Here is a 57671-nt window from a genome sequence, read left to right as displayed (position 1 = left end):
CCACGAAAGCAATTACGGATGTTATTGCTAAGATGTACATTGATTGATAAAGTATTAAGTCCCTTTAGTACAATTGAGTTCTAATAAATACTATCAACGCTATTAAATCAGTCAAGAAAAATATAAGCAAAATCTTTCATAAGTCATTGTTAAAGCGTATGTTTTATAGGCAACTCGAAACTGACAATGCGAGCTGTAAGGGTTGAATACATTGGAACGTAAATAAAATAAAAAGCATATTGTCATTGCATAACGTTGATAAAACTCTAATCGATTATGGGCTCTAATTGATATTCATAGCCTTTGAAACAATCACCCTCATCAGTAATTAATGTTACAAAGCCACTATCTTCGTTGTAGTGCGTAACAATGCCTTCAACGTAATCAAGTGCGTTTATAGGGGCAAAAAAGCGTTGACCAATCATTGCAGGAACTTACGGTAACCAAATGTATACTGGATAACGTATTATTATTTGATGTGGATGAGCGATTGTTTAAGCCGAAACCTCTAATTATGAATGTAACTAATTAGGAGAGATTTACAGAGCCAACACAACAGCGGGCGTTAAAACTCACTAATTGTACAAAAAATCCACAATAAGTTACCCTGTCACCTGAGTAAATCTTGAAAAGGACATCAGATGAACAGACTCTTTTTATTTTTTGTGGTAACGCTCACATTTCCCCTTTTTTGCGCAGCAGGTGTAAATGAGGATACCCTCGCACTCTACTCAAAATGCAAAGGGGGAAGGGATAACCTGGATGGCTACTGTAAATGTATTGCGGTGAGAACTGCGGAAGTCGCCACCCCAGAACAACTGAAGCATTTTTCTGAACATCCGACTGAAATCAGGAAAATACTCAACGAAGATGAAATCTCAATCTCCATCCCGTTTGAACAGGCCGGAGTCATCAACGATCACACCAATTTATTTTGTGTTGGTATGCCCACATCAGCTGAACAATATTGGAGAAACTACAAGTTAAAACCCAAGTCTGCCTTAGAGGAGGGCATCGAGGAGCAAGGGCGACAGTTAAATGCACTACTAATACAGGCGATGTCTCAAAATGACAGGGCTTGCTATACCACAACAATATTAGGGGGAAGTTGCAAGGACATGTGTAAAAATGAAAACACGTGCCCTGGAGGCCCTAAGTATGCACTTTTGAGGGGGCTCGCCTTAGCTTGTAAACAGGATCCTAGTAAGAAAGCTTGCCCACAAGCGGCCACAGCACTTCAAATTGAAGATTGGCGCACGCTTTCTCAATTAATTAACAGTGTACCCAGACAACTTATTGAGGACATATCCAAAGGTAAACGCAGAAAATACACGCCTCAGGAAGTTTATCAGGTCATTCAGGCAAGTAACTACCTGATAAGCTCATGCAAGTCCATTAGCGGTGACGCATTAGATAACGCGCAAGCAGTACTTAAGGTACAACACGACAAACTATTCAAAAACTTTGAAATTTCACAAATTTTATTAAAAGTCGTTGAAGGGAATGGTACCAACTGGGCCAAAGCGCAAGCCTGTGACGCGAAAATCACATTGCCATTTTTGTTTGGGATGACCGAAGCTCTCGATGAAAAGCTTACCGAAAGCGTCTTTTTCTCTACGTGTCTAGCAAATAGTAAATCCATGGCGCACTGCCAATGCTGGTACGATGTTTATACACAAACTGACAAACAGGCAAAGAGCCGGGCGTACCCTTTAAACTTGATGGATCCGCAACGCCCCGCCTCTAGAGCAAGACGTAATACCCTAACCCAAGGTCAGAGGTTTGCAGCCATGAGTTGCCCTGAATAATGCTACCTAATCAGCTGCATTTTCCTTGTAAGCGCCTAATTAGATATGAAGCGATTAAGGGGCGCTGACAGGGTAACATAATTTGTAGCACCATAATTTGTAGTAGCTCATATCTGATCTCACAGTTTCGATGAGTCGGTTTTGACTCCATCTGACAGGCAGCTATGAGCGTGAAGCGGACGTTGGACATAACTTTTGCGGAAGTCCGCTTCAGACAAAGAGCAGACACCGAGTTTTGTTTGTTGGTTTGATTTAGAGCCAGTCAACGACCTCTTGCCCACCCAAAATTGCCATTATCTCAACTTCAATACCAGTGTATCGATAGTAAATACTGTCTGAGCCATATGCGCAGCGTCTATACCCCTCTCGAATATAGTCAACTGATTGGTATGCGGATGGATTACTCGCAATTTTTTCAAATGTCTGAAAAAAACCTTCGAAATACTTATCTGCTTGGAGTTCGCCAAATTCTACAAATCCATATGTATAAATACGCCTGAGATCCTATTTGGCAATCAGCGATAACTTGTAGCTTTCCATTTATCTTTTTAACTCAGCCTTGAATTCTCTCAGCATATCTTCAGGCGATTGTTCAATGAATCCACTCATCTCTGCAGTGACGAGCTTTTGATTTATTTCCTCAGCGCGTCTGGCCCGACGAATCAAATCATTCACGAGTTCACTTTTGTTTGCATATTCTCGCGTATCTTCAACATGACTCTTGAGCCACGCATCGTTTTTTTCGGTCAGAGTAATACTTTGACGAGGCATCACACTTACTCCAATAGAGATTAGGTGGTGCAATATTACACCAGATTTGGTTAAACCTCAGCATTTTTTAATTGAGAGCCGACAAAGGCCAAAGTTATCACAGGCAACTTAAGTGATGACACCTTCAAGACAGTCCGAGAGAGCAAAGCATGGAGTATTTGTAGTGCTTTGGTTTAAGAGTCAGGATAAAAAGTTTGAGTGCAGTAAGCCAGAAAAACACACTGAAGGAATCACTGCCCTGTTGCAGTAATTCCTCGATTTTTTCTTCGAAGTGCAACCGGTTAGGGAGCGTAGTCAGCGAGTCACGGTAGACCATGCTTTTCAATTCACGGTTTGCATCACTAAGCGACGCCGCCAGTTGGGCGTTTTTCGATGTCAGGTGAGTATCGTAAATAGACAGCACCAGAGCGCTTAACATAATGCTCACTGATGCCGAGGTCTGCCGGGAGACAAGCCATCCACCGGCATCATATGCATGCCTTCAGGATAAATGGTTGCCGCCATACCGGTGTAGTGCATACCGGCAATCCCCACTGACATCACCATACCGGCTGCTACCCGATACCAGAAGGAAGGACGTTGAGTAGCAACAGGATTCAGGCTGAACACTAACCAGAGTGCAGCAGCAGACGCGCCTACAGCAATCAGCACAGAGCGGGCAAAAATAAACGGGTCATAACTCAGTTCACCATGCATTTGCATGGCCTCCATTCCCACGTAATGCATGATGCACACGCCGGTTCCCATCAGCAGAGCACCAGCCGCCAGCGGTCCGGCAGTCGGTTTACCATTACGAACCACCGCTAGAGCGAGGCCGGAAGTGAGAATGGCTGCCAGAAAAGATACCAGGGTCAGAAGAATGTCGTACATCACCCGGGTGGACATATCCATTGCCAGCATGCCGATAAAATGCATGGACCAGATCCCGACGCCAATGGAAAACGCACCACCGGTCAGCCATAAATGTGAGGCGATGCATTTAGTCGCACGCAGGCGTCCCGCCATATCCAGCGCCGTCAGGGAAGCAATGAATGCGACGCCAAGTGAGAGCGCAACAGTCCGGGGTGATATTGTGCATCCATGTTCGTTCCTTTTTTATAAACCGGCAGGTCAGTTGTCCGGTGGACACAACACCGGAAATTAGACTTAAATCTAATTAGCTATGCGGGAAGGAAAAATGCCCGGTGATCAACATGGATATGTGGTTTCATACGTTTTCATCATACAAGCCAGCCTGGCCGGCCTGTGACGAGCGTCAGGCAAGGATCGCTGCAACCTTCTCTCTGAGTAAAGGCAGCACCCTCTTTTCAAACCAGGGATTCCTCGCCAGCCAGCGGTTATTGCGGCCTGACGGATGGGGTAGCACCATAGCATCCGAACCTGATGATGCTGTTTGTTCTACAGCATCAGTTAACGTTTTGTACTCTGGAAAATAATATTGCTGTGAGTAGCGCCCGATATGGATCATGAGTTCAGGGGACAACTGATCGAGAACCGGTTTGTGCCAGGTGGCAGAACAGATTTTAGGCGGTGGTGCATCTGCACCATTCTTGTAGCCCGGAAAGCAAAATGCCATGGGCAGGTGAGTAAATAAAGACGAATAAAATGCTGACCGGTTCACCCCGAGCCAGAGGCGAAGTTTATCGCCACTGGCGTCATTCCAGGGCTGGTGGCTTTCGTGAGCTTTGATGCCGGATGCCTGTCCGACAATCACAATTTTCGCTTCAGCATAAAGTTGCACTACCGGTCGTGGAGCATGGGGTAATAACCCTGAACACAGCGTGCAACGGTGAATGGACTGAATAATTTGCCCGGATCCGTTTCAGTCATAGACCCACCCTGATTGCATAAACTTCAAACTCTGGCACTATGAAACTGCCTGAAAAACCATCAAATAATAAGGACATATCCATGACTTCGCTACTCAAGAAATACTTGTCTGCCGCCATCATAACATTCTCGTTGTTTCCTCTGGCAGCCAATGCAAAAGCTTCACCTCAGTATGCCGACATTCCTGCTCCGGAGTTTGAGTTTCTTTTTGAAGCCGTTGTAACACTTGATCCGCCCCTTGAAGTCGGTGAGACACGATACGGTAAACGCCGGATTATCGGCATTAATGGCGGTGAATTTCGCGGCCCCGAGCTCAATGGAAAGGTGTTGGAAGGCGGCGCCGACTGGCAGACAGTGAGAAAGGACGGAACCGCTGATCTGGTGGCGGATTACAGCCTGCAAACCGACTCCGGCGAAATCATCTATGTGCATAATGAAGGGATCCGCACCGCTTCACCTGAAGTGCTGGCCAGACTGGCTAAAGGAGAAGACATGCCTGCAGCGTCTTACTATATGCGTACTGCCGCAAAACTGGAAGTCGCTTCAGACAGTCCCAACGCCTGGCTGAATAAGTCAGTTATCGTGTCCACCAGTATGCGAAAAGCCAACAGCGTCGTCTTGCATTTCTACCGCGTTAAGTAACCGCCTTACTCATGCTGCGCGCAGAGAAAGTCTCTGCGCCAGTCACTCCGCCGTGCGCTTCAGCGGATCCCACCAGAATATTTTTAGCCACGCAGTGCACAGAGCTATCACAGACAGGCTGACAACAAAGGGTTCCCAGGCTTTAATGACCATGAAGATTGGTGCTGCGGTTAATGATGTATGCCAGATAACACCCACCACCACATTAGCGGCATCTTTTTTAAACTGGTTGTTCGCCGTTATTGCGACGCCATCTTCCTGCAGTGCCCGCACGACTGGTAGCCACCAGCCCCAGGGACGGGTTTTCTGATAGAACACCTTCAGCACCTCCATATCATCCGGTTGGGTGAGCAGGCTGACGCCAACGCACACCAGTAAGCAAAAACCGAATAAAAACGGGAATGCATAGAACGGCTGAATGTCCGTAAGCATAAGAAAGACTGACAGAATAATTCCCGCCGTCATGCCGCAAAAGAATGCTATACCGTTGAAACGCCACCAGTACCACTTCAGCACATTCGCTGCCGTATAACCGCCGTATAGCGCAGACACCAGCCACATCACCATACTGTTGAGTGACGGTACAAACAGCCCGAGTAACGAACCGCAGACGACGAAAAGAACAGACACCAGATAACTGAGTTTCAGCGCCTTTCTTTCCGGTATATCAGGATTGATGTAGCGTTTATAAATATCGTTGACCACATAGGCCGGCGCGGCGTTTGATGTGGCAGCAAAGGTAGACATGAAAGTTGCCAGCAGCCCGGCAATAATGAGCCCCAGCAGACCTGACGGAATAAAATTGGCCAGGGTCAGCGGTAATATTTGCTCGAAATCTGCAGCGCTGTTCATTTGTTTTAAAGCCGGCGTGAGATAAACCAGCGCCAGTACGGTGAGCCCGGTGACCATCATGTAGCGGGGAAATAACAGTACAATACTGACAAAACCGCTCATTTTAGCCGCCTCTGATGGTGTGCGCGCAGCAAGAATACGCTGCATATCAAAGTTAGGCGCCGGCCCGGCCAGACTTTGCAAAATGCCTTTGAAAAGCCCCAGCATGATAAAAAGCGAAAACAGTGAATAGCCGTCACCGGCAATCCGTTCATTAGCCTCAGGCAACAACGTTTGCCAATCCAAATCCAGTTGCCAGCCAAACGACAGTGATGTCCATCCCTCAGGCACCACCGCAGCCAGCATATCCGGAGAAACCTGCATCATTGCAATCACACCGATGGCAATGCAGGCCGCGGTCATGACTAAAAACTGTAACACCTCTGTGTAGACCACACTCACCATGCCACCGCGGACAACATAAAGCGCAGTAAACCCGGTGATCAAAGCGCCGTAAAGCATTTCGTTAACCCTGACATCTTCACTTAACTGCCAGGGCAGGAAGGCCGCAGCGAATTTGCCGATGCCGGTGAATCCGTAAGCAAGAAGCCCCAGCACACTGATCAAAGCAAATACAACAACAATGATATGGCTCAGCGTGGCACCCCGCCCTTCGCCAAACCGGAACCGTATCCATTCTCCCCCCGTCATCACACCCGACCTGCGCAGCCAGATGGAAAGGAAAATCATAAGAAAAATTTGGTTAAAGCTGGGCCAGAGCCAGGGAATGAATACGCTTTTCAAACCATAGATAAAAAGCAGGTACACCATCCACATGGTACCACTGATATCGAACATACCTGAGGCATTGGACAGCCCGAGGAACGGCCAGGGGATTTTATTCTGGCCGAGAAAATAATCTGTTGTGTTTTTTTTGTTAAATCTGGCTATTCCCATTCCAAGCAGAATGACAACACAGAGATAGCCAGAAATGACGAGAACGTCAAAAGACGACAACTTCATAGCATGTTCCATTAGGGCCGGTGAGGCTCAGTCACCATTTTACCTTTTTGAAACCGGTTGTCGTCAATAAACAATGTATTAACGAATGTAACCCGTCAAACGGTGTGACGCTACTGCCCTGCGGTTACCGATGAAGCGGTCCAGTTGTCCGTTCTGAAGGGTACTGCGGGTAAGCCTTCCCCGTTCACCAGATTTACGACCGGATAAGCAGCCCAGGCATAACGCACGGCAACAGGTTTCTTCACATTCGCATTAGTTAATATAATCGTCTCACCGTCCAGTTCCGCGTCAGCAAGAAAGAACCGCTTATCTTCACCGGCGATAATAAAGCCTGCAGGTGCGTTACCTTCTGTTGTTGTCAGGCCCTCAGCATTGCTGAAACGTAACGTCACTTTATCGCCTTTAATATCCATACCTGAAAAGTCCGGCCCTGACGTTACGGTATCCTGATGGCCGTACGCCTGCCGGGCCGCCTGACGCCATAACCTCTCGCCCACAGGCCGCTTGTTTTTAGGATGAATGTCGTCCGGATTACCCACATCAATGGACACAGCCATGCCAGTATCCGGCAGAGATAACGTCTCTTTTTGTGCATCCCGCAGGTAAGCCCATGCACTGTCGGGCTGTAAGGCCTGTGGTTTCAAAAATGCTGAAAGCTGCACAAACAGGAATGGCAATGTGTCGCCATCCGCCTTTTTGCGCCATGTCCTGATCAGTGTTTTAAATAAGTCTGCGTAGTATTCCTGACGATCGACATTGCTTTCGCCCTGATACCAGATAACGCCTTTTACCCGGTAAGGTAGCAAGGGATTTATCATCGCGTTATACAAAAACCCGGGAGTGAAGGTGTAGTTTTCAACCTCAGGAACAGGGGGTTCAATGGTATTAGTGCCCCGCCATTGTCCGGATATATCAACTTTCTCAGAGCCGACTTCGCGCCAGATTTGTGCCGGCCGGCCCACATAGGCTTTGTTATCCCAGTCGTTCGTCACCCGGATAGCGAATACGTTTTTTCCCCGCCGCAGCCACTTTTCAGGCAGGTGATGCAGTGAATCACCATTGCGCCAGTCTTCTTTCGCAACTACGTGACCGTTAATAAACACAAAAGCGTTCTGAACAATGTCACCCACATTAATCGTGACAGATTTCGACAGATCATCATCTGTAAGCGTGAAGGTATGCCGCAACCAGGTAAATTCAGTAAACGGTGTACTGTTCGGCAGGGTGACTTCAGGCCATTGACTGTCATCATAATCAACCTCAGCCGCACCGGTAGCCAATGCTACGGCTTCACTGTCGATGCGGCGCCACTTTTCGGTATTTCGCGTGTCGTTGTCACGCAGCGTTTTTGCCCAGTCAGGGTTGCGTTTTACTGCTTCAGCCTGTTCCCGGTAGCCGGGCACAGTTTCAACCGTCGCCAAATCAATCCAGGCTTCAGCCGGTGTGCCGCCCCAGTTAGTTTCAATAATGCCCACCATCACATCTTCTTCTGATGAGACTTTTTCAGCAAAAAACCAGGCCACGGCAGAGGATGCACCCGCAGTGCTGGCATTGGCGACCTGCCACTTGCTCTCAGGCAATGTGGTCTGCACTTCCGGCGACAGGGTATTTGGCACATCATAAAGGCGAATGCGTGCATTACCGGCTTCAGCCAGTGCTTTTTCATTACCTGTAACGTGGTCTTTTAAATCCCATTCCATGTTGGATTGCCCGGCGGCAATCCACACATCGCCGTACCACACATCATCAAATGACAAGGTATTATCACCCTGCACAGAAAGAGTATAAGGGCCGCCTTTTGCTTGTGCCGGTAACGAAAGGGTCCAGTTCCCGGAAGCTGTTACCGTTGTGGTTTGTTCCACGTTATTTATCACAACACGGACAGTTTCGCCGGGCGCACCTGTGCCCCACACATTGACCGGTTTGTCACGCTGTAACACCATGTGATCAGTAAATAACGTCGCTATTTCTGCTGCGGATGCATGCACTGACATGACAATGGACAGTGTCATGCACAAGAGGCTTTTTTTCATTTCAATTTCCTGAGGTTAACCGGCGTGCACGCAGCAAGAAGAGTGCTATTTAACCGCCCGCGTGCTTTCCCGGATAATGATTTCAAACGGTAAAATGTATTCGGTAAGTTTCGGCTGTTCACCTTCAATTATGCGGAACAGCAATTCGGCAGCTTCTTCCCCCATTCTCACAGCAGGCTGCCTGATGGTGGTCAACGGAGGATCGCAGTAATTGGCCATATCCAGATCGTCAAAGCCGGTGACAGAAATGTTATCCGGTACTTTCAGACCTTTCTCTTTTAAGCCTTTTAGTGCACCGATTGCCATTTCATCGTTAGCACAGAAAAGCGCCGTAGGCTGCTCATCCATGTTGACGAAATGCTTCACTGCATTAAATCCGGACCAGAACGAAAAGTCGCCTTCAACCACCAGCTCTTCATCAAAGGCAATGCCGGCATTTTCCAGCGCCTGTTTATAGCCATCCTGCCTGGCCATGGAGTGAAGGTTGTCTTTCAGGCCGGAAATCATACCGATTCGGCGGTGGCCCTGACTGACCAGATACGTCACCATTTTGGCTGCGGCTTCTTCATTGTCGATGCGAACAGAATAGTAAGGGGTACCGGCAGAGCCAGCCGCATTCACGGCTTTTACATCTTTAATAGGCAAAACAGCTTTGTCATTGTGGGGAGTCAGCTGAATTAATCCGTCCGCCTGACGGGTTTCCACCAGTTGAATAAATTCCTGCTCCCGGCTGGCACTGTCACGGGTATCACCGAGCAACACATTAAAACCATGTTTTGCAGCCGTATCTTCAACGCCACTGATTAGCTGCGCGAAAAACAGGTTAGCAATGTTAGGTACCAGCACCACAATGGTGTTAGTGCGCTGTAAGCGAAATTTTTGAGAGGTGAGATTTGGCCGGTACTGCAATTTCTCTATCGCCTGATTCACACGGCGGAGACTTTGCTTTGAGACCATTTCAGGGTTACTGATAGCTCTTGAAACGGTGGCTATTGATAAGCCTGACTCTCTGGAAACATCACGGATAGTGGCCATAGTCGATACTTTCTACGCTGGAATGGTAAGGGAATTCAACAAACTCCCTTCACGCTTTTTTAATAATTCATGCAGTGTAAAACATCGGGGGTACTAATCGTACCCCCGCTTCACGACTTTCTGCTTAAGCTCAGAACTTCGCTCTTACGCCCACGATGTAGCGCGTTTCATAGTAGTTCTGGAAGGCGTACTGATCTTCCCATTGCAGGTAATAGTCTTCGTACTCGCCAGTGATGTTCGAGCCCTGCGCATACACAGAGAAATTCTCATCAATGTCGTAGCTGGCAGAAATGTCCACATAAGATGTCGGTGCCTGATACAGGTTCAGTGCTCCCCAACCACCCTGACCGGCTAAGCGTTCGCTGCGGTAGTTGTAAGCAATACGTGCTTCAAAACGGTCGCCCTGATACCAGCCGATAACGTTAAGCTGACGCTCAGAGTTGTCGTTAAACATATTCTCTTCGCCGTAAATGTCAGTACCGGAACCTTCACTGGGTGAATAAGTGAAGTTAGTATCCATACCGAAGCTGGCTAACAGAGACTCACCTTCGATGAAGTCACTGAACGCGATTTTCGCACCGATTTCAAAACCTTCCAGCGTACCACCGTCTCCCTGAACCAGCGTAGTGATTGGTACGCTGCGACGCACGATACCGTCCGCATCAGGCATTTCCATGTCTACCGTCTGGTTCACAGTGAAGCTGTCAATTTCAACACGGAATAGTGCAGCAGATACCATACTGGCCTGACCGGGATACCATTCTAACGACACGTCGTAGTTAGTCGAGCGCCATGGATCAAGCTGCGGATTACCAGCTAGGCTACCACCGGTCACAATGAACTGACCTTGTGTCGGGCTGCCTTCTACTGAATCTAACGCATTGCTTAACGTTAAACCTTCACCGTACTGATTCAGGTTAAGCGGTGTCATGTTTTCTGAATAAGCAAAACGTGCAATTACGTTGTCCGTGATGCTGTAAGACAGGTTCAGTGTTGGTAACACATCAGTATAGTCACGGCTTGAAACCACATCGCCTGTATCAATAGCGGTACCACTATAAGGCAGGTTGTCACCGGCAATGTTCTGCTTCACAGTAAGGTCAGTTTCAATAACACGAATACCCACGTTACCAGTCATTAAACCGTCCATACCTTCGAAGTTTGCCTGCAGGAAGTAGCTTAGCTCAGCCACATCAGCGCTGAAGCTGGAACCGGGAACGATTTGTTTTACCGACTCACCGAAAACACGGTTATGGAAGGCTTCAGGATCATCGTAATCTGCAGGATCAACCGCCCAAATTGCAGGAATACCGGAGACAGGACCGAAGTCTGTGACCTGTACCACGTTGTTGTACTGATCAAGAGGAATGCTTTCCAGAGCGGCATAAGGCATGAATTCGCCGTTTACCATCTCGCCGTCTGAACACGCTGGCGCATCAGCATTCAGCAATACGTCTGTCGCTTTCCACTGTGCCATACAGCCGGCGGTTTGTACCGGTGAAAACAGGTGATAACGCTCGTAGTCTGCGCTGCGTTTACCATAGCGGATACCGCCTTCGATGCTGGTCACGTAACCGCTGTCGAACAAATATTTGCCTTTCATGCTAAAGGCGTTGATGTCGCCTTCTGAGTTTTCATTGTTCTCAGAGCTGAAAGCGCCAATGTTGTAGCTGGACAAATTGCCCATGTAATCTGCGATGGTCGCGCCGTCACCCAGGCCGCCGGCCAGTGAACGGTCAAAGCCGCTCCACACAGGGTGCTCACCGGTAGTGTCATAAGTCAAATGCGGATTTTCGCTGTAGCCCATAGCATTAATAGCTTGCAGACAGCCGCCGTCATCGCCCACAACCACATCATCGGGTCCGCACTTGTCAGACGGAACCAGGTTAGTTGTACGACCCAGCGTGGTTGACCCGTTGGTCATATCGCCTTCGTTATAACCGTGACGGTGTTCCTGCGAGGCACGCCCGATAATTGCACGGAACTGACCACTGAATGCGCCGCCGTTATCGTAATCTAATTGCAGGTTAATGTTGGTAGAACTGTTGTTGTACACATCGTTCTGAGTGAATGACTTCAGACGTGACGGATACAGCTCAGCCGTTTGCCAGGAATACATTTCGCCGCCGTCAATCATTGCACCGGTGGCACGCTCCTGTGTTGGCGTAAACCAGCCGCGGGGGCCCCACTTGTTGGTCGCACTTAAACCGACTTTACGGTTGTATTCTTCCTGCTCGGTATAGAACACATCTGCGGTGAAAACAAAACCTTCACCCAAATCTACCTGCATGGATGTATTCAGACCCAGACGCTCACGTTCAGTGCCCTGATTCCAGGCAGAAAAACCTTGTGAACCTAAGGTAACGCGGCCATCACGGCCGTCCACGCCAACTTCCGCTGCACTGGTGCGGTCGGTCCAGCCGGCATCGCCCGGGCTGCCGGTATTGATACCATTATACGAGTTCGCCAGATTCACATTGGCGTAGGTACCGGAGATCATGAAACCCACATCGCCGTTCTGCCAGTTATACAACGCAGATAAATTAGGATCGTTCTTTTTAGTTTCATCGCCACGTTGCATTTCTGCTGCACCGCTGAAGGTAGAGCCTTCTTCAAAATCAAACGGACGATAAGTTTTTAAGTTAACAGTACCGGTGATACCGGCATTGCCCAGATTGGCTGTGGCATTTTTAAATACATCAGCACCACGGAACAGAGGTGACGGGATATCGCTGAAGTTAGGTTGAGTGGATACAACAGAGTTTGCACCAAGATACTGTTCACCGTTCAGCTGAGTGACTACTTGAGGTAATCCCCGGATATTGAGTGAACCACCCTCGCCCGCAGTACGGCGAATTTGCACACCGGAAATACGCTGCAAAGAGTCTGAAATTGTTACATCCGGCAGTTTACCGATATCGGTTGCAGCAATAGAGTCTACAACAGTGGCTGCAGTTCGTTTGTTGAAAATGGAAGCTTCCTGAGAGCCACGGATACCGCTGACGTTAATCACTTCGATATCACTGTCATCAGGTACTTCTGTCTCTTGTGCGAAGGCTGTTACAGGTTGGATGGCCGCTAGTACGCACAATGCCAACACCGAACGTTTCACGCCATGTTTTCCGTCAAATGTCTCTTTCATCTCTGGTCCCTAATTGCGAAAAATTTTCTTAAAAAGGGTGCAATTTCGTGTCCTCCCGATACCACACCCGTAATGTAACCGTTTTCATCAGAGGCAATCTATTACATTAAAATTTACTTTTCAATAACAGCAATTTTACAGCACAACCTAAATTGGAGGCAGTATACTCACGTAATTTACACAATTTAAAAAACGCTATAATTCAAAAACTTAACTAAAATCAGCCTTATTAAAAAGGTGGTTTTTCATGCCATCAAAAGGCGGATTAAGCCTAAAAGGCTCCGCGATGAATGGTATTATTTTTAAGACGAAACTACGGAACACTATTCAATTAAAGAAACCGTTATCAGCAACAAAAACCACAACAGCCATCAATAAAGATATATTATTCAATAAGTTAAAATGAAATATAACAACGAAACATAGAAATTATTGAAACCGGTTACATAAATACGCTAAGGTACTCCGCAAATTGTTAAATCAATTTACACAGCATCACAAAAATAAAACGTTCCGGACACCAGTTGGATTTTCAGGACCCATGATGAATAGAAGACAACTTCTTAAAACACTTACCGCTGTAGGGGGCATTGGCGCAACTTCCCTGTTAAGCGGCAATGCCATCGCTGCCGCTCAACACTTCAGAGGCGATGCCACTGCGGCATCACCGGCATTATTGAGCGTCAATGCATTAGAAACCCTGCGCCGGATTTGCGCGCTGACTATTCCTCAAACCAGCACCCCCGGTGCTGCTGAGGTCATGTGTCACCACTTTATCGATCATCAGTTAAGCGTGGTGTACGGCGAAGATGAACAACAGTCAGCTATCGCACTGCTTGCCAGCATTGATAAGAACGCCACATCCTTTGGCGCTAAGCAGTTTTTCCTCTTGAACGAAGCGTCCCAATTGCGCTTGTTAACTGCCCTGGAGAAAGCAGAAGCCCCCTTTTCTGCCGCTCAAAAGGGCACGTTCAAGTTCCTTAAAAGCCTGATCGTGTTTGGTTATTACACATCTCAGCCGGGCGCGACAAAAGAACTGACCTACCTGCCTTTACCCGGCGGTTTCAAGGGCTCGGTGCCACTTGCCTCTGTGGGCAGCGCTTACAGCTCTAAAGCTTATTACTAGCCGGAAGTACCGAAATGAACAAAGAAATGTATATAGATGAATCTTCAGAAGTTTACGATGCCATCGTAATTGGTTCAGGCGTTACCGGAGGCTGGGCGGCAAAAGAGCTGACCGAAAAAGGCATGAAAACGCTTATGATAGAGCGTGGCCGTGTCGTTGAGCACCGCAAAGACTATATCTCAGAAGCCGTACCGCCCTGGGAATATGCCAACCGTACCAAGGTGGCAAAAGAACTTACTGATGAGCAATACAAAATCCAAAAGCAGTGTTACGCCTTCCATGACGGGACAAAACACTTCTTTGGTAACGATAAAGATTATCCTTACAGTACAGAGGAAGGGACGGATTTCAGCTGGATCAGAGCTAATCAGCTGGGGGGTAAATCGTTACTCTGGCACCGTCAGTCATACCGTATGAGTGCCTTCGACTTTGAAGCAAATAAGAAAGATGGCCACGGCAATGACTGGCCCATCCGCTACAAGGATTTAGCGCCCTGGTATGAGTATGTAGAAAAGTTCGTGGGGATCAGCGGAGCTGCGGCGAACCTGCCACAATTGCCGGACAGCGTATTCTTACCGCCGTTTGAAATGACAAAACCCGAGCTGGATTTCACCGCTAAAATGGCGGAAGCAGAGCCGGACAAACCGGTCATCATAAGCCGTTGCGCCCATTTAACAAAGCCTCAGAAAATCCATCTGGAAATGGGCCGTGCACAGTGCATGGCAAGAAACGAATGTCAGAAAGGCTGCTCGCTGGGTGCTTACTTCTCAACACAAAGCGCTACCCTGCCCGCTGCAGCCAAAACAGGTAATCTATACATTGCCCCAAACAGCGTGGTGGAAAGCCTGATATATGATGAGAAAACCAATCGCGTGAAGGGTGTACGTGTTATCGACAACGATACCCTGAAACAGCGGGAATATTACGCCAAAGTGGTGTTCTTATGTGCTTCCACTCTGGGGACCACTCAGATCATGCTGAACAGCACATCTAAACAATTCCCCGACGGTATTGCTAACAGCTCCGGCGTACTTGGCCATTATCTGATGGACCACAATTACAATGCACTGGTAACAGCCAGCATTGACGGCTATGAAGAAGAATATTATTCCGGCCGCAGACCGGCATCGCTGTATATTCCTAACTTCCATTATGAACCCGGCCGCTACCATAAAGACTTCAAACGGGGTTATGCGTTAGCTGGCAGTGCATCCCGTGCTGACTGGCAGTCAATGGGCAGTATGGATGGTTTTGGAAAGTCCTTTAAGTCACTGTTACATAATCCTGGCGGCTGGGGAATTGGCCTGCAGGCGCAGGGTGAAATGCTTCCCCGTCACGATAATCAGGTGGCGCTGCACAGTACCAAAAAAGACAAATGGGGCATTCCTCAGTTAAATATTAACTGCAAGTGGTCAGATAACGAAAACGCCATGATGCAAAGTGCGCTGGAAGTGGCCTCTTCGATGATGGAAAAAGCCGGCTTCAATAATATTGAACAGCGTATTCTGGGTCAGGCGCCGGGCCTGGCTATTCACGAAGTGGGAACAGCCAGAATGGGCCGGGACCCGAAAGATTCCATTTTAAACGGCTATAACCAGGCTCATGACGTACCGAATTTATTTGTTACAGACGGTGCCAGTTTCTGTTCTACTGGCGTGGGAAATCCCTCGTTAACCTTTATGGCAATTACTGCCAGAGCAGTTGATTACGCAGTAAAAGAATTCAAATCAGGACGACTATGATGACTAAAACAATGAAGCGACTCTCTCCAGTAGCACTGGCTATTGGCCTGGGCGCAACGGCATTGCTGGGTGGTTGCAGTGAACAACCCGCTCAGAACAAGCAAACTGCATCTGAACCGGCTGCACAGGTTACAGCCCCGGAGACAGAACAAGCTTTTGTTGCTCCGCAAATCAGCGTGCAACTGTGGTCGGTGAAAGACGCATTGAAAGACGACTTTAAAGGGACGCTGGAAAAGCTTGCAGCTCTTGGCTTTGACGGTGTTGAATTCGCCGGCGACTTCGGTCCCTACGCAGACGATCCTGCCGGTTTGAAAGCGTATCTGTCTTCCGTTGGTTTAACGGCCAGTGGCGCACACGTGCAAACTCCGCAGTTAACGGATAATCTGGAAGACACCGTTGAGTTTTATCAGGCGCTGGGTATTGATGCTCTGATCATTCCCTGGGATGACCGCGCATTTAACGGTGATGATGTTAAAGCATTCGCTGCGGAACTTACTGATTTATCTGAAGCGCTGGCACCATATGGCATGCAGGTTGGTTTTCATAACCATGCTCAGGAATGGGCAAATTACGGCGATACCAGCTATTTTGACTATATTGCCAGTCATACGCCTGAGTCAGTCATTTTGCAGCAGGATGTGGGCTGGACCGTACACGCTGACAAAGACCCAATTGCTTTCGTTCGTCGCTATCCCGGCAGAACATTAACCACTCACTTTAAATCTGATGTGCCGGAAGACAGTGACTTGCTACCCATTATCGGCAAAGACGATATAAGCTGGTCTGCGATTTACCGTGCGACAGTTTTAGATGGTGGTGCTGAATGGATTGTCATTGAGCAGGAAGTCTATCCTGACGGACTTTCTCCTATGGATGCTGTAGCCGCCTCTAAAGCCGGCTTCGACGCTATCATTGCAGAATAATTAAGCGCTGATGCTGTGTTCTCTGCACCTGTGCATTGCTGCGCAGGTGCAGAGAGACATCATGATTTACTTCTTAATTTCCATAATCAGGCCGGAACCGACGCGATGGCTTCCCTGACGGGGGTTTCGCCTTCAGTCAGCTCAATAATTTTACGGCTGATCCCCTCATTTTCGATAATAGCCAGCAGCGTTTCAGCCACATCATCCCTTGAAATATCACCATATTTAATGGCGAGCCCGGCATTTACATTTCCGGTTCCCTCTTCCAGCGTAAGCGTGCCTGGCCGGAGGATGACCCAGTCCAGTTTACTTTGCGCCAGATACACATCTGCCAGACGCTTCACCCGCATGTAGTTTTCAAAGGTTTCTGATATATGTTTGCCCCGGCCAGCGTCCGGGAATGCCGAAACAAGAATGAAACGCTTCACACCGGCAGCCTGCGCGGCATCTACCGATTTTTCCAGTCCCTCACCGTCAACGGCATTCGTTAACTCCACACCGGCACCGGCGGAGAACACCACGGTATCAGCGCCTTTCATTGCTTTAGCTAAGCTGTCGACGCTGGCATCTGTGATACTGAGAAGGCAGGGTTTCCCTCCCAGCCCGTTCAGACTCTCGCTTTGTTCCGGCTTCCGGTGCATGGCCGTGACCTGATGGTCGTTGTCACTTAACCGCTTCACTAAACGTGAACCCACTTTACCTGCTGCACCGACAATAAATACGTTTGCCATGTTTTACTCCTCTTTCAGATTGTCGCCCGGCGAATGTCGCTCAGGCTTGCCCGTTTGGAAGAAGGGCAAAAAAAATCATAATTACAAGCTTGGTACTCAGCGGAGTGAGGCAAGATCAACCGGTGCGGTGCAAGAGTATAAGTAAACAACCACTATTTACTATTCTTTATGACAGCTGGTTTTAATGCTTGTTTCATGCGTTACAGATTCAACAACAGGAGGAAATTACCGAGAGAGTGTCGTCAAGACAAAAAATAGGCTGGCCATTGGCACTGTAAATGTGTTCATGATACGTGAAAAAAAGTGCCTCAACATATAAGTGTTCAAGCTGTATTGGTGGTAGCGCTCTTAAGCGCCAAAATCAAAATCTTTCTGGATTTCATAGTCATCAATCTGCGTGGTATGCAGTGATTCCGTAAGTGGTGGCGCTCTGCATGATAAGGTTTGTCAGAGTCTTTTAGGTGCTCGGCTAAAAGAGGACTGTTCTTTCCGCGTCTCGACGCCGTGACCTCTGCGCGTACATTAGCATTGGGAGCGAATACCCCGTAAAAACGGGGGAGGTTGAGTCTAGGTGGTGGTACCAATGCTGCCAGCTTACCAATGAAGTCAATCGACGAAAAAAATGAGTGGTTCCGTCTTTGTAGGGCGTCTTGAGTTCATATCTGACGTTACCAGTGGAGGTGAGGCTTAGTCGTTTTTCACTGAGAGCAGGCCTTGCGATATATCGGCAAAGACGCTCTAGCTTATCGCTTTGATGGGTGTCAGCGAACACTCCCGCATGTAAACTAAATCCGTTTATTTTTGCCAATTGCCCATAGTTATCTTCATCTTTTGCAAGCAACGTTTGCAGCGAAAATACTTTCTTGCCTATACCTTTGCCCACAGCAATGCGATAGTTCACTGAGGAAGCTTGTAAGTGCAAAAGTCCATCTTCGTCTTCTAGCGGAAAAGCCAAAAAAGCCCTGTCTACATCTCGCTCAATTAACCCTGCCTTTTCCAAGTATGCGGCAATTCTGTGACTGATGACATGAACAAGATGCTCCATATCGGTGTGACTCGGGGCTTTAACCCGACTGAACTTAATTTTTGCATCTGCTTGGGTGATGGCGCCTTCTAAAAAGAGCATGTTTAACAATCAAACCAATACACAATCCTAGCGACACAACCTAGTAAATATATGGCCGCAGAAAGGTGCTCGAACATGGTAAAAAAGCGTCCAATTTACTCCTGCCAGCCAGCGAAGTATTCGAGTAAAAAATCGATAGCCAACCTCGCTCTTAATGGCAGGAAATGCCGGTTTTGGTACACAATCCAGCTACTATTGCCACTGCCCCAATAGGGTTCAAGTATCGGTACTAAACGCCCAGAAGAAATAGCATCGTTAAAGCTACTCTTTGGCAAATAGGCAATACCTAAACCTTCGGTACAGGCTTGCAGAACCGTGTGGACATTATTACTTTTCCATCGACCTTGTACCTTCACTCCGTCTAACAGCTGTCCGTCTTTCTCAAACAGCCAAACGTCTTTGTTTGTGATGATGCAGCTGTGATGTTTAAGCTGCTCCGGGTGCGTTGGTAAGCCATGTTCGTCAATATAGCTCTGACTTGCAGCCGCTGCCATTGGACGGTCTACCAGCTTTCTTGCGATTAAACCCGAATCACTGAGCCTTCCATAACGAATCGCAAAATCAAAGCCGTCTTCAATAAAGTTAACCATGCTGGTGTTGAAGTTAATCTCTACCGTGAGATTGGGGTGTTGTTTACCAAACGCCATCAAAGCGGGAGCGACATGATTTTCAGAAAATGCACCTGCAGCACTGACTCTTAGTACGCCGCTTAATTGTGTCTGCCGTGTGGTTAAGGTCTCATTTGCTTGCTGAAGCCCAATCACTAACTCCTTACACTGTTGGTAATACGCCTGCCCAGCCTCAGTCAAACTCACCATTCTTGTTGAACGCGCTAGAAGAGCGACACCTAACCGCTCTTCTAACCTCGTGACTTGGCGACTCACGTGACTGGTGCTGCATCCCAACTGTTTTGCCGCGGCAGAAAACCCTTTGCTCTCCGCAACCGTAACAAACTCATTAATACCCTCGAAACTTTCCATAACCACCTTTGCTATTTAGCAATAATGTTTTGCAGATTAAGCTTATTATCAACCATATGTTTAGCAATTAGTATGAAGGTATTCAACAAATACACACCACCTTAAAAGGACACCATCATGAAGAAAGTACTGATTATCGTTACAAACCACGCAACACTAGGTGAAACTGACCAAGCAAACGGAACTTACGCGCCAGAGCTAACGCATGCCTTGAGCGAATTATTGGATGCCGGCTTTGATTACGACTTAGCTTCTATCAAAGGTGGCCAGGCTCCTCTATACGGAACAGACATCGAAGGCGATGCAGTAAACGCAAAAATCTTGGCGGATGATGATTTCCAAAACCGCGTGAACAACACCATTCCTGTATCGCAAATCAATGGAGATCACTACGATGCTATCTTCTACCCAGGTGGCTTTGGTCTGCTTTCAGATCTAGCAAACAACGAAGACTTCGCTAAGATCTCGGCAAAGCACTATGAAGATGGCGGTATTGTCGCAGCAGTTTGTCATGGCCCGGGTGCCCTACTACCAATTACGCTGAGCAATGGTGAGAAGCTGCTTGCATCTAAGTCAGTGACTGGTTTTACTCGCGAAGAAGAGATTGATTTTGGCACCATCAACGACATCCCATTCTTATTGGAAGAATCTTTGGCTCGTGGCGCAGCGCGTTACTCGAAAGTGCAGCCATGGCAAGAGCTTATCATCGTCGATGACCGCGTCATCACAGGTCAAAACCCGACGAGCGCTCATGGTGTAGGCAAAGCTATCGTTGATCTTCTGAAGTAAAGATTAACTTCAAACCGAATAAAAAAGGAAAGCATGTTTGGTACTGCTTTCCTTTTTCTTTATCTCAGGACTCGTTTGTTCACCGTGTCTGCAGGCGGATAACCGAAGGCTTTGAGTAAAATTAAAACAACCACTATTTACTATTCTTTATGGCAGCTGGTTTTAATGCTTGTTTCATGCGTTACAGATTCAACAACAGGAGGAAATTACCGAGAGAGTGTCGTCAAGACAAAAAATAGGCAGGCCATTGGTACTGTAAATGTGTTCATGATACGTGAAAAAAAGTACCTCAACATATAAGTGTTCAAGCTGTATTGGTGGTAGCGCTCTTAAGCGCCAAAATCAAAATCTTTCTGGATTTCATAGTCATCAATCTGCGTGGTATGCAGTGATTCTGTGAGTGGTGGCGCTCTGCATGAGTTGCCAGTAATCACAGACTACGCGCAGAAATCCATGCTCAAGTCGACCACACTTGAGAAACTCTTCAAACTCTTTGAACACATGGTATGGCAATGGCTTTCCCTGAAATTGCATCATCTCTGCGAAGGCAGGGTAATGTTTCTCAACAAGCTGATAGAGCAATGTTTGCTCTGGACGGTGGCGTTGATAGGTGCGTTGTTCAGCAGCTAACATCAGCATCCTTGCTAATGTAAAAGTCTGTAGTGTGCCTTGTTGGGCTAGTAAGTAAACTGACCAGAGTGACAGAAATTGGCAGTGGATCGTGGTTATCTGAACGACCGGTATACGATCAGATAGCTAGTCTACAACGGAGGCTCCTCTAACGTTTGCTTCTCGCTCATGGGTGCCATTACATTTTGAATCGGCCAACTTCCGCTTTGCGCACAAAGCAGAAGTAGGTAGTCAATAATCTGTACTTCAGCGCCTAATATTTAAATGCTTGTCGAGTTATGGTGGAAGCTCCAGTCCAACGAGCCGGGTATGGGTTACGTAACTCAGCGATGAAGGTCAACATTCACGCATGATAATGCTTGTTATCATGCGTGAACTTATTATATTTCAGTCACTTAGCTATTGAGATACCATCCCTAATTCTTTTTCCCAATCTTTGCGTACCTTTTCAGCACATTTAATGGCAACCTCTCTGGTTCTGCTATTCGCTCTGGTCGGGTTGTCTTTGTACATAAACTTCTTTTTGGTATTACGCCATTTAACTGGATGGTATGCAACAATATAGGTTCTCTCGTATACAGACCCATTTTTATGATTTTCAACTGTTCTCACTTCAGATAAACCTGTGATCAGGTCTGACTTTGTCGCATCTGCCTTTTTTTGCCGAACCCAGTTTTTATCGGCGCCAATTAACTCTGCGTCGTTATCTCTTTGTTTCTGAGCAGCAACAAGCGAAGCTTCTTTCGAACCATAGTCTTTATCTAAAAAACGACCATATATGTATGCTTCTCCCTTTGACCTGGGAAGCGCTACGCGAAGCGTCCAACCATTTCCAAGCCTCGTTAAGTATTTCATTGCTTCATCGCGCTTCGGCATTGATGTATGACCTATTACTGATGACATCTTAAACATTTAATTGTTAAGTTCGATATAACGTGTTTATCACTTAAATGCATGTTTACACTATTTAATATGTTTATGGTTTTCCTTGCAATCTGCAATTTCAATTGAGAGTGTGGTACTTTATTTTAGAAAACATTACATGAGAAAGGATGCCATGAAGAACACTGCCCTAGTCACGATATTTTTACTTCTACTAACTGGGTGTTTCGGCCCAACCACGCTCGATACCACGTCACAAGAAACCATAAAGAGTTCTGCTCAAAGCATTACTGCTGACATGACGGAACAGGAGCAGGCTGAATTTGCCAAAGCCCTAATGTACTACTCACTCGGAGGACAAAACGCATGGTCTTCTATGGTTGGCTCATTTGATAGCAAAAACGACGGTGCTAGCCCTGAAACGCTCATATCTATTAACCTTCAATCTCTCGATGGCCTTACCGGGCAAGAAGTGATCGAAAAATACCGCGAAGCTCTGGCGAAGGATAAAGAACTTAGAGAGCGCAAGCGAGCGGAAAGAGAAGCCAAGCAAGCTAAAGCTCGCGAAGAGCAAGAAACCATCCGCAAACTCAGTGATGAAGCAAAAGCCCTGCTAGAAAGTAAACGCTTTCAAGACGCAATAGAGAAATATCGCACATTAAGCGAAATAGATTCGGCAAAAGAGTTAGCCACGAATGGGATTACTAATACGCAAACTGCGCTTAACGAGTTTACCGAAAAAATGGAATACATGAATAAAGTGGCAATAACGGAATTTGAAGCAAAGCGTATTGATACCTACTCTGATAAAGGTGTTCCTGCTATTCGCGTATCTTTAAAGAACAATGGTGAACGCTCGCTGGATAAAGTCAAAGTCACTGTGTATTTTCAAGACAAAAACAATAGCACTATTTACGAAGAAAGCTTTCATCCAGTACTTGTTAGCCGCTTTTCAATAAGGGATAACAAACCTCTTAAAGCGGGTTATATCTACGAAATGGAAGACGGAAAATACTTCACTGTGAAATCGAAGCTCTCTGAGTGGGATGAGAGTAAAACAATAATCAAAATCGTTGACTTGGCTTTCTCTAATTAATATGAAAATGAACACTGAACAACGGTTACCATACTTTTTATCTGTTCTGATGCTAACTTGCATATTAGCAGGATGTTCTGAGCCCCAGCGTAAATTTACAGAAAGCGATTTTAATAATGCTACGCTATTTTTCTGTCAAAAACCCAATTTCACCTCTAGCCCATTGCAGGGTAATTCATACGTGCTCTACTACGATCAAGAAACGCAATTGGGAAATATAGGACAGTTCGTTTACATGGGTGAGTATGAATGGGCTGAAGAGGTTGAGGAAGCAAATTCTTACAGTACCTATAAAGCAATATTGTCAGACAACAGTGTCATGCTGTATCTGGACCATAAGAGTGAAGATAAGACTCTCCATATTGTTATTGATAGAAAAACCTTAGACGTTAAATTCGATTATAAACCCATGAAGTGTAACGAAGTTGATACAGAAGAACTCAAAAGCATAAAAGCACGATTGGTTAGCGAACACGTTAGGTACACAGACAATAACGATAGGGAAAACAGGTTATAAAGTCGTAGCCTGAACATCTTGGTGAAGTTTACGAGAATGAGAATGTCCTAAGTAAAATAAAAAAAGAATGATGTTCTCAATCGTTGGAAGGACCGCACATATATATTGTGTCAAAAGTTGGGATGGATAAACTCATGAGAAACCACCTCTTTACGTTTAGCTTATTCATAATGGGAATTATGTTGAGTAGTTGTGCACATTATCAACCCAGAATCTTTGTTCCAACTCTCAACGTTTCTTCTATAAAAAATCCACTTTATGCAAGTTTTTATGGTACATCCACTTTACTCATTTCTGATACCACCAGCTCGATTCTTATAGATGGCTTCTTTTCTAGGCAAGGCATTGTAGAGTCAATAGTCAACCGAATGAAGACAAGCGATGAAGCAATAAAAGTGATAAAAGTGATAAAAGATAAGAATATTGATGCTGTATTAGTTTCACATTCACATTTTGACCACGCTAAAGATGCTGCTGTAGTAGCAAATATCAAAGGAGCTAGATTACTAGCTTCGAAAAGAACCTTGGAGATATATAACAACGATGTTGAACGACCAATTAATGGAAAGAACTCGACAAAGGTTGGTGACTTCAAAGTTACATTTATCGAATCTAAGCATGCACACAAAAGCTTTGCAAAAAAACTGTTAGAAAGGCTCTTTCTTTTTGTCGCCGGTGGTTACGAATATAGTAATGCAGGAGATGTTTACAGTTACTATATTGAGCACCCAAAGTCTAATATTTTGGTTGTGCCTAGTGCAGACTTTCCAGATAAATGGGCCCAGATTAATGAGAAAACTGCCTCCATTGTTTTCTTAGGTATTGGTTTGTTGGGTGAGCGCGATTGTCCACTTCCCCTTTAATGAGACAGTGCTGAATTAGAATTTTCTAATTTTGCTCGGTAAGCTGCCGGAGGCAGGTTACCCAGACTTTCATGTGTTCTTTCTTCGTTATAATCAAGTCGCCAGAACCAAGCCATTTCTCTTACCTGATTGAGATTTTCAAACAAGTAAGCATCAAGGAACTCTCTGCGGAATGAACCGTTAAAGCGTTCAACAAAGCCATTTTGCTGTGGCTTACCTGGCTGGATATACACGAGTTCTATATCATTGGTTTCACACCAATCCATCAGCGTCGCCGAAATTAGTTCTGGGCCATTATCCATACGCAGCTGAGTGGGTAATCCACGCTCAGCTTTAAGTTGTTCTAGCACGCGTACGACACGGCCAGCTGGCAAAGACGTATCGACTTCAATAGCAAGGCACTCCCGCGTGCCTTCATCCACCACATTCAGTGTTCTGAACCGTTTGCCGCAATATAATGTGTCATGCATAAAGTCCAACGCCCATTGATGGTTTGCCTGATCCAGCACTTCTAGTGGCTGGGCTATTCGTTTGGGCAGTACCCGTTTAGTTCTGCGCCTCAGATTCAATCCCATCTGGCAGTAAACGCGATAGACGCGCTTGTGGTTGAAGGGAAAGCCTTTGAACCGCATTCGACCAAAACACTTCCAGAAGCCTGCTCGTGGCGACTTCTCCAAGACCGCATTGATAGCATCAATGACAGCAGCATCCGCTTTACGCCAGTCTCGTTCAGGACGGTAAAAAGTCGCACGGCCAATACCTACGAAGAGGCAGGCTTTTACGACGCTTAGCCCCGCATCAACCAGTATGCTGACGCATTCTCGTTTCTCTGCTGTCACCAACCCTTTTTTGCGACAAGTTCCTTAATGGCATTGTTTTCCAAGCTAACATCGGCAAACATTTTTTTGAGCTTGGCATTTTCTTCTTCAAGCTCTTTTAGTCGCTTGACGTCTGAGGCTTCCATACCGCCGTATTTGGACTTCCAATTGTAATAGGTTGCACTGCTGATACCGTGTTGACGGCATACTTCCTCAACTTTCATACCAGCATCAACTTCCTTTAACACCCCAATGATCTGAGATTCTGTGTAGCGTGATTTTTTCATAGTCGTCTCCTGCGTTAATCATTGCAGAAAACTCCAATTATGTCTGTCTCAGTTTAGGGGAAGTGGACAGTAGGTCACTTAGGCTTTTATGTGTTTCCTCTTTTTTATAATTCAGCTGCTAGAACCAAGCCATTTTGCTATGGCTTAGTTATCTGTATATATAGTAGCTCTATGTTATTGGTCTCACATCAATTAGTCTGCATCGCCGAAATTAGCTATGAGCCATTATCTATGTGAAACCGCGTTGGTAGCGCAAGCTCAGCATTAATCCGTTCTAAAACGCGTACGACGTTTATTTAACAGACTAAACAACTTCAATAGCAAGACACTGTGTCACACCTTTATCCACTACATTCGGCGTTCTGTACCGTTTATCGTAATATAAAATGTATGCTTAAAGGCCGACGACCATAGATAGTTTATCTAACCCAGTACATTTAATGAATAGGCTATTCGTTTAGGCAGACTCTGTTTTGTTTTAACCTCAGACTGGCTCAGCGATGACACCTGTATCAATTCCTTTTAACACCCCGATGATCTGAGATGATGTGTATCGAGATTTTTTATATTCATCTCTTGCATCAATACTTACAGAAAAACTTCAATTAAGCCTGTTTCAATGGAGCTGGGATTGATATTGGGTCTTCTATATTTATTAGGGGATGTCTACACGAGTTTAACAAATAGTAATTGGTCTGTGAGCAATATCTCAACATATCTTATGCGTTTTGATAAGGGTTCAAACAAGAACTCCATATTGCCTTTAGTTTACATTTTTTCAAAGATACAGGGACTAAAAGCATTGGGTTTGTTTCCCAAATAGCAGTCATGTTTTTGGATCTACAAGATGCGTAGAAAGACTCTGTCATTAAAAGTTAAGATCTTTCCTAAGAAATTTCATATAAAACACAAATTGTGATTGGGTTTACCCCCTCTACCCTTTTCTCTTTGTTATAACTCTTTCTAATGTGCAGAGTTTTGGACTGTTTCAAGCATGGTTGGATGTAATATATCTTCAATGAACCCTGATTTTTATGAATGGCTTGCTTTATTATTAACTACTCATGGATGGAAACACTTTATTTTACATAACAATAAATGAAGACAAGTGGCTTTATTATTAATTAATAAAACTAAAAAAAGCCCTCTATTTTGCTGATCTGACGATATTTTTAGAACGTCATCGTTAAAACGTATTGTACCTGAGTGTATTTTTTTTCAATCATTGAATTTCAGGTATGAGAAATCTCCAGAACGTAGGGCCTGGATAATGAAACTATATTTGAAACGTTAGTGACCTTACGTTTTTTTCATTGCTGCTAGATATGCAGCATGCTCGGCTGGTGATGCACCTTTGTCTAGCCTTTTCAACAACGCTGGCTTCTGTGAGGCGATGGGAGTATTGCAACCAAATAGTTTTGTTTTGAGTAGCTTGTATCCTGCCCTTACTTTTTCAGGTATCTTGATATGAGTAAACACAATACGCCTTCCATCGGGCTTCATTGTAATTAGCCCTAGTTGAGCAAGAGTGTTTATGATGCGTCTTATGGTGTTCCTTGAGAACTGCAACATTGCAGAGAGGTATGGTACGGTTAATGATAATGCTGATTTGGCAAACTTTTCTCTAAATTTTACTTTGTTGTGCAAAAAGCCATGGAGCACCAGAGCTTTATGTAGATGCCGAGACTGGTTACGCTTCCACTTCTCCCCTTTCGATTTAGCTTGTAGCGCTGTTACATAGACTTTGAAAAAAACGTTTTTCAGGGATCCATGTTTGCAATTACTTTTTGTTCTCAAGCCGACAAGGATATAAGAGAGTTCGGAAGAAAACTCTTGTGCATATTCGTCACTACCAATTTCTAAATGGTGTGCGATGTCATCGTAGTAGCGATATCTAAGATCTTTAGACGGGCTTTCTGGCTTCTCTACTTTTGATAAAAAATTCTTTTCAACGAGGCTATTGATTGTTGCTCTGATTGTGTTCGAAGAGTAACCGAGTTGATTGCAGAGGCTAGCTGTGGAGCGCTTGAATATACTTCCCTTAGATTTGTCACACGCAAAATATGACACAAAAGAGAAAACATACGCTTCTGTTTCATTGAGGTGTTCAAAGAGCCCAGTGCTCATGAATACAAATGTTGTATTTTTGTTCATCTTTTTACCAACAAATCGAGTTATTGTTGATAAAAAACGCCCTAACAGTTGACGTGATCGGTCAATCCGCTAGAATTGGATGTGTAACTCGTTCGACAAAGTTACATCCTAAGACCCGTGTAGTGCGCCAACACTTCACGGGTTTTGTCTTTATAGCGCTTCTTATCTTTCCAAAGTATTTTGTGCAGCTCTTCAATGAGCAAGTTAAAGATTTAATAAAAAATAAGAGAATGTCTTTAACAGGTGTAATCTTTATATGAAAGGTGTTAGAGATCAAGTTGGATCGTGATCTAAAATGGATCTTTTTATAGATTCGATCCGAAGCCTAATTTATTGATTTTAATTGCTATAGATTCGATCCAGAAAATTCGTAACATCAAATTGAAGTTATTTTTGATTATTGAAATGGCTCAAGATATGTAATGCAGACATATCTCTTCTGAAGGCGATTACCGAAGATCCATGTTCTGGTGAATAACCTATATTTATCAGGTAGCCTTGAACCGTGGCGCGTCCGTATTCAACAACTAATTCCCCTTTTCTTGGTTCTGATAAATGGCATGTCTCAACGACTTGAACGATCTTCTTTTTTACAGCGTCATGAATTTTAGCTTTATATTCAGGATCCGCATTCGTAAGTACCATATTTGAAAACTTTCGTTTAAATTCGCTTAGGCTGGATGAAGGCGCTACCGACTCACGAAGTTCATTCCATGTGTATATCTGTTGTGCTTGCCGGCCAGTAATAAGGTGTTCCCTCGCCCATAGACCAAATAGAATTTCAATTTCGTTTTTGGTCGCAAAGATATCACTGTCGATTAGCAACATTTCGTCTAGTGATCTTTCGTCACGCACAGCGGCAATTATATTCTTAACAGTTGAACGCGGAAACTGAACGACTGCAGCTTTCTTTTCAACCCCTCTATCGTCCTCATATGTAACAAGGGCTTCAAGTCTGAACAACTTGTAGTACATCTCAATGTCTTTGATTGTATCGTGGTCTTGACCGTACAAATCCCGCATATCAAATGTAGTTGCAGATATTCGCTGCAGTGATTGAACCGCATTATTCATATAACCACCAGCTGATGCATCTGAAAGAGGTATATCCTTTGCCATCGATATAAGTGGCTCAAGTGGTAGTGTGAAAGTTTCCCCAATAGTATCGGCTTGTTCAACTCGCTCCGAAATATGATTGATAAGCCAAGTTATGGCGCCAGCGTAATAGCTCATATCTGGAAGGTAGATAAGACGTCCCTCTTCTGCTCGCGCAGTAATAGATATTGGCTTTATTCGACCGTCTTCCTTCAACTTTACATTTATCGTTCCAGCCTTATCTTTACGGTTGGTTCGCATGGCTTTGACGAGGTATCTCACAATTTGTAGCTCAAGAAAGCGAGTCTTATCGTCGTATCGATCGATATTTATCGTTTCGACGGTATTAGATGACACCAGTTGATAGTTATCTGCATCTATGGTTGATGAATGGTCTGATGCAGCGATATCGTGTCCTTCAGGTATCGCAAGAGTAAAAAGTTTTCCTCTTCTACGCCGTATTGGGTCAGTTGTGATGAATTCGCTTCTTATGAGACTAACTTTTTCTAGGATTACCAAATGGTGTCGAATGTTTGATACTTTTCTATTTATACGTTGTGCAAGGTACTCGAAACTTGCTATGCGCTCGTCGATATCTTGCAATGCAATGAAGACGTCAGAAATAACAGCAATTGTGGTTGGTGAAACTGATAATGCACCACATAGTCTGAGGTAAACTTTTAAATCTAGCGATTCGGGAGCGTCAACTAGCGGTGCTTTAAATCCATATTTTTCTGATAAGTCAAAAAGCTCTCGCACGATATTTCCCCCGATGTTATAGATTATAGTTGTTTTGGAGATTCGATCCAAAGGTTATCTGACTATCGATTTTAAGTCCACTTTAAAGGTAATAATCAATCAAAGGTTTACCCAAGATAATTTCTTGTGGTTTATTTTCCTTACACACTTTATGAACCAGGTTCACGTGAACCTTATAGACAATAATGCCGCCTAACCCTAAGCCAGCAGGGGCTTTCAGGCAGTTGATAATTATTTAGTTAAATAGTCCATTAACTAATGTTTCTACTATCGACTGAATGAGCTATTGGAGATCGCTTTCGTACAATCTTGAATTAGCCTCCCCTATCGATCACTATTTTTTGTTTCCTTACTTTTAATTTTTCCAATTAGGTTCATATGAACCTAGTAGTCAGATAAACCCTGCAGGCCCAAGCTAATAAAGGCTTTACGGTAATTTTTAATTAATAAATTAAATATGCCCTTCTGGACTAACAATGGAATTGTTTAAAGATTCGATCCGAGACATTGAATGTTTAGCATGTCAGACTGAAATTGTGTGCTAAAACGAGGTTGAAATTTTGAATACAAACGAAATGTACAATGGAATGCGAGTGCTCTCTAGTTACCATAGAAAAGGAGGCGTTGGAAAAACGTTTCTAGCGTCAACAATTGCATATCTATTAGCAACGGGTGGTCCAAATGGTAAAGGAAAGAAGCGACGTGTTTTGGTGCTTGATTACGATTCACAGCAGGACTCATCAAAAGCTTTCTTAAAAATGGATGCTATTCCAGGCGATGATGAATATGCAGCGCCACTACACCCAGAGTTGGAAGAGATTGACGATCCAGAATGGAGTGGCCGAAATACTTCCACTGATATTTTGTTTGATTCACCAGTATATGAATATCCGACAGCTTTTGAAAATATCAAAGTTTTACCCTCGGAGGGCAACGTCGACCGTGTATTAGCTCTGACACCGCAATCGGATAGACTGGTTTCAAAAATTTCGACACACATGCGCGACTGGTTTTCTATACCAGAACTGGCTGAAGATTACGACATAGTGATTGTTGATAACCCTCCAAGTAAATCGCCTGTAAGTGCTGGTATGTTGGGGGCCGCTACTCACGTAATAATTCCGACAGAACCTGAATACGACTCTATAGATGGTGTGCCTATGTTACTAAATCGGGTAGACCGTATAAATGAGGACAGACAGAATTCACCACTGAAAATTGTAGGAGTTGTTCCAAACAAAGTTCCAAGCAAATCGCGACTTACTCAGAAAGATGAAGTAGCACTAGCAAAGCTTTACGACAAAAATGGTCCAACTGGAAAGCATATGACGCGCTTTTGGCTTCAACAACGTAATTGCTATCGAGTTATGGAACGCCCTTCTGTTGATGAGTCACATTTTAACTATGTACATAATCACCATGCACAATCTGAAATGCAAAAGCTTTATGAATTGATTGAAGAAAGTTTATGGGGGAGTGAACAATGAATAGTCCTAAAAGGTCAAGACGAAGAACTGTCGGGAAAAACAACACACAAGAAGACTTGATTAGTAAATTTGAGTCAGGTGAAGGTGTCTCTAAAAAATCTCAACAGATGTTGGATGACCTCAAGGAAAGAGACAAAACAAAAGAGAGTGAGGTACATGACGACCCGATATTTAAGACATCTTCTGAATTAGACAGGGTGCTGGTGGATTACATTCAACCCCAGCCAGACAACTCACGATATTTACCCGTTACGTTTGCACAAAAATCAGATGAAGAGTCTATAGCCGCTTTGGATAATTGCGTTGTCTGTGAAAAGGGGGTTCTTGAAAATCGTTTGTCAAAAGATAATCCTCGTTTCGACACCGTCAATCAGGAGATTGAAGAGATAATAAACCTTGCTGAAACACTGAAACATAGTGAATTGGTTCATCCGATTTCAGTATGGCGTAAGAATATGACTGACTACCCGATTGTCGCCGGTCATAGACGTTTCTATGCAATTCGCTTCCTCTATGGTGGTTTGATAAAGGTTAAGGTTAAAATTTATGCTGAAAAACCAAAAAATCTGAATGTGCTCCGTCACATTGAGAACTTTTCACGCTCAGACCTTACTCCACCTGATGCGTTAAACAGTTATGCGAAGGCTGTACGTGAACTAGAAAGCTTGGAACGTTCAAAAATGAAGACTGAACGGATTTCCTTAGTCACGTCATATTTGGGTATCAGTCGTACATCGTATTTCCGTTATGACAAACTTTATGAGCATTTTGATATTGTCCACAACCTGCTTGAAAACAAAGTAGTAACAAGTCTTGTCGCGCTTTACGAGGAAATAAAAAAAGCCGAGGAGTGTAAGGATGCAGAGCGCTACTTAAAAATGCTATCCGATGAGGGGAGGTTTATAAAGTATCTGCCAATTGATACTCCCAAAAAGCCTGGTAGAGCGAAGCAGTACATTACGATGCCAAAGGTAAAAGTGACGCAAACTTCAGCAATTCGTCGTTTATTAACGGAGGATGTCACAAAACTCAATGTGGGTATTGATTGGGAAAAAGTAAACTTTGACGACGCAGTGGCTGTCGAAAAAGTATTGAAGTCTTTGCTCGCTTCATTGTCAAAATAGCATGTTTTTGGTTCACGTGAACTTAGATATGAAAATAACGCCGCAGGTCAATATTGGTAATAGCCAGCGGCTTTGTTCAATTTTAAAAATTAAATAGGGGAGGGCGGTAAAGATTTTATATTAATGTTATATTCGATCCAGTGTTTTAGTCCATCAGTTGTACTCAAGTTTTAATCATCCATTTAAACCGATAACATACAAATACCAGTAAAGCATTACGAACTGGATAATTAACGTGTTAATTGTTCATCGAAACGTTGACGTAGAAAAACACTGTATTGGTAACGCACTTTATGAATGAGTCACCAGTTTAAGTTAACTCTCACTAACGTCATTACGATAATACATGGACGGTAAATAAAGCGTTGTTTTGAGGATCGTACGGTCTTTACAAAGTATGGTTTATTTATTTTGATACAAGTTATCTTATTGCATTTTTCCTGTCAGAATGGTCTGTTTACACTTACTCCTTTATCTATTCTCTAAAGGTACTTTTCTGCCTCATAGCGTAAGCGATACCTTGAGACGAAGAGCGGAAGTTCAACGCTTCAATAGTGGGCGATACGAAGTGGTTTCCCATCGCAGTTAATCAATTGACTTGTATTTAAGACTCTTCTTTAAATACATGTCGTTTCTTTTCGAAGGTGGGTAAAGTGACGCCAAGACTTTGGCTGCAACCAAAGTTGTTAAGTGATTAAGTAGTTCCTCGATAGAGAAGCCAGTAACAAATTTGAACGCTATGCCAAGCTACATACTCAAATAGTCGACTTGTTCTCGCGTAAAGTGATTGTTTGGTCGATGAAGTCACGGATCACAAAGGATATTGTGTTAGATGCATTGTTAATTGCTGTATGGTGACGTAACCCTAAGAAAATGGTGACAGTTCATTCAGACCAAGGTAGCCAATATACAAGCCATGATTGGCAACACTTCCTTAAAGCGAATGATCTTGAAGGCTGCATGAGCCGACGAGGTAACCGTCATGATAATGCAGTAGCTGAGAGCTTCTTCCAGTTTCTAAAGCGTGAACGGATAAAGCGAACGATCTATTCAACAAGAGACGATGCCAGAAGTGATATCTTCGATTAAATAGAGATGTTCTATAACAATCAACGAAAACATGGTTCCAATGATATGCCTTCGCCAGTAGAGTATGAAAAACGACATCAAGAGCGGCGAGGAAGTATCTAGAATATTGGTGTCGATTCAAAAAGCGGACTGAAAGTAGTCAAGAAATATGTAATCAGATATAGCTTTTAAATAGTTTGCCTACTTTACTAATTAATGTAGCATAATCAGTAATATAAAGGTAATTGAGTTTAAGGGGTAGGCGATTTTCATGAATTATATTAGCAAGCTGAGAGGTGCTCGGGTAAGAGAATCTGAGATTCAAGAAAGAGATTTCAACGAAGAAATGGAAAGCGACCGAGGACGGGCTATAAATTCAGCAGCAGTACGTCGCCTTCAGCAAAAAACTCAGGTCTTTCCACTGGAGACCAACGCGGCTGTTCGGAGTCGCCTAACCCATTCCTTAGAAGTGCAGTAGACAGGGCGGATAGAGTTGACTCTTACATATTTAGCTTTTTATGGACATTTCACGCTCTATTTTCAATGATCGCGGCGACAAGCTTGCCTTTAAATTTTTGTAGGAAAGAACATGAATTTTTTCGCAATTTTGGGCTACTCTTTTTTGGCGGTTGTAATTTTGGGACTAATTCTATGGGGGGTACGTTTAAACAATAAGTGCTGAGCGAGGGAGCCCAATACCATTATTTTCTGGCCATAGCGATAGCTTCTTTCGTTTCACCCTGATCAGACATAACATGGATAAGATAATCCAGAGCAACCAGCGTTTTCAATATAGCAGCGAACGTGTTGCCTTTACCATGGCTTCTGCCGAGGCTATTTTTGGTAACTCCAGCTATCGAAAATGGCTGGCAGGAAATCCAGCGAAGAGCGCGTCGTGTTCAGGAATATGCTTCCGAATATTGTCGAGCCTTTCAGCGTCTGAAATATCAGAGTCTTCACTTGCGGTTAGTGTCAGTTCAATTATCTTCATAAATCAGAATATCACTTGCTTTCAGGTTCTTTTTTCATTAGATCAACTTTTCTCTGTCATATCATGACAGATTTGACGGGAGGGTTTGCGACTAACGGTAAAAAGACAAAACTAGATAGTTTCTATATTTCTGAACGTTCTAATTGGAATGTTGAGGTAGGTGGGTGTTAACAAGGTTGGTTGTACGCAGCACTCTATGCAAGTCATTAGCGAATGGGTATTGTCTGCTCAGTTGCTGATCTGATAAGTCTGTTTCGTGAGGTAGAAGGATTGTTATCGATATTTCTATTGGACTGCATGATAAAGGCAGTGAAGCCAGAGTTTGTGATTATGCGGCTTGGGAGCTATTAAAGGCCAGAGGTTCAACTACTTTTCCATCTCCTGTAAGGTCATGTCTTTACACTGAATCGTATACAGAAGCGTGCAATGTCAGCGAGAAGTTGACAGGAAAAAGACCTCATAGCAAATTTATCATATTCTTGACAAGTTCCGCGAGATAGATGATCTGCTTATTGATAACTCAAAGCTACAGGTTGTTGTCGCCGAAGCTCATCCGGAGCTTGGGTTTTTGCATGTTTAACAATGGGACTAATACTATCGAGAAATGAAGCGGGCAGAAGGAATACAATAACGTCTTGGCTGACTTTTAGAGCACCTCGCAATAAGCGAGTCGATATATAAGTAAGCGTTGGAAAAAATCTTTGAAAAGATGTAGTGTGAGAGGATATCGTAGATTCCCTAATTTGTTAATGTATCGCATGACGCTCGTCGAAGAGCTAAAAACAGTACCTTCGAATCCAAGGTATGATGCAAATGTCGTATGTCGGGCAGTTAACGAATTTCAAACCTGAATTTATAAACAGGCTAAGTTCGTCTATTGTTTCAGTCGCGCTTAATGTTTAATGTCTGCTTGGTATATTCTGGTAGTCCAACTTTTAAATCATTTAATTATTCTGTAGTAAAAAACAGCAGGTTACCGATAATCTGATCATGTCGCTTGGTTTTGCCAAGCTTGCTGTGTAGTTCAGCTTTAAAATATTCCCCGAACCGTTGTCTCAAACGCTCTGGTTGTTCGTCACGGAGCTGGTGCAAGTCATTTAGAAAAAACATGCATTTGAGCTCTTGATAGACCAAATTAGAAATCTCATTGGTCATGTAATCGCAAAAAGTAGTTTAACTCAGATAAAGTGAGGGGCTAAAGTCTCGTCATATATTTAGCTAAGTACTACTAGTTTTCAAACAAATTCAAAATAATTACTTTCGCGATCCACTTTTAGAAAGCATATGCTTATTAAATCGACTCAAATACGTATAGTACCTTCGCGAAGGTATGCGATTTCCAAATTTGGAAAAAATAAATTTATATGTACCTTATTAAAACAAAAATTCGTCGATTGAAGACAGATGTTTTCTGTTATAGGAAAGACTAGTGGGAACTTATCTAAGTGATTTTATTAAGATGATTTTTTTAAATTGATCGATCGTAATAATCGTTTCTTGTTTGCTCTGTAAGTGCCGAAAACGGCATTTGAGTGCCAAACGGCATTGGGAGTGCCGAAAACGGCATTGAGTATGCCGAAAACGGTATTGAGTATGCCGAAAACGGTATTGAGTATGCCGAAAACGGCATTGAGAATGCCGAAAACGGTATTGCGAATGCCGAAAACGGCATTGAGTATGCCGAAAACGGTATTGCGAATGCCGAAAACGGTATTGAGTATGCCGAAAACGGCATTGAGAATGCCGAAAACGGTATTGAGAATGCCGAAAACGGTATTGCGAATGCCGAAAACGGCATTGGGAATGCCGAAAACGGCATTGAGAATGCCGAAAACGGCATTGAGAATGCCGAAAACGGCATTTGAGTGCCAAACGGCATTGGGAGTGCCGAAAACGGCATTGGGAGTGCCGAAAACGGCATTGGGAGTGCCGAAAACGGTATTGAGTATGCCGAAAACGGTATTGAGTATGCCGAAAACGGCATTGAGAATGCCGAAAACGGTATTGCGAATGCCGAAAACGGTATTGCGAATGCCGAAAACGGTATTGAGTATGCCGAAAACGGTATTGAGTATGCCGAAAACGGCATTGAGAATGCCGAAAACGGTATTGCGAATGCCGAAAACGGTATTGCGAATGCCGAAAACGGCATTTGAGCTATCATGTGGAGAGCAACCCACGCTCGAAGACCGAACTCTGTTATGTCAGAAGTGTGGTTTGTGTCCGATCTTTTTACAAAAGGTTGGGCTTCTTGACCTTATCTCTGCGCTAGTTACTGTTCTATACGGCGGGGCATATATTTTGCTAGTTGTTGTGCGTTCACAAAAGGATGAGAACTATGACACGTACTTTAACAGCTTTATTTCTGCTATTTGTTTATGCGAACGCGTTGGCTGACATTATCAAGTATGATTATTCACTTAGTTATACTGGCTATGAATATTACGGTGTTAATTATATCAGTGGTACGGACATTGGCACTGAACTGAATGCTTTAACTGCAAATCCATTTGCGGTGTCGTTTACCTATGACGACAGTCGCCCCTACTATTCTTATTGGCTTGATGGCGATAATGGAATTGGCGAGTTTGGTTCGGGTGACGATATTTTAGTGTCACGGTTCGGGCCATCGAGAGGTGATAATTATTACGATCTCACCTCCTTTGATATCACTCCTCTATTCTCATTACTGGATGCCTTGATAGTTGAGTTTCCTGTGATTGAGAGGGTGGATACTTCCAATGATAACGAAGCCTATGTAAATACTCGCACAGGACAAGCTCTCTTTTTCATAACGAAAGACTTTTATAGATTTACAATTGAAGACAATGCACTTAAAGAAGAGGGGCAAATTGTCTTTTATCTAAACGAACTCTCACAATTGGCAATTAACTTCGAAAGCCAACTGGTCTCCAGAACGGTCACCGCAACTGATAATGACGTCGCTGTGCCAGCGCCACAAACCAGTGTCATTTTCGCGCTCGGCGCAATATTGTTATTGCTTAGACGTCGTAGCATTTAAACCTACAAAGAATAGGGCGCTCCTCTGCGATTTACGAGGAGTGAGCCCCGTAATATTCCTCAGATTTCACGTACAAGCGCCTGTTTTTCCACTGCAATCACACCGACTTTCTACTCAACGATTACCACGAAAAACAAGACTACCCATCACTAATTACAGACCACCTTCAAACAGGTATTTCAAAGAAGGCGTCCCTCATCCACCACCGAGGTGCCCCTCATGCCAACTCGCGCGCGCCTTCGGCTGGTTCGGTAGGGCGGGTTTGCAGGGTGGATGCCACTTTGTGTGGTCCGCGGGTGGGTTTTATGGGTGTTTTTATATGAAGGTGGTCTGTAAATATAATACAATAGGGGTTAGGTTCAATTGATAAGAGGATGTGGTGATGGTGAATGACTTTGCGCGCTTTAATGGTTTGCTCACGACTTTGGATGAATTGTATGAGTCGCTTTATAGTGCCATGCGGTTAGCACCTACTGCTTATTTTGCCAATATTGATGACATCACTAAAGAGGACTTTAAAGCGTTCTCTGCCGGTGAGCTAATGCTTGGCCACCGCGATATGTTCAATGTTCAGGCGCAGATGCGTTGTCTTAATGCCTTAAAGTGCTTCCATCGTCCTTCTCATGATATTTCAGGCCGGGTGGCGGGCAAGTACCCTGGCATCCTTTTGCTTGAGAACCATGACGACGTCATTGATACCATTATCGCCATTAACAGTACGAAGACGGCTATCAAACACTGCGTGCAGGATAGAAAGCCTGATGGCTCACACGGGCGCAATCATTTGCAGAAACACGAGTTCTTACATCAACACCGTGGCGCCGAAATTATCTCCTATCAGCTGTATCGGCATATCGATGTCATTAACTGTCGCCCTGATACGGATACCGCGCTTAAAAGTGTGAATTTCTATTGGGCTTACAAGAATGCTGACCAAAGGCTAACGCCTGAGCGCGCTGTGTTGTATCTGTATAACAGCAAGTCTGGTCTCAACGATACACAACTAAACGAGATAAAAGCGCGTATCATGGGCACACAGCACCCCCACCGCTTTTATATACGTAAGACACGCAATGCGTCGGTGAATTTGTCGCTTTATTACGGGGCAGCACAGGGTAAGCCGGTGGTAAATACTATCAACGCCGCACAGCCCGTTATTTTGTGTAATTACGAGGATGTGCCCACTATTCGTCCATTAAGCGCCCATGTGCCGCAAAAACGTAAAGCAAATAGGCAAGGGCATGCGTGGGAGTGCTTGAACGAAGCTATCAACCTCTATACGAGGCCGATTACCGAGGCAGACAAAAGACGTGAAGCTCATTTAGCGAAAATCTAACCTTGTTAGGTTACCGCGATGGGCGAATGTTGTTGCCACATTGCTTTGTTTATACTTTTCACTCCTCTCTGTTTACAAGGTGTTTAAGGTGCTGCCTCAGTTCGGGAAATTCCGTCCTGGCCTCATCTAAATAATCGTCATAATACGGTGTAGCCGGGTATCGCCGACAATTTGCAGCCAATTGCTGTGCTAATAAGCTTTCTAACTCCTGAGGCGTTTTCCCCTTCATCGTCCAGCGTCTCGATTCTTTATACAAGAGGTCACTGTTCTCTTTGATCAAGTTCACCGCCGCCCTAAAAAGTGAAGCACCAGATACTTCACGCACTTCATCACTAGGAAGGAGCAATGAAAAATTAGCGATGGGAGGCACATCATCTTTCAATTCTACTGTAAAGTTATCACTGTATTCGCTATGAAGCGCCAAACCACTTGCAGGACTCTTAATGGGTACTTTCGAGATGATATCGTTAAAGAAGATATCATTAATCAATCCAAACTTTGTCTTTGGACGGCTAATATACACTTCTGCAATGACATCCCCCTTTTTTACCCAGCTGTACTTGTTCGGCTTATAACTTACTGTGTCGGTACCACCAGCGTGGGTGAATACGCTACCTATCAGGCTTGGCATAACAAGCACTTCAGTGCCAAAAGTAACGCCATTAGGTATAACGCCGCTCTCTCGTTTATCTTGCATCACAGAAGGACTCTCCCTCTAATATGTTTTAGACCTGTACCAAGCGTTCAATTACGTAAATCGGCAAACAACGAATTGGCCAAGGAACGGCTACTCACCAAATAGCCATTAGGTTTCGGTGACTCCCATTTATTACATCTGTCACGTCTGCAGGTACTACGACTCACACGTTCATCCACGCAGTACTTCTGTGGCGCTCGCTTTTCAGGAAAGGAAGGTATTTTTTTATAGACAGGGTATTTCTTGTTACCGATGACAACGACGGTGGGCTCATAAGGGAAACCCCAGCTGAATTCTTCAAAAGCATTACAGTGAGGCAAATGGGGGCGGATTTGATAGTCTTATGTATAGAATTGCTGTGTTGTCGTAGACCACCATCCTCTTGCTATCAAAAGCCCTTTGGTATAGTACCGAGGGGTACTATGTAGATATTAGTTCTGACTTTAAGTTTATCTGCCAGGTAGAGTTGTTAGATGGGCTTGCAAAACTTAACAACGCTGCGGTTGTACTTAGTGTTGTGCTTGCACTTGGGCTTACAAATTTTCTTGTTTCTCAAGCTAAGAAATTGATGGAAAATCTACGTCAGATAGATGTTCTCTTGGAGCTCGGTCTCTGTGACCACCATGGAAAGGCTGCTCTAGAATGGATGTATAACAATTTAGACGCAGCCTACAAGATAATGGTTAATTGACGTAGCCGATTGGTAAAAAGCTTCAGTGACAGCACTAATATCGGGTCACCTAGCTGCGATAGTAAACACCCTGCTAATCGGTTTGATTTTTCTGAACAACATTTTATTGGGCAAACTCTTGACACTCCAACAGTATCAACATGGGTTCGTTTTGATAGCAGTTTAGTGACATAGTTGTTAGCTGCTTTTTCCAGGATAGATCTTGGTAGACTCCTGCGCAATCCGTTTTTCGAAAAATAGCATTTTGGCTTTTTATAAACATACACAATGGCACTGATATTTGTGGCGTCACCGTCCGAGCGTGTGGGAAAATTTCAAACGATGCGAATGAAATAGTCCTAAGTGTGATTGGCCACAATGAGTCAATGATGACGACTATTATAGCAGCTGAAACAACACGACAGATGTGCGTTTTCCATCTGGCTCCAGGTGTTTTTCACTGTGAGCAGGTTATCATTCTTTATCCAATAATTGAGGAACTGAAAAATGAGTTTCCCAATTTGGTAGTGAGGCTCTAGGCTTGGTTTTTTCCGAAGGTATTAATCAACTTATTCCGAACTGTTAGATCAATCGTTGATACACACAAGTTAAGCCTATACCGGCAACTGTATTAAGATTAATGATGAAATGTCCAGTTTTATGAAGCAGGTGTTGGAAAGCGCAAACATGACAAATGAGGGGAAGTGGCCGATACATCAGCTTCAGAAAGTGACCACCTGTTTAGAGTCCAGGACGAAGTTTGATTGATTATTTGTGGAATGAAACAACAAATACGGTTAAGTTGTCATCTGAGCTAACCGTTAGTTTAGCTCCGTTCATGTGAAGCAATGAACGAGCGATAGTCAATCCTAAACCAACGCCTTGACCATGATTTTTTCGTGAAGGGTCTGCTCTAAAAAAGCGATCAAAAAGTCTCTGAAGATGGTCGTCAGAGATTTTCGGGCCTGGATTTGAAACGGTAATTTTTGTATGTTCATCGTTGGTAGATACTGCTACCTTAACAATCGCGTTTTCGAAGGAATATCGAATTGCGTTTGATAATAGATTACTCATAGCTTGTCGAAACATGGACCTATCGCAATCAATTGTGGCATCGGCCCCTCGGATGCGAATTTGAATTTGTCTTTCTTCTGCCAGTAGTTCAAAATACTCAACTAATTCTTGAAGCTCTGCTCGGCAATTTAGTCGCTCTAACTGTGGCTTGACGAGTCCATGTTCCGTTTTGGCTAGAAGTAACATGTCACTGACCATCTTGGTCATACGTTCGTATTCTTCCAAATTAGAATATAAAATATCAACATATTCACTTTCAGTGCGCGGTTGATTCAGAATAACCTGCGTTTGAGTTGTCAGGTTTGTGACCGGTGTTCTCAATTCATGCGCAATGTCCGCAGAAAAATATGAAAGTTGCTCAAAGCCAGCTTCGAGTCGTTCAATCATAGCATTAAACGACCCCACTAATCCTGCGAGCTCGACCGGTACCTCTAAAGGATTTAGTCGGATATCGAGCTTGTCAGCAGTAATAGAACCTATTTTTCTACTCAGTTTTCGTAGCGGCGAGTGGCCTCGATACACAGCAAAACGTGCCACTATTATCGTGATCAAACCAGACACGAAAATAATGCCCCATAACGTCTTTTCAAAGTCTTCCATGTAATTCATGTGAAATTCCATGTTTGAGGCTACCACAACACGGTATGTAGACTTATTCTGACCAGTGCTGACGGTCACGAGAGCTTCAGTTGCTCGCAACATATGGGATCCATCAAAAAAAAGTGTCAACATATCAGGCGTTATAAGATCGTTGTCAAACAATTGACCGGGGTATTTGTGCAAGTCAACGCCTTTACTCGAAAATACGGATTCTCCATCTTCATTTTGCACAAGGTAATAGACTCCATGATGACCAGACACTGCTTCAACGAGGATACTCGAAGGTGCCATCTTTTCAGTGTATGCTTCGCTAAGCTTTCGTTTTACAGCATGGAATACCTCATTTAATTCATCAGCATCCTGTTCAGCAAAATGCGTTGCAATTGATTGTTGAACGATTAAGCTGATTATTGTAAGGCACAAAAATACGGTAATGCCAACAAGTATAGTGACTCTAAACGCAAGAGAGTTTGGCCGTTTTAGTTTATTCGTTACTATCATCTACACTCATTTTATAGCCCATCCCCCTGACAGTTTGAATTAGCTTTACAGGAAAGTCATCATCAATTTTTGCACGCAATCTTCGGATAGCGACATCAATGACATTCGTGTCACTGTCAAAATTCATGTCCCATACCTGAGAGGCGATCAAAGAACGGGGCAATACTTCACCTTGACGTCTGACCATTAGTTCAAGCAATGTAAACTCTTTAGTCGTCAGATTGATTACTTTGCCACCGCGCTTCGCAACGCGAGAAGGGATATCAAGCTCCAAATCTGCAATGTGTAACGTGTTGTTAGGGACAGACGTCCCTCTCCTGATCAAGGTGCGCACTCTTGCGAGGAGTTCCGCGAAAGCAAACGGTTTAACCAAATAATCGTCTGCGCCTAACTCAAGTCCTTTGACTCTGTCATTAACGTGATCGCGAGCGGTTAAAAAAAGAACGGGTGTAAATTTACCAGACTCTCTCAATGAAGACAGGATTTTCCAACCTTCTATGTCGGGCAGCATTACATCGAGTACGATTAATTCATAATCACCAATCATCGATTTGTGGTGACCATCCAGGCCAGTCCTTACTAATTCTACAACAAAGCCGGATTCAATTAGCCCTTGTTTGATGTAATCGCCGGTTTTTACTTCGTCTTCGACTACAAGTATTTTCATGGTATGTGAGTAACCTGCTGCATAGCTTTAATTCAATGGAGTAAGCCTGTTGAATACACCGCAATCGTAAAATGCTGTTAGTATACTAATAATAAAACGTATGCCAGCAACCAACAGAGTATTCAATATACTAATGAGCGCACCACATCGTAGCTCGAAGTCGCAAATATTCAACTAAAAATACACTTTCGCTATCAATATCGCTCATAATTACAAAATTGTAATGTCAAGGTAATCTGACTGTCAGGGCCATTTGATATTCTCATTGCCGTAGCTAATCCGTGAAAACGCGTTTCATTAAAGGAGTCAGGTTTAAGTGAAACTTTCATTCGTCAAATACCTCGTTGTTATCGCTTTGTTGAGCGTGCAAGTAAGCGGGTCTTTCGCGAGTGTAGCTGTGCCATGTGCAAGCGATATGGTGCATGAAATAGATAACAGAATCGGTCATCACATGGCCCACTCAACACATGATGTATCAGAGAATTGTTGCAATCAAGATTGCTGTTGTCCCATGGCTGCCTTTCAGCTCGGCATGTTGGCTGGGGCGAATCTCGAAACATCAAAACTGTTGAACACCCCAGTCCTAACCAGACAAGCAAGGCTGCATAAAGTCTTTATCGCTATACATTTACGCCCCCCAAAATACTCTCTCGTGTAATCAGGTTAGTCGATGTAAAGACTAACAGTTACTGCACGTGATGTTTCCATCGTGAAGCGTGCGAAATTCAATATATGTGAGAGTTGTTTATGAAAAAAAATATACCGTTTTGGGCTCTGGTTTCTGTAGTCCTCTTTTTAACGGCGTGCAGTGATGTCCTGCAAGCAAATAATGATGCAAAGTCTGCAACACAGGCCCCGAAAATTACATTGGATGTCTACAAAAGTAGAACATGTAGATGTTGTCAAAAATGGGTACGACATATTGAAGAACATGGTTTTGAAACAGATGTGACAAATGTCGCGCTAATGTCCAGAGTTAAAGATAAACATGGCATCGAACCCCAGTATCGCTCCTGCCATACTGCTCTTTCTCAGGACGGGTTTGTATTTGAGGGGCACATACCCGCAAAATACATCCAACAATTTTTAGAAAACCCTCCTGAAGGGGTTTTAGGGTTGAGCGTTCCAGCCATGCCAATTGGATCGCCGGGCATGGAAGTTGACGAACGATTCCAACCTTACCTTGTATTGCAACTCAATGTAGATGGTTCAGTTACGACCTTTGCTGAAGTCAACACCTATGAGGAGCAATTCTAATGAACCGGTTTTGTCTTTTTGTTTCTATTTGGGGAGCGTTCTCGTTCTCGATGGTCTCTCCCGCTATCGCGAATGAAAAATTAACGCTCAAACGTGCAGTAGAAATAGCGGTAGAAAATGATCCATGGCTCGTTAGCAGTGCACATCGTGAACGTGCCACATTGTCCAGTAGTGTCGTCGCCTCGAGCCTACCAGACCCCGTTGTCAACATCGGTTTAGCAAATGTACCCACTGATGGTTTTGCGTTTGATCAAGAGCCCATGACTCAGCTAAAAGTAGGTGTGTCACAGATGTTTCCTCGTGGTGATTCGTTAGCCATAAGGTCTCGTCAATTGCGGGAGCAAGCAGCAGAGCATCCCCTGATGAGAGCCGACCGAGTGGCCAAAGCACGCGTTCAAGTATCAAACTTATGGTTAGAAATATATCGGGCGCAGCAAAGTGTAAAGCTAATTGATGAAGATAAAGCGTTATTTGAACAGCTCAGCGATATCGCAAAGGCAAATTATTCAACTGCCTTTGGACGCGTAAATCAGCAAGATATCGTTCGTGCAAAGTTGGAATTAACAAGGTTGGAAGACCGACTTACTAAACTACGAGCATTAGAAGAAAGAGCCACAGGGAAGCTTCTAGAGTGGCTAGTTAGAGATCAAAATTATCCAAGTCAATCGGGATTTGATGCCTTTTCTCGATTAACGTTGCCGCATGCCCTACCTGAGATCAAAAACATGGGGCAGAATATGAGAACAATACTTGAGCGCAGAGATCAACAATCGCTTGCAATGGTTCTCAATCAACACCCTTTGATCCTCTCGATAGAGCAAAGAATTCGCGCCAGCCAAACCGGTATTGACCTTGCCAAAGAAAAATACAAGCCACAATGGGGGGTTAACGCTAGTTACGCCTACAGAGACGACACGCCCGACGGTACAAGTCGAGCAGATTTTTTATCGATGGGTGTAAGTTTCGATGTACCTCTTTTTACAGAAAACCGCCAAGACCAAGAGGTTTCGGCTGCCGTAAGCCTATCTGAAGCCATTAAAACCGACAAGCGCTTAGTCCTCAGAGAAATGATGTCATACATCCAGTCTTTATATGCGGAAAATGAGCGATTAATGGAGCGACAAGCGCTGTACGAACTCGAATTGTTAGAGCAAATGCAAGAGCAAGCTGAGGCATCGCTCAATGCTTATACCAACGACGAAGGAGACTTTGCTGAGGTAGTGCGTGCTCGTATTGCGGATCTTAATGCCAGAATTGACGCACTGGATATCAGTGTGGATTTGGTCAAAACAAAAATTCAACTCAACTATTACTTTGATACCAACGCAGGTATTCCTTTGTCTCAAATCGGAGAACAACAATGAGCACAATTAAAGCACTCGTCATAGGCGGGGTAGCAGGCGGTATTATGACTGCGTTGGCATTCACGTTTCTGATACCATCTTCATCATCCACCGCGAATAATGAGCAAAACGAAGAGAAGCAACCGTTGTATTGGGTTGCGCCGATGGACCCAAATTACCGCAGAGACGAACCAGGAAAGTCTCCGATGGGCATGGATCTCATTCCTGTCTACGAAGAAAGTTCAAGTGGTGATGCGGGCTCAGGAACAATTACTATAGCGCCAAATGTGGAGAACAACCTTGGTGTTCGAACTGCGAAAGTGCAGCGCCGCGCGCTGCATGTCCCTATTAGAACTGTCGGGTACGTTCAATACAACGAAGAAACATTAATCCATGTGCATCCTCGCGTTGAAGGCTGGATAGAAACACTGCATGTAAAAGCATCAGGAGAATATGTTAAAAAAGGGGAACCACTTTACTCTCTATACTCGCCTGAGTTAGTGAATGCACAAGAAGAATTGCTGCTTGCTATGCGCAGAAACAACAAAGATCTGATCGTAGCTGCTCGTTCTCGCTTAAATGCATTGCAAGTGCCTGAAGACGTCGTGGAGACGTTAACAAAAACAAAAAATGTTCAGCAAACCGTTACCTTTTCCGCACCCCAAACCGGATTCGTAGATAATTTAAACATTCGAGAAGGTTTTTTTATAAAACCTGGCGTTACAGTCATGTCGATTGGTGCATTGGATGAGGTTTGGGTTGATGCAGAGGTATTTGAGCGACAAACCGCCCAAATAGTGGAAGGGCTGCCTGTTACTATGACATTAGATTTCCTCCCCGGAAAGACGTGGCAAGGCGTTGTAGACTACGTCTACCCAACCCTTGAACAGAGTACCCGCACACTGCGTGTGCGTCTTCGCTTTGCTAATCAAGATTATACGTTAAAGCCGAACATGTTCGCTCAAGTGACTATCCACTCTGATATGGATTCGACCAACTTGATCGTGCCAACCGAAGCGGTTATTCGAACAGGCAATCAAAATCGCGTTGTATTGGCATTGGGAGATGGAAAATTTAAATCAGTTGCAATCAAAATTGGGCGAGTGGTTGACGAGTTTACAGAAGTACTTGAAGGACTGATCGATGGTGACAGCATTGTCACCTCCGCTCAATTTATGCTTGATTCAGAGAGCAGTATTAGCTCTGACTTTAAGCGAATGGAACCCCCTGAAGAAAGTCCAACATCGGTCTTCACAGAGGTGATGATCACAGACGTGATGCCTTCTCACAACATGATAACTGCAAAACATGGTCCAATTCCAGAATGGGATTGGCCGTCGATGACCATGGATTTTGTGGTAGCGGAGCATATCAATTTAGCAACGGTCAAAGGTGGTTCATCGGCACATATCGAGATCAGCAAGCAAACTGATGGTCAATATGTGGTGACAACCGTGCACATTATCGATTCAGCACAAAGTACACAGGCGACTATGTCTGAAAGCGTTTGGACTGAAGTCAAGATTAATTCTGTAATGGATGGGCATCGAATGATAAATGTCGATCATCCCGCTATAAAAGAGTGGGATTGGCCCGCGATGACGATGGATTTTAACGTGGCAGATAACATTACCTTGTCTGATTTGGCCTCTGGAACGCTTGCGCATATTGAAATTTCAAAATCCTCAAGTGGCGAATATCTTGTTTCTACCATTCATGTTGTTGAAGAGGCAAGTAGTGAAACAAGTACCGCTGTCGACGCTGTGTGGACTCAAGCAACGGTCAATGCAGTGATGAGTGCTAGCAACCAGTTAAGCCTTGAACATGACCCTATTGAGGCGTGGGATTGGCCTGCAATGACAATGGATTTCAACGTCGCTAATGAGATTGATTTATCTGACATTACCGCTGGTATGCGACTGCACATCGAAATTACCAAAACCCAAGACGGTGCGTACGTTATTACCACATTACATATACAAGCATCTGATAAAGGAACGATGGATCACAGCCAACATGAAGGAGCGCACGAATGATAGAAGCAATCATACGTTGGTCGGTCTCAAACCGCTTCTTTGTTTTACTCGCAACCATCATCATAGTCGGTGGCGGTTTAGTTACAATGAAAAATACGCCAGTAGACGCGATCCCAGATTTATCCGATGTCCAAGTGATAATCAAAACGAGTTATCCTGGTCAAGCGCCACAAGTTGTAGAAGATCAGGTAACGTACCCGCTAACGACCGCCATGCTTTCCGTACCGGGTGCACAAACGGTTCGAGGTTATTCGTTTTTCGGTGACTCCTACGTTTATATCATTTTTGATGATGATACCGACTTATATTGGGCAAGAAGCAGGGTGCTTGAATATTTATCGCAAGTTGCCCCCAATCTACCTGAAAACGCCAGGCCGCAATTAGGTCCAGATGCCACAGGCGTTGGTTGGGTTTATCTGTATGCATTGGTCGACAGAACCGGCCAACACGATATTTCTCAATTACGCAGTTTGCAAGACTGGTTCTTGAAATTTGAGCTCCAAACTGTGCCTGGCGTGTCCGAAGTCTCGGCGCTAGGGGGTATGGTGAAACAGTATCAAGTGAAAGTAGATCCTGAAAAACTCCGCGCTTACGGTATACCGCTTTCTCATATTCAGATGGCAATAAAGCGAGGGAATCAAGAAGTTGGGGCCTCTGTAGTGGAGCTTGCAGAAGCTGAGTACATGGTTCGTGCTACGGGGTATATTTCTGATAAGAAGGATATCGAAACTATTCCTCTTGGCGTCAATGACAATGGCACACCGCTTTTAATAAGGGATATTGCCACTGTAGATATCGGTCCACAAATGCGCCGCGGTATAGCAGAGCTAAACGGCGAAGGGGAAACAGTCGGCGGTATTGTCGTGATGCGTTTTGGCGAGAATGCTCAAAAAACGATAGATGGCGTCAAAGCAAAACTAGAGGACTTAAAAAAAGGACTACCTGATGGCGTTGAGGTGGTCACTGTTTATGACCGTTCCGCATTAATTGAAAGGGCCGTTGATAACCTAGCTTCAAAACTATTAGAAGAGTTTATCGTAGTCGCTTTGGTATGTGTCGCCTTTCTTTTTCATGTTCGGTCGTCACTCGTCGCTATCATCAGTATTCCTGTTGGGATCATTACCGCGCTAATCGTTATGTATATGCAAGGTATCAATGCCAATATCATGTCGTTGGGCGGCATTGCTATTGCCATTGGCGCCATGAGTGATGGTGCGATCGTTATGATTGAAAATATGCACAAACACATGGAAAAGACGCCTCTTACCAAGGAAAATCGCTGGCAGGTTGTTATCGATTCTGCGGTCGAAGTTGGACCTGCGTTATTTTTCAGTTTGTTGATCATTACGGTTAGTTTTGTACCTGTTTTTACGCTTGAGGCCCAGGAAGGGAGGATGTTTTCCCCTCTTGCTTATACGAAAACATATGCAATGGCTGCATCAGCGGCACTTGCGATTACACTGGTCCCAGTCTTAATGGGGTATTTTGTACGTGGAAAGGTGTTGCCTGAACACAAAAACCCAGTCAACAAGTTTTTAACGTTTTTATACATACCGACGCTCAAGACAGTTTTGCGCTTTCCAAAGTCAACGATGGTCGCAGCATTGATTGTCTTGGCTATCGGGCTTTGGCCAATTGATAAAATTGGTAGTGAATTTATTCCCCCGCTTGACGAAGGCGATTTGATGTATATGCCAACCACCTATGCCGGCATATCAATCGGGAAGGCACGAGAGCTTCTTCAACAGACCAACAAATTAATAAAAACCGTGCCAGAAGTAGAAACGGTATTTGGCAAAGTAGGGCGGGCGGATACGGCGACGGACCCCGCGCCACTGACCATGATTGAGACATTCATTCAATTGAAACCCAAAGAACAATGGCGAGAAGGGATGACCACGCAGGACCTTATTAAAGAGTTTGATGCAGTGGTCAATTTACCGGGCTTAACCAACGCATGGGTGATGCCAATAAAAACCCGAATTGACATGCTTGCCACAGGAATTAAAACCCCTGTTGGGATTAAAATTGGTGGTCCCGATCTAATGGAAATTCAAAAAATCGGCCAACAAATTGAGTCAATATTAACTGACGTCGATGGCACGGCTTCAGTGTATTCTGAACGCGTCGCTGGCGGTCGCTACTTGAAAGTCGACATTGATCGCGAAAAAGCCGCCCGATATGGGCTCAATATCGCTGATGTTCAGCAAATTGTCTCTAGTGCAATTGGCGGTGTTAACGTAACACAGAGTGTAGAAGGGCTGGAGCGCTATCCAGTAAATATTCGTTATCCGCAGTCATACCGAAGCTCTCCAGAGTCGCTTTCTTTGTTACCTGTAGTGACACCACAAGGAAAACGTATAGCCTTAGCTGATGTTGCTGACGTCTACATCGAAGACGGACCACCGGGTATCAAGAGTGAAAACGCGCGGCTCAATGGATGGGTGTATGTTGACATCGATGGTGTAGACATAGGCACGTATGTGGCTACCGCGCAGCAAGTTGTTGCTGAACAACTCGTTTTACCCGCCGGCTATTCAATTAATTGGTCTGGCCAATACGAGTATATGTTAAGGGCAAAGGAGAAGCTCACTTACGTTGTGCCTTTGACGCTCGCTATAATCGTTATTCTATTGTACCTCAACTTCCGAAACTTCATTGAAGTGGCGATTATTATGGGGACGTTGCCATTGTCGATGGTTGGCAGCATATGGCTTATGTACATCGAAGGCTTTAATTTCTCCGTGGCCGTAGGCGTAGGTTTCATTGCCTTGGCCGGTGTCGCTGTAGAAATAGGAGTCATTATGCTTGTATATCTCAATCATGAATATCAGGCACTGATGGATAGATGCAAAGAAGGGGGTACCTTACCGAGCGCCGAGATGTTGACCGAGGCAGTACTGCACGGTGCAGGATTGCGTGTTCGTCCCGTCATGATGACAACGGCCACTATCATCTTTGGATTGCTGCCGGTTTTATATGGCTCTGGTACGGGTTCCGAAGTCATGAGTCGGATTGCCGCGCCGATGGTGGGAGGAATGGTTAGTGCGATTATTCTGACACTACTCATATTGCCTGCCATTTATTTAATATGGCGCAAACAACAGCTTAAATACTTGGCTGTCGTTGCGTAATGAAAGGACCTGTTCGCCGTTCACATCGTTGGCTTATGCTGCTAGTCGGCGGGCAGGTGTTGTTTTGGTCGTTAAGCGGCCTTTACATGGTCTGGTTTGATATCTACTACATTCAGGGTGAACATTTTTTTACCTGGGCCCAGCGCGATGATGAAAGACGTCACAGGCTTGCTGATCGACAATACCATTGACCCAAATGCCATCAATATTGAAGCATTTGTGTCATCTATAACCCATCAAGTCTAAGGAGACTTCAAATGAAACTAATCTTTTCAATGCTCATGATAGCCTTAAGTTTTTCAACTTTTGCTCACACAACACTCAAGACATCTACGCCTAAGGATAATGCAATGTTGATGTCATCTCCACCTGAACTATCATTGGTTTTTACCAAGCCTGTAAGGTTGGCTAGAGTCACATTGCAATCGAAAAGTGGGGAAACCATTCCGTTTGAGTTTAAGCCAAGTACGGAACTCGCTAGTGCCTTTAGTTACGAATTACCCGGATTACCAGTAGATACATACACTGTCAATTGGATGTTGCTAGGTCAGGACGGTCACAAAATGGAAGGGGCTTTTAGTTTTATGGTGCATGCTTCAATGATGAAACATAACGACAAAAAGCACGACAGCACGCACGGCAACCATTAGAGGACGCTATGGACATTTGGCAGTTGGGGTTGTTGATTTCAAAGTTTGGTGTTTATCTCGGCGTATCAGCGCTGCTTGGTGGTGGTTGGATTTTGTGCATTACCAATACTGATACTGACACCAAATTTACTCTACCCGCAAGCTTACAAACAACGGTAACAAGGCACATGCGTTTGTTTGCGGTCATTGGCATCATTTTTAGTGCTTTTGACTTTTTGTTTCAGGTTGGGCAGCTCGCTCAATCTGGATACGCTGGTATGTTTGACCCCGTTATGCGAGAGATGGTCGCGCATTCAACGCTCGGAGATGTTGCAAAAAGTCGACTAGTGCTGTTCGCAAGTGCGCTACTATATTTAACCTATTTAGGTCATTCAATTAGAAAAACCGCCATTATTTCAAGTCTCTCTCTTGGAATTTTCATTGTTATTGCGTTGGCAGGATTTGGGTATACATTTACGTTAACTGGGCATACTCAACAGTTACAACCTAGTTTAAAATTTATCCTGGCTGCTCATGCCGTTATTGCGCTCGCGTGGGTGGGTTCACTCTGGCCTCTTTCAAGGACGTGCGTAGAGCTTTCTACCCCCAATTTGCACCATGTCATGACAAAATTTGGGAAATCGGCGATGTACCCCATTGGGGGGCTAATTATTGCTGGTTTACTACTGGCTTGGCAACTTGTGCGTTCTGTTAGCAGTTTGCTCGACACAAACTACGGCTTTGTATTGCTTGTTAAGCTGTTGTTTGTTGGTGCTATCTTTCTAATCGCGTTGTTACACAAACTGCGATTGGTTCCTCAGCTTTTAACCGGCATAACCAGTCCTCGAACGCTTCAAAAATCAATCCAAATCGAACTTTGTATAGGGATATCTATTTTAATGGTGACGGTGGTGTTAAGTACCGCCGTAGGCCCCAATTATTGAAGAAACACAAAATGAAAAAAATCTACTTGTTGTCAATCATACTCTTTCCTTTGCTGTTAACTAACTGTGTTAATGCTCATGATAAAACGCATAACGACACCAGTAATAGTCCTATGTTCTCAGGGCTAGACTCCGACGCAGGAATAATAGCAAAACAATTCCACAAAGCACTCTCCGAGGCTAATGCAGAGACAGTCATGAGCTTACTTGCCGATGATGTCCTTATTTTGGAAGGTGGCAGAATTGAGCGCAGTGCCGACGAATATCGTGCACATCATTTGCAAGCAGACATGCAATTTTCATCTGCCGTAACCACGAAGACGATTGAGCATCATGTTCGTGTGCATGGTAATACAGCTGTCTCCATTTCAAGAAGTCACACTTCTGGAAACTATAAAGGTCGAGATATTGATAGGACAGGCAATGAAACGCTCTTTTTAACGCTGATCAATGGACAGTGGAAAATCAGTCATATTCATTGGTCTCACTAACTCCCCACCAAATTAAAATAAAAAGGTCAAAACGATGAAACTTTTCTATGCAAGCTGCGTTGTTATTTTTTTAGCCACATCACCATACATTTATGCGTCTGAGCAAACGAACGACGAAACCGAGATACTAGAAATGATCCAAGATATTGAAAAGGGGTGGGAGTCTGGTAACGGTATGCCGTTCTATCAACATTATCTTGGCCAGGTAGGTGCGCGTTACATTGAGTCAGGCGGTCAGAATAAAGGGTTAGAGGATTTGGTCAAAAATCATGTAGAGCCGGAAAAAGAGGTATTGAAACGATTGACCATTGATATTCTAGATATCGAAACAAACGTTGAAGGAGACTTCGCTTGGGCAGTTACGACAGTAAATGTTTCAGGAGAAGTACGCAAAACCGGCGCAGTTTTTGATAAAAAAGGATTTCAAACCTATTTGTTTCGCCGAACTGATGAAGGATGGAAGGTCATTCATTCGCATTCATCTACCCGTGATAATAAGCCACATAAGCACCGTTAACAACGTTGAATTCCGTGCAAAATCGCAATATCACATTGGATGCAATACGAACGTTAGCCATTGTGTTGATGGTTGTGTTCCATTTTGCTTACGACCTTCGTTTCTTTGGTTGGGTTGATTGGAATGTCCCCAATGGAAAAGGGTGGAGGGAGTTTCGGTATGTAATATTGACGCTCTTCTTCGTGAGTGTAGGCGCGTCGCTCGTGCTCGGGAATTATCGAAAATTTAGTCTAAAAATGTTTTTACTGCGGCTGTTTTCCATAGCGTTCTGGGCCGCGGTAATATCGCTTTTTACGTATTATTTTTTTAATGCAAACTGGATATTCTTTGGCGTATTGCATTTTATTGCTGTAGCGAGTGTTTTGTGTGTTCCGTTGATTAGAAAACCCATATTGTCGCTGTTGTTGGGTTTTGTTGCGGTCACGTTGTTTAACATTGGCCTAGTATCCAGTAAATGGCCATTTAATCTGATCAGTTTGTCACTACCTCATTCTCCAAACGATTACGTTGCGATTTTTCCATGGATAGGTGTTGTATTGTTTGGTATTGCGATAGGGCACGTTTTGAAAAGCGGATTTGATCCGTTTGCAAAATGGAATATCCCGAATAACTTGACTCTTCTCGGACGGCATAGTTTAGCGGTTTACATATTGCATCAACCTATCTTTTTTGCGCTGTTTGGTACTATCTATTGGTTTAGCTCATCGGTGTAACTATGCACCTTTTACTTTGCCATAAATCACCTTCAGTAATTAATATCCGCTATGCTGCCGCAGACATAAAATTACGATGAGATATGCACATTATGAGGGAAGGTAGAGTCAAGGCAGCAGAGTAATGCTTGATAAACGCATATGCGCTTGCGCGCAAATGCGTGTGTCGATACACTCTCGATATCAACGCTAATGTGTTTACAGCAACGCAAGATTAATTCGGAGAAGATTGTGCTTTTAGTGCCAACAAACCCAGACTACCGTTAATACTCAAACAGTTTTGGTCGTTCTTCTTTGAAGTTGGTGTATTTTGACCACAAAGAGTTGCATTCTCTTGACTCTATTACGTCAGTTATTTGTCTTACAGTAGCCATATCGTTTTCTACCAGCAATGCAGACACTTGTGATAATATTTCGGCTTTAGCGGGTTTTTCTTCAAAAATTTCGTGAAGTTTCAAACATCCCCTGATAAAAACCAAGCTGTCTACCATGCAGATTACGCGAAAAATGAAACGCGGTAACCGCTCTGGTGTTTTGTATTCGCTTCGTTCTTCGTTTAACCAAAAGAGTAAATTCTGCTCAAAAGCTACAAGGTTTTCATTGATCCGTTGTGTCGCATCGACATTCAATATACCAAACCGCGACATTTCAGCCTCATAAAATGCAAGATCTAGTAATGCTTCGTAATACAGCATTTTAGCATCTTCTAGCTTGTTTTTGACTTTTTCAAACCGTGAAATTGCGTGCTCTTGAATTGAAATCACTTCTCTTAATATGCTTGGATCACACCGAACCGTTGCTGTTTCATCAATTGAAGTAAGCGTTAAGTCGTTAAAAAAACGATCGTAACCATCTTCCATTAAGAACCGGCGAAGATATATGGAGACCGCTAGATTTTTAAATATCAGCCCATTTTGTGTTTCTGTTTCTCCCATTAGATTTTCAAATGCTGTCTCTGCATATTGAACCTTGTCTAAATTTAATTGCTCAAGACGCCTTACTTCTTCCTTATGGTCTTGAGTGAGGCGAACAATATCGTTTTCGTGCCTCTCAGTCAGTGAATTAATTTGCCGCTGCGTGTTCATTTGTAGTTCTATCAGTTCACGATCCGTTGCTTCTCTCAAGGCAACTAAGTCGCTTTCAGCTTCATCTTTAACTGCCTTCGTTCGCGAACTTTGAACATGGTTCATCCAAGAAGCGAGTAGTGTTTCAGATTTAGTCGATTTATGCAGTTGATTTAAATGGGGTTGCAATTACATTCGAATGTCTTACATGTTGAGAACCTGCAAAGACCGCTTTACCTGCTCTAACTCTTGAGCACTCAACTCACGTAACTCTGCGTCAGAAGCCTCTGAAATTTTCTTATTTGCGTCATCAATTTGTTGCTCAATCCGAGCCAGTCGCCTGTTGACTTCTGAACTCGAAAGGGTGGCATTTTCCAGCAAAATCAAGTCACGATTAATTTCATCAATTTGTGCTTTAAGACCAGTTAATCCTCTGTAAAAATCGCCATGCTCACGATCATTTGGATGTGCGAGCGATGATGACATCACAAGAAACAAACATATCCATCTTTTCATAAACTATTTCCTTGTTACAAGTAACCACAATGCCAATTCAATATGGGTAGAACATACGTTCACAATATCGAAATCGTCACAGCAATGACTAAAAGTTTTTTAGTCAGGGCGCAGAAGAGAGCTCATAAACAGACCAGTAGGATCGTATTGTTGTTTTAATAATTTCAAACGAGCTGTGTGTTGGCCGTAGTAAAGAGCAAGTGGCGACCCATTCCCCATGTCATAATTTTGGTAAGAATGACCATTAAAAAACGGTAATAGCAAATCGAAAGATTTATTCACCCAATCGATAACTTCAGTATCGTCACATTCAGCTTGAGTGATCCCTGTGATACTACAGACGAAAGAAGCGTTGCGGTGAATAAATGCCGAATCGTCAGCGTTTACATCCTGAATAGCGCCACAAAGCGGGTCTAGCATAAATCCACCTGAATTTACCGGACAAGCTCGGTAACACGATAAAAGTGTTTCAATGAATTCGTCTGATAGCTCGCCTTCAATTATGCCATTTCGCCAATACAAACTCAGATCACTATCGTAGTCATTGGATTGGCATTCAACGTATTGCGACCGCCTACTTAACAATTTGGCACCGTCTTGCCATTTGGCTACAGAATCCAAACCCTGCACCGAGTCCTCACTAAACCCCATTATCGAAATTCGAGCTTTATCTTCCATCGATCGCGAGAGATATGCATATAGAAAAACCGATCTGTTATCACTGAGCACTGTTTTGCTATATTGCCTAAGAATAGATCGTGCGTGACATAATGGCCACTCGAGTATTCGGCCATCAATATTTTGGGGGGCATCGTGTAATTTAAACGTGACATCGGTCACAACGCCAAATTGACCATGGCCACACCCTTTTAATGCCCAAAACAAATCCGGATGTTGGGATTCGGTCACTTGTCTTACTTTACCGTCAGCAGTTATCAATCCAAACGCGAGCACATTGTCGCAACTCAAACCAAGCTTTCTGGACAAAAAACCGATCCCCCCTCCCAATGTTGCGCCGACAACACCAACATCGGGACAGGTACCCAAAGGAACTACTTTGTTGTGTTGCGCTAGAAAATGGTCCAATTCACTATTTTTGACGCCTGCGCCGACGTTTACTGAGCTCTTATCAACATTCAGTACAGTTGTTTTAAACATCGACATATCAATTACAATTGCATTGTTAAGGACCGACATGCCACTTACACCATGCCCTTGACCCTTAATTGTAATAGATAAGCGCAACTGCTTTGCACATCTGACAATGTGTATAATATCGGTCTTTGTTTTAGGTTGAATAATTACTAACGGAAAACGCGAAACACCTTGATTGAATACTTTCCTGTTTTCTTCATATTCTGCACTACCCGGTGACCAGAATGCGCCGTCAACAAGACTTGCCAGTTCTACCAAACTTGTTTCAGTAGCCCGCGTGATTGAATCTGTTTTTGTCTGTTTTGCAGGTGAAACTTCAACAATACTCTCTAGTAAATTCCAACTACGACTACCAAAAGTGTTTGGCGTGATATCGCTCAGCAATTGTCGCAGATATTGTGCAACTAATCGGGGAGGTAAAAGCTTGTTTGCTGAATACATACTGCGCATTAACTCCGATGCAGGCAACGCGTGATTTGAAGCTTGCCTTATCGTTTCCTGCATTTTGGTGTCGACGTTTCCAGGAGCCACAGTTGTAAAAACAGCAATATCGTTATCGACTTCAAGTTGAAAACACTGGCACAGCATATTTAATGATGCTTTGCTCACACAATAAGCTGAGGCGCCAGCAACGGGTTGTACTGGCAAATCACTGGTTAAAAACATCACGCGGCTATGACTAAATTTTTTTAAGCATATCTGCGTTAAAAGGCGAGGTACTTCGACATTTATCCATTGGGTTGCCTCCCACTCATCAGGGGCGACGTTGCTAATATCTCCAAATGGCATGACAACACCTGCGCAATGGATCAGGTAGCTAAAGTGAGTATGCTGATTGACAACGTTTTGAAGGCTTTTAATACAATCCCTATTAGTGAAATCGATACACTCGATTCTGACCCTATCCCCATAAGACCTTTTAAGCTGTTGTAAAGTTTCTGGATTTCTACAAAGTGCTACGATCTGGATAAAAGGGTAGGAGAGTAGAAGCTCTTTTGTAAG

Annotated in this window: 47 protein-coding genes and 4 pseudogenes; 25 read left to right on the top strand and 26 right to left on the bottom strand. The window is 44.1% G+C overall.

The window, feature by feature from the left end; all coding sequences use genetic code 11:
• Positions 1-266: 266 nt before the first annotated feature.
• Positions 267-425, bottom strand: a complete 159-nt coding sequence (locus V7R55_RS13920) for a hypothetical protein (RefSeq protein ID WP_156079180.1) — start codon at positions 423-425, stop codon at positions 267-269.
• Between the two features lie 216 nt (positions 426-641).
• On the opposite strand from V7R55_RS13920, the gene V7R55_RS13915 reads away from it, so the two are divergent.
• Complete coding sequence (locus V7R55_RS13915) at positions 642-1808, top strand: hypothetical protein (protein ID WP_202285656.1); 1167 nt, start codon at positions 642-644, stop codon at positions 1806-1808.
• Positions 1809-2060: 252 nt separating this feature from the next.
• Here V7R55_RS13915 and V7R55_RS13910 read toward each other — a convergent pair whose 3' ends face one another.
• From V7R55_RS13910 to V7R55_RS13890, 5 genes are all read right to left on the bottom strand, one after another.
• On the bottom strand, positions 2061-2300 hold the full coding sequence (locus tag V7R55_RS13910) for a type II toxin-antitoxin system RelE/ParE family toxin (RefSeq protein WP_282764991.1): 240 nt from the start codon (positions 2298-2300) through the stop codon (positions 2061-2063).
• Positions 2301-2348: 48 nt separating this feature from the next.
• Positions 2349-2579, bottom strand: a complete 231-nt coding sequence (locus V7R55_RS13905) for a ribbon-helix-helix domain-containing protein (protein WP_202943143.1) — start codon at positions 2577-2579, stop codon at positions 2349-2351.
• A 124-nt stretch (positions 2580-2703) separates the two neighbouring features.
• Positions 2704-2997: a GGDEF domain-containing protein gene (locus V7R55_RS13900; RefSeq protein WP_282764976.1), complete on the bottom strand. Its 294-nt coding sequence runs from the start codon at positions 2995-2997 to the stop codon at positions 2704-2706.
• A 5-nt stretch (positions 2998-3002) separates the two neighbouring features.
• Positions 3003-3584 (bottom strand): MHYT domain-containing protein, encoded by a 582-nt coding sequence (locus V7R55_RS13895; protein WP_239241733.1) that lies wholly within the window; start codon positions 3582-3584, stop codon positions 3003-3005.
• Between the two features lie 250 nt (positions 3585-3834).
• Positions 3835-4320 carry a uracil-DNA glycosylase family protein gene (locus V7R55_RS13890; RefSeq protein ID WP_282764979.1) on the bottom strand — a complete coding sequence of 162 codons (486 nt, stop codon included), beginning with the start codon at positions 4318-4320 and terminating at the stop codon, positions 3835-3837.
• Positions 4321-4490: 170 nt separating this feature from the next.
• On the opposite strand from V7R55_RS13890, the gene V7R55_RS13885 reads away from it, so the two are divergent.
• On the top strand, positions 4491-5051 hold the full coding sequence (locus tag V7R55_RS13885; protein WP_239241731.1) for a DUF3237 domain-containing protein: 561 nt from the start codon (positions 4491-4493) through the stop codon (positions 5049-5051).
• A gap of 42 nt (positions 5052-5093) precedes the next feature.
• Here V7R55_RS13885 and V7R55_RS13880 read toward each other — a convergent pair whose 3' ends face one another.
• From V7R55_RS13880 to V7R55_RS13865, 4 genes are all read right to left on the bottom strand, one after another.
• The gene (locus tag V7R55_RS13880) at positions 5094-6905 is read right to left on the bottom strand and encodes a sodium:solute symporter family protein (protein ID WP_239241730.1); all 1812 of its coding nucleotides are present in this window, start codon (positions 6903-6905) and stop codon (positions 5094-5096) included.
• A gap of 110 nt (positions 6906-7015) precedes the next feature.
• Complete coding sequence (locus V7R55_RS13875) at positions 7016-8938, bottom strand: sialate O-acetylesterase (protein WP_334059964.1); 1923 nt, start codon at positions 8936-8938, stop codon at positions 7016-7018.
• Positions 8939-8983: 45 nt separating this feature from the next.
• Positions 8984-9973, bottom strand: a complete 990-nt coding sequence (locus V7R55_RS13870) for a LacI family DNA-binding transcriptional regulator (RefSeq protein ID WP_239241728.1) — start codon at positions 9971-9973, stop codon at positions 8984-8986.
• Positions 9974-10103: 130 nt separating this feature from the next.
• Entirely contained in the window at positions 10104-13115 is a 3012-nt protein-coding gene (locus tag V7R55_RS13865) for a TonB-dependent receptor (protein WP_239241727.1), read from the bottom strand.
• A gap of 541 nt (positions 13116-13656) precedes the next feature.
• Here V7R55_RS13865 and V7R55_RS13860 point away from each other — a divergent pair.
• Genes V7R55_RS13860 through V7R55_RS13850 form a run of 3 tightly spaced genes read left to right on the top strand, consistent with a single transcriptional unit; the run spans position 13657 to position 16906 of the window.
• On the top strand, positions 13657-14241 hold the full coding sequence (locus V7R55_RS13860) for a gluconate 2-dehydrogenase subunit 3 family protein (protein WP_334059963.1): 585 nt from the start codon (positions 13657-13659) through the stop codon (positions 14239-14241).
• 14 nt (positions 14242-14255) lie between these two features.
• A complete protein-coding gene (locus V7R55_RS13855) occupies positions 14256-15983 on the top strand; it encodes a GMC oxidoreductase (protein WP_273025170.1) in 1728 nt (575 codons plus the stop codon).
• Positions 15980-16906: a sugar phosphate isomerase/epimerase family protein gene (locus tag V7R55_RS13850; RefSeq protein ID WP_239241724.1), complete on the top strand. Its 927-nt coding sequence runs from the start codon at positions 15980-15982 to the stop codon at positions 16904-16906. Before V7R55_RS13855 ends, V7R55_RS13850 begins: the two co-directional genes overlap by 4 nt.
• A gap of 86 nt (positions 16907-16992) precedes the next feature.
• Here V7R55_RS13850 and V7R55_RS13845 read toward each other — a convergent pair whose 3' ends face one another.
• The 3 genes and pseudogenes from V7R55_RS13845 to V7R55_RS13835 form a co-directional block, all read right to left on the bottom strand.
• Positions 16993-17637, bottom strand: coding sequence for an SDR family oxidoreductase (locus V7R55_RS13845; RefSeq protein WP_239241723.1), 645 nt, complete (start codon positions 17635-17637; stop codon positions 16993-16995).
• Positions 17638-17960: 323 nt separating this feature from the next.
• Positions 17961-18763: pseudogene (locus tag V7R55_RS13840) on the bottom strand (transposase).
• 95 nt (positions 18764-18858) lie between these two features.
• A complete protein-coding gene (locus tag V7R55_RS13835) occupies positions 18859-19743 on the bottom strand; it encodes a LysR family transcriptional regulator (RefSeq protein ID WP_239241721.1) in 885 nt (294 codons plus the stop codon).
• A 117-nt stretch (positions 19744-19860) separates the two neighbouring features.
• Between V7R55_RS13835 and V7R55_RS13830 the strand changes: the two genes are divergently transcribed.
• Positions 19861-20532, top strand: a complete 672-nt coding sequence (locus V7R55_RS13830; protein WP_239241720.1) for a type 1 glutamine amidotransferase domain-containing protein — start codon at positions 19861-19863, stop codon at positions 20530-20532.
• Between the two features lie 429 nt (positions 20533-20961).
• On the opposite strand, the pseudogene V7R55_RS13825 reads toward V7R55_RS13830, so the two are convergent.
• Positions 20962-21165 (bottom strand): annotated as a pseudogene (locus V7R55_RS13825) (IS91 family transposase); the annotation flags it as partial.
• A 396-nt stretch (positions 21166-21561) separates the two neighbouring features.
• Positions 21562-22065 carry a hypothetical protein gene (locus V7R55_RS13820; RefSeq protein ID WP_334059962.1) on the bottom strand — a complete coding sequence of 168 codons (504 nt, stop codon included), beginning with the start codon at positions 22063-22065 and terminating at the stop codon, positions 21562-21564.
• A gap of 139 nt (positions 22066-22204) precedes the next feature.
• Between V7R55_RS13820 and V7R55_RS13815 the strand changes: the two genes are divergently transcribed.
• The 3 genes from V7R55_RS13815 (at position 22205) to V7R55_RS13805 (ending at position 24520) form a co-directional block, all read left to right on the top strand.
• Positions 22205-23140, top strand: coding sequence for a DUF6694 family lipoprotein (locus tag V7R55_RS13815; protein WP_334059961.1), 936 nt, complete (start codon positions 22205-22207; stop codon positions 23138-23140).
• Between the two features lie 181 nt (positions 23141-23321).
• Entirely contained in the window at positions 23322-23657 is a 336-nt protein-coding gene (locus tag V7R55_RS13810; RefSeq protein WP_334059960.1) for a hypothetical protein, read from the top strand.
• A gap of 134 nt (positions 23658-23791) precedes the next feature.
• Positions 23792-24520, top strand: coding sequence for an MBL fold metallo-hydrolase (locus V7R55_RS13805; protein WP_334059959.1), 729 nt, complete (start codon positions 23792-23794; stop codon positions 24518-24520).
• On the opposite strand, the gene V7R55_RS13800 is transcribed toward V7R55_RS13805, so the two are convergent.
• The 3 genes from V7R55_RS13800 to V7R55_RS13790 form a co-directional block, all read right to left on the bottom strand.
• Positions 24517-25625 (bottom strand): IS3 family transposase gene (locus V7R55_RS13800; protein ID WP_334059958.1). Its coding sequence is split into 2 segments (ribosomal slippage): positions 24517-25373 and positions 25373-25625, totalling 1110 coding nucleotides; the frame shifts between segments, so codons are not numbered across the junction. The two genes, V7R55_RS13805 and V7R55_RS13800, sit on opposite strands and share 4 nt — an antisense overlap.
• 1299 nt (positions 25626-26924) lie before the next feature.
• A complete protein-coding gene (locus tag V7R55_RS13795; RefSeq protein ID WP_334059957.1) occupies positions 26925-27779 on the bottom strand; it encodes a hypothetical protein in 855 nt (284 codons plus the stop codon).
• 387 nt (positions 27780-28166) lie between these two features.
• On the bottom strand, positions 28167-29633 hold the full coding sequence (locus V7R55_RS13790) for a hypothetical protein (RefSeq protein ID WP_334059956.1): 1467 nt from the start codon (positions 29631-29633) through the stop codon (positions 28167-28169).
• Positions 29634-30226: 593 nt separating this feature from the next.
• Here V7R55_RS13790 and V7R55_RS13785 point away from each other — a divergent pair.
• From V7R55_RS13785 to V7R55_RS13770, 4 genes and pseudogenes are all read left to right on the top strand, one after another.
• Complete coding sequence (locus V7R55_RS13785; RefSeq protein ID WP_334059955.1) at positions 30227-31120, top strand: ParA family protein; 894 nt, start codon at positions 30227-30229, stop codon at positions 31118-31120.
• Positions 31117-32244, top strand: a complete 1128-nt coding sequence (locus V7R55_RS13780) for a ParB/RepB/Spo0J family partition protein (RefSeq protein WP_334059954.1) — start codon at positions 31117-31119, stop codon at positions 32242-32244. Before V7R55_RS13785 ends, V7R55_RS13780 begins: the two co-directional genes overlap by 4 nt.
• Positions 32245-33003: 759 nt before the next feature.
• Positions 33004-33435, top strand: a pseudogene (locus V7R55_RS13775) (IS3 family transposase); the annotation flags it as partial.
• A 148-nt stretch (positions 33436-33583) separates the two neighbouring features.
• Positions 33584-33787, top strand: a pseudogene (locus tag V7R55_RS13770) (dGTPase); the annotation flags it as partial.
• A gap of 378 nt (positions 33788-34165) precedes the next feature.
• Here the strand turns inward: V7R55_RS13770 and V7R55_RS13765 are convergent.
• On the bottom strand, positions 34166-34303 hold the full coding sequence (locus V7R55_RS13765) for a hypothetical protein (RefSeq protein ID WP_334059953.1): 138 nt from the start codon (positions 34301-34303) through the stop codon (positions 34166-34168).
• Positions 34304-34572: 269 nt separating this feature from the next.
• Between V7R55_RS13765 and V7R55_RS19525 the strand changes: the two genes are divergently transcribed.
• Positions 34573-34803, top strand: coding sequence for a DUF429 domain-containing protein (locus tag V7R55_RS19525; RefSeq protein ID WP_438823597.1), 231 nt, complete (start codon positions 34573-34575; stop codon positions 34801-34803).
• A gap of 954 nt (positions 34804-35757) precedes the next feature.
• On the opposite strand, the gene V7R55_RS19520 is transcribed toward V7R55_RS19525, so the two are convergent.
• Positions 35758-36483 carry a hypothetical protein gene (locus V7R55_RS19520; RefSeq protein WP_438823595.1) on the bottom strand — a complete coding sequence of 242 codons (726 nt, stop codon included), beginning with the start codon at positions 36481-36483 and terminating at the stop codon, positions 35758-35760.
• Between the two features lie 158 nt (positions 36484-36641).
• On the opposite strand from V7R55_RS19520, the gene V7R55_RS13750 reads away from it, so the two are divergent.
• A complete protein-coding gene (locus V7R55_RS13750) occupies positions 36642-37325 on the top strand; it encodes a hypothetical protein (RefSeq protein ID WP_334059950.1) in 684 nt (227 codons plus the stop codon).
• 382 nt (positions 37326-37707) lie between these two features.
• The gene (locus tag V7R55_RS13745; protein WP_334059949.1) at positions 37708-38661 is read left to right on the top strand and encodes a DNA replication terminus site-binding protein; all 954 of its coding nucleotides are present in this window, start codon (positions 37708-37710) and stop codon (positions 38659-38661) included.
• 58 nt (positions 38662-38719) lie between these two features.
• Here V7R55_RS13745 and V7R55_RS13740 read toward each other — a convergent pair whose 3' ends face one another.
• The 3 genes from V7R55_RS13740 to V7R55_RS13730 all read right to left on the bottom strand — a co-directional run bounded on the left by V7R55_RS13740 (position 38720) and on the right by V7R55_RS13730 (position 42870).
• Positions 38720-39361, bottom strand: a complete 642-nt coding sequence (locus tag V7R55_RS13740) for a hypothetical protein (protein ID WP_334059948.1) — start codon at positions 39359-39361, stop codon at positions 38720-38722.
• Positions 39362-40796: 1435 nt separating this feature from the next.
• Entirely contained in the window at positions 40797-42203 is a 1407-nt protein-coding gene (locus V7R55_RS13735; protein ID WP_334059947.1) for a heavy metal sensor histidine kinase, read from the bottom strand.
• The gene (locus tag V7R55_RS13730; RefSeq protein WP_012516830.1) at positions 42187-42870 is read right to left on the bottom strand and encodes a heavy metal response regulator transcription factor; all 684 of its coding nucleotides are present in this window, start codon (positions 42868-42870) and stop codon (positions 42187-42189) included. Before V7R55_RS13730 ends, V7R55_RS13735 begins: the two co-directional genes overlap by 17 nt.
• A 747-nt stretch (positions 42871-43617) precedes the next feature.
• On the opposite strand from V7R55_RS13730, the gene V7R55_RS13725 reads away from it, so the two are divergent.
• The 9 genes from V7R55_RS13725 (at position 43618) to V7R55_RS13685 (ending at position 53934) form a co-directional block, all read left to right on the top strand.
• Positions 43618-44127 (top strand): DUF411 domain-containing protein, encoded by a 510-nt coding sequence (locus V7R55_RS13725; protein ID WP_049587499.1) that lies wholly within the window; start codon positions 43618-43620, stop codon positions 44125-44127.
• The gene (locus tag V7R55_RS13720) at positions 44127-45491 is read left to right on the top strand and encodes a TolC family protein (protein WP_014996986.1); all 1365 of its coding nucleotides are present in this window, start codon (positions 44127-44129) and stop codon (positions 45489-45491) included. Before V7R55_RS13725 ends, V7R55_RS13720 begins: the two co-directional genes overlap by 1 nt.
• Positions 45488-47506, top strand: coding sequence for an efflux RND transporter periplasmic adaptor subunit (locus V7R55_RS13715; protein WP_334059946.1), 2019 nt, complete (start codon positions 45488-45490; stop codon positions 47504-47506). Before V7R55_RS13720 ends, V7R55_RS13715 begins: the two co-directional genes overlap by 4 nt.
• Positions 47503-50640: an efflux RND transporter permease subunit gene (locus V7R55_RS13710; protein WP_168463059.1), complete on the top strand. Its 3138-nt coding sequence runs from the start codon at positions 47503-47505 to the stop codon at positions 50638-50640. The genes V7R55_RS13715 and V7R55_RS13710 overlap by 4 nt, the downstream gene beginning before the upstream one ends.
• Before the next feature lie 257 nt (positions 50641-50897).
• On the top strand, positions 50898-51290 hold the full coding sequence (locus V7R55_RS13705) for a copper resistance CopC family protein (RefSeq protein ID WP_156079163.1): 393 nt from the start codon (positions 50898-50900) through the stop codon (positions 51288-51290).
• An 8-nt stretch (positions 51291-51298) separates the two neighbouring features.
• Complete coding sequence (locus V7R55_RS13700) at positions 51299-52213, top strand: copper resistance D family protein (RefSeq protein ID WP_168533842.1); 915 nt, start codon at positions 51299-51301, stop codon at positions 52211-52213.
• A gap of 29 nt (positions 52214-52242) precedes the next feature.
• Positions 52243-52704 carry a YybH family protein gene (locus V7R55_RS13695; protein WP_242514749.1) on the top strand — a complete coding sequence of 154 codons (462 nt, stop codon included), beginning with the start codon at positions 52243-52245 and terminating at the stop codon, positions 52702-52704.
• Between the two features lie 34 nt (positions 52705-52738).
• Positions 52739-53221, top strand: a complete 483-nt coding sequence (locus V7R55_RS13690; protein WP_012516840.1) for a YybH family protein — start codon at positions 52739-52741, stop codon at positions 53219-53221.
• A gap of 14 nt (positions 53222-53235) precedes the next feature.
• Positions 53236-53934: a heparan-alpha-glucosaminide N-acetyltransferase gene (locus tag V7R55_RS13685; RefSeq protein ID WP_014996994.1), complete on the top strand. Its 699-nt coding sequence runs from the start codon at positions 53236-53238 to the stop codon at positions 53932-53934.
• Positions 53935-54197: 263 nt separating this feature from the next.
• Here V7R55_RS13685 and V7R55_RS13680 read toward each other — a convergent pair whose 3' ends face one another.
• The 3 genes from V7R55_RS13680 to V7R55_RS13670 all read right to left on the bottom strand — a co-directional run.
• A complete protein-coding gene (locus V7R55_RS13680; RefSeq protein WP_334059945.1) occupies positions 54198-55187 on the bottom strand; it encodes a hypothetical protein in 990 nt (329 codons plus the stop codon).
• A gap of 15 nt (positions 55188-55202) precedes the next feature.
• Entirely contained in the window at positions 55203-55514 is a 312-nt protein-coding gene (locus tag V7R55_RS13675) for a hypothetical protein (RefSeq protein ID WP_012516843.1), read from the bottom strand.
• Positions 55515-55613: 99 nt separating this feature from the next.
• On the bottom strand, positions 55614-57671 hold a 2058-nt coding region (locus V7R55_RS13670), incomplete at its 5' end, for an SDR family NAD(P)-dependent oxidoreductase (protein WP_334059944.1).

Source organism: Alteromonas sp. S005, assembly GCF_036864475.1.
GTDB lineage: Bacteria > Pseudomonadota > Gammaproteobacteria > Enterobacterales > Alteromonadaceae > Alteromonas.
Note: the sequence above shows the minus strand (reverse complement) of the source record. Positions and strands in the feature narration are given on the sequence as shown.

What these genes read in the sequence shown, in the direction of transcription:
- V7R55_RS13920 (WP_156079180.1), bottom strand. Translation starts at nt 425, where the DNA reads ATGATTGGTCAACGCTTTTTTGCCCCTATAAACGCACTTGATTACGTT.
- V7R55_RS13915 (WP_202285656.1), top strand. Translation starts at nt 642, where the DNA reads ATGAACAGACTCTTTTTATTTTTTGTGGTAACGCTCACATTTCCCCTT.
- V7R55_RS13905 (WP_202943143.1), bottom strand. Translation starts at nt 2,579, where the DNA reads ATGCCTCGTCAAAGTATTACTCTGACCGAAAAAAACGATGCGTGGCTC.
- V7R55_RS13900 (WP_282764976.1), bottom strand. Translation starts at nt 2,997, where the DNA reads ATGTTAAGCGCTCTGGTGCTGTCTATTTACGATACTCACCTGACATCG.
- V7R55_RS13895 (WP_239241733.1), bottom strand. Translation starts at nt 3,584, where the DNA reads ATGGCGGGACGCCTGCGTGCGACTAAATGCATCGCCTCACATTTATGG.
- V7R55_RS13885 (WP_239241731.1), top strand. Translation starts at nt 4,491, where the DNA reads ATGACTTCGCTACTCAAGAAATACTTGTCTGCCGCCATCATAACATTC.
- V7R55_RS13880 (WP_239241730.1), bottom strand. Translation starts at nt 6,905, where the DNA reads ATGAAGTTGTCGTCTTTTGACGTTCTCGTCATTTCTGGCTATCTCTGT.
- V7R55_RS13875 (WP_334059964.1), bottom strand. Translation starts at nt 8,938, where the DNA reads ATGAAAAAAAGCCTCTTGTGCATGACACTGTCCATTGTCATGTCAGTG.
- V7R55_RS13870 (WP_239241728.1), bottom strand. Translation starts at nt 9,973, where the DNA reads ATGGCCACTATCCGTGATGTTTCCAGAGAGTCAGGCTTATCAATAGCC.
- V7R55_RS13865 (WP_239241727.1), bottom strand. Translation starts at nt 13,115, where the DNA reads ATGAAAGAGACATTTGACGGAAAACATGGCGTGAAACGTTCGGTGTTG.
- V7R55_RS13860 (WP_334059963.1), top strand. Translation starts at nt 13,657, where the DNA reads ATGATGAATAGAAGACAACTTCTTAAAACACTTACCGCTGTAGGGGGC.
- V7R55_RS13855 (WP_273025170.1), top strand. Translation starts at nt 14,256, where the DNA reads ATGAACAAAGAAATGTATATAGATGAATCTTCAGAAGTTTACGATGCC.
- V7R55_RS13850 (WP_239241724.1), top strand. Translation starts at nt 15,980, where the DNA reads ATGATGACTAAAACAATGAAGCGACTCTCTCCAGTAGCACTGGCTATT.
- V7R55_RS13845 (WP_239241723.1), bottom strand. Translation starts at nt 17,637, where the DNA reads ATGGCAAACGTATTTATTGTCGGTGCAGCAGGTAAAGTGGGTTCACGT.
- V7R55_RS13835 (WP_239241721.1), bottom strand. Translation starts at nt 19,743, where the DNA reads ATGGAAAGTTTCGAGGGTATTAATGAGTTTGTTACGGTTGCGGAGAGC.
- V7R55_RS13830 (WP_239241720.1), top strand. Translation starts at nt 19,861, where the DNA reads ATGAAGAAAGTACTGATTATCGTTACAAACCACGCAACACTAGGTGAA.
- V7R55_RS13820 (WP_334059962.1), bottom strand. Translation starts at nt 22,065, where the DNA reads ATGTCATCAGTAATAGGTCATACATCAATGCCGAAGCGCGATGAAGCA.
- V7R55_RS13815 (WP_334059961.1), top strand. Translation starts at nt 22,205, where the DNA reads ATGAGAAAGGATGCCATGAAGAACACTGCCCTAGTCACGATATTTTTA.
- V7R55_RS13805 (WP_334059959.1), top strand. Translation starts at nt 23,792, where the DNA reads ATGAGAAACCACCTCTTTACGTTTAGCTTATTCATAATGGGAATTATG.
- V7R55_RS13795 (WP_334059957.1), bottom strand. Translation starts at nt 27,779, where the DNA reads ATGAACAAAAATACAACATTTGTATTCATGAGCACTGGGCTCTTTGAA.
- V7R55_RS13780 (WP_334059954.1), top strand. Translation starts at nt 31,117, where the DNA reads ATGAATAGTCCTAAAAGGTCAAGACGAAGAACTGTCGGGAAAAACAAC.
- V7R55_RS13765 (WP_334059953.1), bottom strand. Translation starts at nt 34,303, where the DNA reads ATGAAGATAATTGAACTGACACTAACCGCAAGTGAAGACTCTGATATT.
- V7R55_RS13750 (WP_334059950.1), top strand. Translation starts at nt 36,642, where the DNA reads ATGACACGTACTTTAACAGCTTTATTTCTGCTATTTGTTTATGCGAAC.
- V7R55_RS13745 (WP_334059949.1), top strand. Translation starts at nt 37,708, where the DNA reads ATGGTGAATGACTTTGCGCGCTTTAATGGTTTGCTCACGACTTTGGAT.
- V7R55_RS13735 (WP_334059947.1), bottom strand. Translation starts at nt 42,203, where the DNA reads ATGATAGTAACGAATAAACTAAAACGGCCAAACTCTCTTGCGTTTAGA.
- V7R55_RS13730 (WP_012516830.1), bottom strand. Translation starts at nt 42,870, where the DNA reads ATGAAAATACTTGTAGTCGAAGACGAAGTAAAAACCGGCGATTACATC.
- V7R55_RS13725 (WP_049587499.1), top strand. Translation starts at nt 43,618, where the DNA reads ATGAAAAAAAATATACCGTTTTGGGCTCTGGTTTCTGTAGTCCTCTTT.
- V7R55_RS13720 (WP_014996986.1), top strand. Translation starts at nt 44,127, where the DNA reads ATGAACCGGTTTTGTCTTTTTGTTTCTATTTGGGGAGCGTTCTCGTTC.
- V7R55_RS13715 (WP_334059946.1), top strand. Translation starts at nt 45,488, where the DNA reads ATGAGCACAATTAAAGCACTCGTCATAGGCGGGGTAGCAGGCGGTATT.
- V7R55_RS13710 (WP_168463059.1), top strand. Translation starts at nt 47,503, where the DNA reads ATGATAGAAGCAATCATACGTTGGTCGGTCTCAAACCGCTTCTTTGTT.
- V7R55_RS13705 (WP_156079163.1), top strand. Translation starts at nt 50,898, where the DNA reads ATGAAACTAATCTTTTCAATGCTCATGATAGCCTTAAGTTTTTCAACT.
- V7R55_RS13700 (WP_168533842.1), top strand. Translation starts at nt 51,299, where the DNA reads ATGGACATTTGGCAGTTGGGGTTGTTGATTTCAAAGTTTGGTGTTTAT.
- V7R55_RS13690 (WP_012516840.1), top strand. Translation starts at nt 52,739, where the DNA reads ATGAAACTTTTCTATGCAAGCTGCGTTGTTATTTTTTTAGCCACATCA.
- V7R55_RS13675 (WP_012516843.1), bottom strand. Translation starts at nt 55,514, where the DNA reads ATGAAAAGATGGATATGTTTGTTTCTTGTGATGTCATCATCGCTCGCA.